The 57,671-nt window shown below is 44.1% G+C and carries 49 protein-coding genes (1 of these 49 running past the window's edge); 23 read left to right on the top strand and 26 right to left on the bottom strand.

The genetic code is table 11. The annotated features are described in order from the left end of the window. Positions 1-271, bottom strand: partial view of an efflux transporter transcriptional repressor VdeR gene (vdeR, locus tag EX191_RS05105; protein ID WP_006742273.1) — the 5' portion only. Its footprint begins 458 nt before the window's first position; only the first 271 of its 729 coding nucleotides appear in the window; it begins with the start codon at positions 269-271; its stop codon lies beyond the left edge, outside the window. Positions 272-432: 161 nt separating this feature from the next. On the opposite strand from vdeR, the gene EX191_RS05110 reads away from it, so the two are divergent. From EX191_RS05110 to EX191_RS05125, 4 genes are all read left to right on the top strand, one after another. Next, positions 433-1,506: an efflux RND transporter periplasmic adaptor subunit gene (locus EX191_RS05110; RefSeq protein ID WP_193447272.1), complete on the top strand. Its 1,074-nt coding sequence runs from the start codon at positions 433-435 to the stop codon at positions 1,504-1,506. After that, the gene (locus tag EX191_RS05115; protein WP_193447273.1) at positions 1,506-2,567 is read left to right on the top strand and encodes an efflux RND transporter periplasmic adaptor subunit; all 1,062 of its coding nucleotides are present in this window, start codon (positions 1,506-1,508) and stop codon (positions 2,565-2,567) included. Before EX191_RS05110 ends, EX191_RS05115 begins: the two co-directional genes overlap by 1 nt. Continuing rightward, a complete protein-coding gene (locus EX191_RS05120) occupies positions 2,567-5,626 on the top strand; it encodes an efflux RND transporter permease subunit (protein ID WP_193447274.1) in 3,060 nt (1,019 codons plus the stop codon). The genes EX191_RS05115 and EX191_RS05120 overlap by 1 nt, the downstream gene beginning before the upstream one ends. Before the next feature lie 175 nt (positions 5,627-5,801). After that, on the top strand, positions 5,802-6,515 hold the full coding sequence (locus tag EX191_RS05125) for a hypothetical protein (protein ID WP_193447307.1): 714 nt from the start codon (positions 5,802-5,804) through the stop codon (positions 6,513-6,515). Positions 6,516-6,597: 82 nt separating this feature from the next. On the opposite strand, the gene fruA is transcribed toward EX191_RS05125, so the two are convergent. The 3 genes from fruA to fruB are packed head-to-tail and all read right to left on the bottom strand — an operon-like array spanning position 6,598 to position 10,470. Then, positions 6,598-8,337, bottom strand: coding sequence for a PTS fructose transporter subunit IIBC (gene fruA / locus EX191_RS05130; RefSeq protein ID WP_193447275.1), 1,740 nt, complete (start codon positions 8,335-8,337; stop codon positions 6,598-6,600). A gap of 18 nt (positions 8,338-8,355) precedes the next feature. Beyond that, on the bottom strand, positions 8,356-9,327 hold the full coding sequence (gene pfkB / locus EX191_RS05135) for a 1-phosphofructokinase (protein WP_046876064.1): 972 nt from the start codon (positions 9,325-9,327) through the stop codon (positions 8,356-8,358). A gap of 9 nt (positions 9,328-9,336) precedes the next feature. Continuing rightward, positions 9,337-10,470, bottom strand: coding sequence for a fused PTS fructose transporter subunit IIA/HPr protein (fruB, locus tag EX191_RS05140; protein ID WP_193447276.1), 1,134 nt, complete (start codon positions 10,468-10,470; stop codon positions 9,337-9,339). Between the two features lie 374 nt (positions 10,471-10,844). On the opposite strand from fruB, the gene cra reads away from it, so the two are divergent. Further along, a complete protein-coding gene (gene cra / locus EX191_RS05145) occupies positions 10,845-11,825 on the top strand; it encodes a catabolite repressor/activator (protein WP_005397989.1) in 981 nt (326 codons plus the stop codon). A 9-nt stretch (positions 11,826-11,834) separates the two neighbouring features. Here cra and EX191_RS05150 read toward each other — a convergent pair whose 3' ends face one another. Next, complete coding sequence (locus EX191_RS05150; protein ID WP_193447277.1) at positions 11,835-12,788, bottom strand: endonuclease/exonuclease/phosphatase family protein; 954 nt, start codon at positions 12,786-12,788, stop codon at positions 11,835-11,837. A gap of 226 nt (positions 12,789-13,014) precedes the next feature. On the opposite strand from EX191_RS05150, the gene EX191_RS05155 reads away from it, so the two are divergent. Further along, complete coding sequence (locus EX191_RS05155; RefSeq protein ID WP_193447278.1) at positions 13,015-13,548, top strand: RNA-binding S4 domain-containing protein; 534 nt, start codon at positions 13,015-13,017, stop codon at positions 13,546-13,548. Between the two features lie 103 nt (positions 13,549-13,651). On the opposite strand, the gene EX191_RS05160 is transcribed toward EX191_RS05155, so the two are convergent. The 7 genes from EX191_RS05160 to EX191_RS05190 form a co-directional block, all read right to left on the bottom strand. Beyond that, positions 13,652-14,470: an EAL domain-containing protein gene (locus EX191_RS05160; protein ID WP_005397994.1), complete on the bottom strand. Its 819-nt coding sequence runs from the start codon at positions 14,468-14,470 to the stop codon at positions 13,652-13,654. A gap of 92 nt (positions 14,471-14,562) precedes the next feature. Then, positions 14,563-15,483, bottom strand: a complete 921-nt coding sequence (locus tag EX191_RS05165; RefSeq protein ID WP_193447279.1) for an amino acid ABC transporter permease — start codon at positions 15,481-15,483, stop codon at positions 14,563-14,565. 81 nt (positions 15,484-15,564) lie between these two features. Beyond that, on the bottom strand, positions 15,565-16,383 hold the full coding sequence (locus EX191_RS05170; protein WP_193447280.1) for a transporter substrate-binding domain-containing protein: 819 nt from the start codon (positions 16,381-16,383) through the stop codon (positions 15,565-15,567). Positions 16,384-16,392: 9 nt separating this feature from the next. Continuing rightward, the gene (locus EX191_RS05175; protein ID WP_046876071.1) at positions 16,393-17,190 is read right to left on the bottom strand and encodes an amino acid ABC transporter permease; all 798 of its coding nucleotides are present in this window, start codon (positions 17,188-17,190) and stop codon (positions 16,393-16,395) included. After that, a complete protein-coding gene (locus EX191_RS05180; protein WP_193447281.1) occupies positions 17,190-17,924 on the bottom strand; it encodes an amino acid ABC transporter ATP-binding protein in 735 nt (244 codons plus the stop codon). The genes EX191_RS05175 and EX191_RS05180 overlap by 1 nt, the downstream gene beginning before the upstream one ends. 170 nt (positions 17,925-18,094) lie before the next feature. Continuing rightward, the gene (locus EX191_RS05185) at positions 18,095-18,742 is read right to left on the bottom strand and encodes a lysoplasmalogenase (RefSeq protein WP_104972557.1); all 648 of its coding nucleotides are present in this window, start codon (positions 18,740-18,742) and stop codon (positions 18,095-18,097) included. Between the two features lie 296 nt (positions 18,743-19,038). Further along, entirely contained in the window at positions 19,039-20,187 is a 1,149-nt protein-coding gene (locus tag EX191_RS05190) for an iron-containing alcohol dehydrogenase (protein ID WP_006742257.1), read from the bottom strand. Positions 20,188-20,393: 206 nt separating this feature from the next. Between EX191_RS05190 and EX191_RS05195 the strand changes: the two genes are divergently transcribed. Together EX191_RS05195 and EX191_RS05200 are read left to right on the top strand one after the other, a co-directional pair. Beyond that, entirely contained in the window at positions 20,394-21,275 is an 882-nt protein-coding gene (locus EX191_RS05195) for an AraC family transcriptional regulator (RefSeq protein WP_193447282.1), read from the top strand. Positions 21,276-21,552: 277 nt separating this feature from the next. Then, the gene (locus tag EX191_RS05200; RefSeq protein WP_193447283.1) at positions 21,553-24,717 is read left to right on the top strand and encodes a chitinase C-terminal domain-containing protein; all 3,165 of its coding nucleotides are present in this window, start codon (positions 21,553-21,555) and stop codon (positions 24,715-24,717) included. 97 nt (positions 24,718-24,814) lie between these two features. Here EX191_RS05200 and glgC read toward each other — a convergent pair whose 3' ends face one another. The 4 genes from glgC to EX191_RS05220 all read right to left on the bottom strand — a co-directional run bounded on the left by glgC (position 24,815) and on the right by EX191_RS05220 (position 30,436). Further along, entirely contained in the window at positions 24,815-26,032 is a 1,218-nt protein-coding gene (gene glgC / locus EX191_RS05205) for a glucose-1-phosphate adenylyltransferase (protein ID WP_193447284.1), read from the bottom strand. A 411-nt stretch (positions 26,033-26,443) separates the two neighbouring features. After that, entirely contained in the window at positions 26,444-28,192 is a 1,749-nt protein-coding gene (locus tag EX191_RS05210) for a formate--tetrahydrofolate ligase (RefSeq protein ID WP_193447285.1), read from the bottom strand. A gap of 236 nt (positions 28,193-28,428) precedes the next feature. Continuing rightward, on the bottom strand, positions 28,429-29,733 hold the full coding sequence (locus EX191_RS05215) for an inosine/guanosine kinase (protein ID WP_193447286.1): 1,305 nt from the start codon (positions 29,731-29,733) through the stop codon (positions 28,429-28,431). 232 nt (positions 29,734-29,965) lie between these two features. Beyond that, a complete protein-coding gene (locus EX191_RS05220) occupies positions 29,966-30,436 on the bottom strand; it encodes a CreA family protein (protein ID WP_005397614.1) in 471 nt (156 codons plus the stop codon). Between the two features lie 266 nt (positions 30,437-30,702). On the opposite strand from EX191_RS05220, the gene EX191_RS05225 reads away from it, so the two are divergent. Continuing rightward, on the top strand, positions 30,703-31,212 hold the full coding sequence (locus EX191_RS05225; protein WP_006742250.1) for a hypothetical protein: 510 nt from the start codon (positions 30,703-30,705) through the stop codon (positions 31,210-31,212). A gap of 194 nt (positions 31,213-31,406) precedes the next feature. Next, on the top strand, positions 31,407-32,075 hold the full coding sequence (locus tag EX191_RS05230; protein ID WP_182033651.1) for an HAD-IA family hydrolase: 669 nt from the start codon (positions 31,407-31,409) through the stop codon (positions 32,073-32,075). Positions 32,076-32,504: 429 nt separating this feature from the next. On the opposite strand, the gene EX191_RS05235 is transcribed toward EX191_RS05230, so the two are convergent. Next, positions 32,505-33,935: a methyl-accepting chemotaxis protein gene (locus EX191_RS05235; protein WP_005397610.1), complete on the bottom strand. Its 1,431-nt coding sequence runs from the start codon at positions 33,933-33,935 to the stop codon at positions 32,505-32,507. Positions 33,936-34,503: 568 nt separating this feature from the next. Between EX191_RS05235 and EX191_RS05240 the strand changes: the two genes are divergently transcribed. Further along, positions 34,504-35,106: an acyl carrier protein phosphodiesterase gene (locus tag EX191_RS05240; RefSeq protein ID WP_193447287.1), complete on the top strand. Its 603-nt coding sequence runs from the start codon at positions 34,504-34,506 to the stop codon at positions 35,104-35,106. A gap of 67 nt (positions 35,107-35,173) precedes the next feature. After that, entirely contained in the window at positions 35,174-36,433 is a 1,260-nt protein-coding gene (locus EX191_RS05245; protein ID WP_167394224.1) for a DEAD/DEAH box helicase, read from the top strand. A gap of 27 nt (positions 36,434-36,460) precedes the next feature. On the opposite strand, the gene EX191_RS05250 is transcribed toward EX191_RS05245, so the two are convergent. Both EX191_RS05250 and EX191_RS05255 read right to left on the bottom strand, forming a co-directional pair. After that, positions 36,461-37,249, bottom strand: coding sequence for an EAL domain-containing protein (locus tag EX191_RS05250; protein WP_005395532.1), 789 nt, complete (start codon positions 37,247-37,249; stop codon positions 36,461-36,463). 186 nt (positions 37,250-37,435) lie between these two features. After that, a complete protein-coding gene (locus EX191_RS05255) occupies positions 37,436-38,068 on the bottom strand; it encodes a hypothetical protein (RefSeq protein WP_193447288.1) in 633 nt (210 codons plus the stop codon). A gap of 186 nt (positions 38,069-38,254) precedes the next feature. Between EX191_RS05255 and EX191_RS05260 the strand changes: the two genes are divergently transcribed. The 3 genes from EX191_RS05260 to EX191_RS05270 all read left to right on the top strand — a co-directional run bounded on the left by EX191_RS05260 (position 38,255) and on the right by EX191_RS05270 (position 39,777). Then, a complete protein-coding gene (locus tag EX191_RS05260) occupies positions 38,255-38,497 on the top strand; it encodes a DUF2164 domain-containing protein (protein WP_005395529.1) in 243 nt (80 codons plus the stop codon). Positions 38,498-38,671: 174 nt separating this feature from the next. Then, the gene (locus EX191_RS05265; protein WP_012842319.1) at positions 38,672-39,211 is read left to right on the top strand and encodes a cytochrome b; all 540 of its coding nucleotides are present in this window, start codon (positions 38,672-38,674) and stop codon (positions 39,209-39,211) included. Next, on the top strand, positions 39,208-39,777 hold the full coding sequence (locus tag EX191_RS05270; protein ID WP_005395526.1) for a YceI family protein: 570 nt from the start codon (positions 39,208-39,210) through the stop codon (positions 39,775-39,777). The genes EX191_RS05265 and EX191_RS05270 overlap by 4 nt, the downstream gene beginning before the upstream one ends. A gap of 138 nt (positions 39,778-39,915) precedes the next feature. On the opposite strand, the gene focA is transcribed toward EX191_RS05270, so the two are convergent. Then, a complete protein-coding gene (focA, locus tag EX191_RS05275) occupies positions 39,916-41,367 on the bottom strand; it encodes a formate transporter FocA (protein WP_012842317.1) in 1,452 nt (483 codons plus the stop codon). A gap of 304 nt (positions 41,368-41,671) precedes the next feature. On the opposite strand from focA, the gene EX191_RS05280 reads away from it, so the two are divergent. Both EX191_RS05280 and EX191_RS05285 read left to right on the top strand, forming a co-directional pair. After that, the gene (locus tag EX191_RS05280) at positions 41,672-42,577 is read left to right on the top strand and encodes a LysR substrate-binding domain-containing protein (protein WP_193447289.1); all 906 of its coding nucleotides are present in this window, start codon (positions 41,672-41,674) and stop codon (positions 42,575-42,577) included. A gap of 433 nt (positions 42,578-43,010) precedes the next feature. Next, on the top strand, positions 43,011-43,493 hold the full coding sequence (locus tag EX191_RS05285) for a DUF1097 domain-containing protein (protein WP_005395520.1): 483 nt from the start codon (positions 43,011-43,013) through the stop codon (positions 43,491-43,493). Positions 43,494-43,644: 151 nt separating this feature from the next. On the opposite strand, the gene EX191_RS05290 is transcribed toward EX191_RS05285, so the two are convergent. Next, positions 43,645-45,279 carry an ATP-dependent endonuclease gene (locus tag EX191_RS05290; RefSeq protein WP_012842315.1) on the bottom strand — a complete coding sequence of 545 codons (1,635 nt, stop codon included), beginning with the start codon at positions 45,277-45,279 and terminating at the stop codon, positions 43,645-43,647. 271 nt (positions 45,280-45,550) lie between these two features. Between EX191_RS05290 and EX191_RS05295 the strand changes: the two genes are divergently transcribed. From EX191_RS05295 to EX191_RS05305, 3 genes are all read left to right on the top strand, one after another. Beyond that, entirely contained in the window at positions 45,551-47,293 is a 1,743-nt protein-coding gene (locus EX191_RS05295; RefSeq protein ID WP_193447290.1) for a bifunctional metallophosphatase/5'-nucleotidase, read from the top strand. A gap of 623 nt (positions 47,294-47,916) precedes the next feature. Beyond that, positions 47,917-48,936, top strand: a complete 1,020-nt coding sequence (locus EX191_RS05300; RefSeq protein ID WP_193447291.1) for a TerC/Alx family metal homeostasis membrane protein — start codon at positions 47,917-47,919, stop codon at positions 48,934-48,936. Between the two features lie 278 nt (positions 48,937-49,214). Continuing rightward, positions 49,215-49,406 (top strand): hypothetical protein, encoded by a 192-nt coding sequence (locus tag EX191_RS05305; protein WP_005376351.1) that lies wholly within the window; start codon positions 49,215-49,217, stop codon positions 49,404-49,406. Between the two features lie 190 nt (positions 49,407-49,596). Here the strand turns inward: EX191_RS05305 and EX191_RS05310 are convergent, their stop codons facing one another. The 4 genes from EX191_RS05310 to EX191_RS05325 all read right to left on the bottom strand — a co-directional run bounded on the left by EX191_RS05310 (position 49,597) and on the right by EX191_RS05325 (position 54,462). Beyond that, on the bottom strand, positions 49,597-50,154 hold the full coding sequence (locus tag EX191_RS05310; protein ID WP_005395511.1) for a PhnA domain-containing protein: 558 nt from the start codon (positions 50,152-50,154) through the stop codon (positions 49,597-49,599). Positions 50,155-50,443: 289 nt separating this feature from the next. Continuing rightward, on the bottom strand, positions 50,444-50,653 hold the full coding sequence (locus EX191_RS05315; protein ID WP_041853072.1) for a YgdI/YgdR family lipoprotein: 210 nt from the start codon (positions 50,651-50,653) through the stop codon (positions 50,444-50,446). A 135-nt stretch (positions 50,654-50,788) separates the two neighbouring features. Continuing rightward, entirely contained in the window at positions 50,789-53,197 is a 2,409-nt protein-coding gene (locus EX191_RS05320; RefSeq protein ID WP_193447292.1) for a VolA/Pla-1 family phospholipase, read from the bottom strand. A gap of 20 nt (positions 53,198-53,217) precedes the next feature. Then, entirely contained in the window at positions 53,218-54,462 is a 1,245-nt protein-coding gene (locus EX191_RS05325) for an outer membrane protein transport protein (protein WP_012842310.1), read from the bottom strand. Between the two features lie 423 nt (positions 54,463-54,885). Between EX191_RS05325 and EX191_RS05330 the strand changes: the two genes are divergently transcribed. After that, positions 54,886-55,914 carry a site-2 protease family protein gene (locus EX191_RS05330; RefSeq protein WP_047010406.1) on the top strand — a complete coding sequence of 343 codons (1,029 nt, stop codon included), beginning with the start codon at positions 54,886-54,888 and terminating at the stop codon, positions 55,912-55,914. Between the two features lie 73 nt (positions 55,915-55,987). On the opposite strand, the gene EX191_RS05335 is transcribed toward EX191_RS05330, so the two are convergent. Beyond that, positions 55,988-56,776, bottom strand: a complete 789-nt coding sequence (locus tag EX191_RS05335; protein WP_012842308.1) for a M48 family metallopeptidase — start codon at positions 56,774-56,776, stop codon at positions 55,988-55,990. A 203-nt stretch (positions 56,777-56,979) separates the two neighbouring features. Between EX191_RS05335 and EX191_RS05340 the strand changes: the two genes are divergently transcribed. Continuing rightward, positions 56,980-57,414, top strand: coding sequence for a hotdog fold thioesterase (locus EX191_RS05340; RefSeq protein WP_012842307.1), 435 nt, complete (start codon positions 56,980-56,982; stop codon positions 57,412-57,414). A gap of 6 nt (positions 57,415-57,420) precedes the next feature. Further along, entirely contained in the window at positions 57,421-57,654 is a 234-nt protein-coding gene (locus tag EX191_RS05345) for a DUF3389 domain-containing protein (RefSeq protein ID WP_005395503.1), read from the top strand. Positions 57,655-57,671: the final 17 nt, after the last annotated feature.

The following is a 57,671-nucleotide window of genomic DNA, read 5'->3' on the forward strand; positions in this document are numbered from 1 at the left end:
GTGTGTTCTCAGGCATCTCATTGATTAATTCAGCCATATAGCACTGCATGAATTCATCCATCGCGTCGCTAACCGCTTGCCAAATCTTCTCTTTGCTGCCGAAGTGGTGACGGATCAAACTATGTGAAACACCAGCCTTTTCACTGATATTGCGCAGTGAGACACGCTCGTAACCAAGTTCACAAAACATATCTGCTGCCACCTTAAGGATCAGACACTTAGTTTGTTCTGCGGCTTCAGCACTTCTACGCCCCTGCTTTCTTTCATTCATAGTTCGAATTTTCCCGAATATTGATCAACGCGCTTACTTTTACCAGAAACCGGACGCTTTGACTAATTAATTTGCTTTCCACTTGGAAAATATCTTGATCGATTTCAAATTCTGCATATACTGCACGACTGTGTAATATATAAAACCTACGGAGAAAGCGGGTGCGAAAACAATATTTAAAGCGCACTTTAGTTGGTGCTGTGGTGACATTAAGTCTCTCTGGCATGCTAACTGGGTGTAACAAAGCCATTTCCGAGCCGTCTGAACCTTTAATCAAACCTGTAAAATTACTGGCGGTGAAAGATCTAGAAGTTGAAGACTCGCATGCCTTTTTAGCGCGTATTGATGCGACACATCGCGCACAGCTTTCTTTTCAGGTGGGTGGTGAGGTCGATGAATTACTTGTTCGCATGGGCCAAGAGGTAAAAAAAGGTGAAGTGCTTGCAACGTTAGACCCTAAAGATCTTCAGCTTGCGTTAGACGCCTCTCAAGCCCAGTTCGCGTTAGCAAAAACGCAATGGGAGCGCGCGAAAAACCTTTATGGAAAAAAGCTGATTAGTACAGATGAGTACGACCAGAAAGAAACTCAATATAAAGCGGCATTGGCAAACCACGAACAAGCCAAAACAGATTTGAGTTATACCAAGATTCACGCGCCTTTTGATGGCATCGTGTCATACACCTATGTCAACCCGTTTCAAGTGGTCGCAGAGAAGCAAGAGATCCTGAATCTTATCGATAACACGACCTTAGATGTGTCTTTCACACTGCCAGTCAGTTATGCGGAATCCGTATCACTTGAGTCACTGCAAAATTCCGATATGTGGGTGACGATGGATAGCGAGCCAGGAAAACGTATCCCTGGAAAATTTAAAGAAATTTCGACTCAGCCAAATGTCGATACCAACAGTTATGAGGCGATCGTAACCATCACTCGACCAGAAGATCGCAATTTGCTAACAGGCATGACAGGGCAGGTACACATAGCTAAACAATATCTATCGGACGCGATGACGTTGCCTCAATCCGCTTGGGTAAACAAAAAAGAGACGCAAGGCGAAGTGTGGGTAATGGACAGAAACACACAGCAAGTTAATAAAGTCACGGTGTCTCTTGATGCCTCTGGAGGTGTGAAAGCAGGGCTTGATAACAATGATTACGTTGTTGTTGCTGGCGTTGAACGACTGGTCGAAGGACAAGTCGTGAAAGCTTGGGTTCGTGAGGGAGGCATTTAATGAAACGATCTCTATTTACGATCTCTGCAATTGCGCTTGCAGTTTTAACGGGTTGCAAAAATGAAAACCAAGCTGTTGTCGATCAGCCACTTTTTGTGTCGACTATCTCTGTGGATGCGCCGGTACAAAGCCAATATCGAGCTTTTAAAGGAATAGTTGTACCAGCAGAGCAAACACCTATGGCATTTCGTCGCGCGGGAGAAATTCAACACGTGTTGGTGAAAGCGGGCGACGTTGTTAAGCAAGGCCAAATGATCGCAAAGCTGGATGACAGCAAAGAAAAGCAAGCCGTAAATGACGCAGAAGCGCAATATACACTGGCGATTCGTCAGCTCAAACGCGGCGAAGACCTACACGCTCGTCAGATGATCTCAAAAGCCGAGCTTGATGAGCTAACGGCTAATAAAGAGTTGGCAGAGGCTAATTTCTATAACGCCACCAATCAATTGAACTACACCCGTTTATTCGCCCCGTTTGCCGGTAAAGTGTCTGACGTTTTCAAAGAGCGTTTTGAACGTGTGGCAGTTGGGGAGCCGGTTTTGAACCTATACCAAAACGATTTGGTGTACGTGCGTATTGAGCTTTCCGACAATGTTCTCGCTATGGTGGACCCAAATTCAGACAACATGAGCTACAAACCTAGAGCAACTTTCTCCGGCATTAATGACACATTTGCTTTGGACTATTTAGAGCACACAAGTGAGCCTAACTCCGAAACTCAAACTTACGAAATGTATTTGACGATGCCACAGCCAAAAGCAGAGATTCTACCGGGAACCAGCGTCAGTGTTCTGGTCGATATGGTTAAGGCGGGGATTACCTCCATCGATGGTTACAGTATTCCAGTAACGGCGCTTCAAGCGGGCAGCGAAGAGAATGAGTTCTTTGTATGGAAAAAAGAGGGTGACGTTGTCACTCGGGTGCCTGTGATGATTTCCCAAGTGAATGGCAACGGAGCCATTGTGTCGTCAGGAGTTAAGCAAGGCGACGTTCTGATTAATTCAAACCTACGTAAATTACGTGAAGGTAAACATGTGGATGTTGTGGAGAATAAACAATAATGAACATTGCTGAGTACTCAATAAAAAATAAAGTCATCAGCTGGTTGTTCATTATTATCCTTGCTGTTGGTGGTCTAACGTCGTTTTTGGAGCTTGGACGACTAGAAGACCCGGCATTTACGATTAAAGATGCCATGATCATTTCAACATACCCTGGCGCGACGTCGAAAGAGGTTGAAGAAGAGCTGACGTATCCTTTAGAAAAAGAGATTCGAAAACTCCCTTACATAGACAAAATTACCTCTACGTCTTCTGATGGTATGTCTCAAATCACGGTCAGTATGGAAATGGACTATGGTCCTGATGAACTGCCGCAAATTTGGGATGAAATGCGCCGTAAAATTAATGACTTGCGACCAACTTTGCCTCAGGGCGTACAATCTTTGCAGATCATTGATGATTTCGGTGACGTTTATGGCGTGATGCTGATGCTCACTGGCGAAGACTACGATTATGTCGAGCTAAAACGCTATGCTGATTACCTGACTCGTGAAATCGAGCTGGTTGATGGCGTAGGAAAGGTGGATATCACGGGCGATCAGCAAGAAATGCTGTTTGTTGAGATCTCTCTTGACCGCCTTGCCGCGCTGAACTTAGACATGAATGTGGTTGCGAGCTTGTTGAACCAACAAAATAATGTGGTTTCAGCAGGGGAAGTGATGGTCAATGGCGAAAGCCTTGTCATTCGTCCAAGTGGTACCTTAAACACCGTAGAAGCGCTAGAAAACTTGATCATTCATGGTCGTGACACTGGGAACCTAATTCGTCTAAAAGACGTAGCAACGATTTCTCGTGGTATCCAAGAGAAGCCAAGCAACGTCGTACTCTTTAACGGTCAAAAAGCGATTAATATCGGTATCTCGTTTGCGTCAGGTGTGAACGTGGTTGAGGTTGGCGAACGTTTGGATGCGGAGCTTGCGAGCCTTGAGTCTATCAAGCCTGCTGGCATCGATATGAACTACTTTTACAACCAAGCCAATGAAGTGGATGAGTCCGTTAAAGCGTTCGTAATTAGCCTAGCAGAGGCAGTGGCGATCGTTATCATCGTTCTGCTGTTTACGATGGGCTTACGCAGTGGTGTCATCATTGGCGTCGTGCTGTTATTGACGGTGTTCGGTACCTTCATCTTGATGAACTACAACAATATCGAGCTGCACCGTATTTCTCTTGGCGCGTTAATTATTGCTCTGGGTATGCTGGTTGATAACGCGATTGTGGTCGTGGAAGGCATCTTGGTTGGCCTAAAAAAAGGGCGCACTAAAGTTCAAGCGGCCGTCGATATTGTAAAGCAAACACAGTGGCCTTTGCTTGGCGCAACCATCATTGCGATTACGGCTTTTGCACCTATCGGTTTGTCGCAAGATGCAACGGGTGAGTTCATGGGCTCTCTATTCTGGGTGCTGTGTTTCTCACTATTTTTGAGCTGGATTACCGCTATTACGCTGACGCCATTCCTCGCAGATCTATTGCTGAAAGAAGAGGACAAGGGCCAAGATACTAACGAAGAAGATCCCTACAAAGGTTGGCTGTTTGTTGTATTTGGCGCATCGCTGAAATTCGCACTGCGATTCCGTTGGCTAACGGTTGCTGGCATGGTCGCGCTATTAGTGGGTGCTGTCGTGGCATTTGGTAATGTAAAACAGCAGTTCTTCCCACCATCGAACACGCCGATGTTTTACGTTGATATGTGGATGCCAGAAGGTACGGATATCCGCGAAACGATCAAAAAAGCCGAAGAAGTGGAAAGCTACATTCGTCAGCAAGACGATATTGACTTTGTTTCTGCTTCAATTGGGCAGGGTTTGCAGCGTTTTGCTCTTACGTATCAGCCAGAGAAAAGTTACGAAGCGTACGCCCAGTTCCAAGTTCGCGCCACTGATCGTGAGAGCATGTTCGGTTTGTTGCACAAGTTAGACGCTAACCTTGCGAAGACGTTTGATGCACCGACATTTCAATTTAAATTGATGGAATTTGGCCCTTCACCAGCGTCTAAGATCGAAGCGCGTATTACTGGTCCCGATCCACAAGTTTTACGTGATTTAGCGGTGCAAGTTGAAGACATCCTTCATACCGCCCCTGGTGCCCGAAACATTCGTCACGATTGGCGAGAGCGTACTAAGGAGCTTGTGCCTGTTTTCAATGAGTCTAAAGCTCGTCGCTTGGGCATTTCGAAAGAAGATCTTTCAAGCACACTGCAAATGGCGTTTGGTGGTAGCACGTTGGGTTACTTACGTGATGGTACACACACTTTGCCAATTATGACGCGCCTTCCTGAAGAAGAACGCGTGGACTTTGAATCACTACAAAACGTGACCATTTGGAGCCCATCACTGCAAACGTATATTCCGGTCGACCAAGTGATTGATGGCGTTAAATTGGATTGGAGCGAGCCGCTAATTCAGCGTCGTGACCGCAAGCGCACGTTAACTGTGCTCGCTGACCACGATGTGTTGAGCGACGACACGGCGGCAAGCTTGTTTGCGCGTGTGCAGCCTAAAGTGATGGCACTGCATATTCCAGAAGGTTACGAAATCACATGGGGTGGTGAGTATGAATCATCGAAAGATGCGCAAGAAGGTCTGTTTGGTTCGTTGCCGATGGGTTACTTGTTGATGTTCATCATTACTATTTTGCTGTTTAACTCAATTAAAAAGCCGTTGGTCATTTGGTTCACCGTGCCGTTGGCGATCATTGGTGTTGCCTTTGGTTTGCTCACCACGAATATGCCGTTCAGCTTTACAGCATTCCTTGGTTTGCTGAGCCTAAGTGGGATGATTTTGAAAAACGGTATTGTGTTGCTTGATCAAATTAACCTTGAGTTGGAATCAGGGAAAGAGCCTTACCTCGCGATTGTCGATAGTGCGATCAGTCGTGTTCGTCCGGTAAGTATGGCTGCTCTGACGACCATCTTGGGGATGATTCCACTCGTCTTCGATGCCTTCTTTGGATCGATGGCAATAACGATTATGGCAGGTCTTGGTTTTGCTACAGTACTGACACTGATTGTAGTGCCAGTGATGTTTGCGATTCTGTTTAGGGTAAAACCGACCACTGCATAGGGACTCCTGGCTATTTGCCAGCTTCCTGCCTAGCCCTGAAGGTCTTCTTCAGGGCTTTTTTGATCTTACCAATGTACACCAACCCATTCATTTACTTGATTCTAATGATTTTCTTACGAATGCAATACAAATCATGCGTATACTGATGGAACGATACATCAAAGAGCGAGATAACATGAACAAGCGCGTATTACACGGACTCTTCTTCGTCGGTTCTTTCACCTTGGTTGGCTGTACTACGACAGACAGTATGACTACAGAAGAGGCTAAGCAAGCCATTCCTAAAGTCAACAGCGTTAGCACTGAAGTCATCTCCAACTGGATTGATAACAAGGTTTTAGCGCCTGAAGGGCTTTCACTCGAACAAGACAATCTACGTTATCTATCAGGTAGCGCCGACTTAAACAGCGATGGTGATGCAGAACACATTGTATTGCTACAAGACCGTTATTTCTGTGGCAGCGGTGGTTGTGCAGCTTATATGTTTGATAATGAGGGGAACGTTATCAATCGAATGTCTGTAACTCGCACGCCTATTGTACTTGCAGATAGTTACAGCAATGGCTGGCAAGATTTCATCGTTTGGAGCAATGGCTCATATCGACTCATGAGTTACAATGGTGAATCTTACCCGAGTAACCCTTCTTTGGAGCCAAAGGTGGATCGTGACTCAAGCCAGCAGGCGGCAATTGCGAATGTAATGGCGACAGAGCTTTATCAGCAAGATGGCTATGACATTATGCCCGCAGATTCGAAAACTTTGTGGACGCCGGCCAATGTATACCACTTCACCTTTAAACATTACGGTGATCCGCATAGTACTTATAAAGCGACGGTGGATATGAACAGTGGGCAAGTAGACATTGTTGCCGTTCCGGCTGCGGAATAAAAAACACCTCCCTTAACCGGAATTAAAGGGAGGTGCTGAATGCCAAATTCGAGGGTGGCATTGTTAAGCGGTGTAATTCTGTTTATGCCGCGACTTCTTGTTTGGCTTCTGCTTTGCTTTTTAAGAAAGCGTAAGTAAAGCCAGTTACTGCTGTACCAGCTGCGATAGCCACTAAGTACATTAACACTGGTGAAATTGCGTTAGGGATTAACAGTACGAACAGACCGCCGTGTGGTGCCATTAATTTTGCACCGAACAGCATGGATAGGGCACCAGTAAGCGCGCCACCTGCCATACAAGATGGAATCACACGCATTGGATCTTTGGCGGCAAATGGAATTGCGCCTTCAGAGATGAAACACAGGCCCAATACAAATGATGCTTTACCAGCCTCACGTTCATTTTGTTCAAATTTGTTCTTCGCAATGAAGGTCGCTAAACCCATACCTAGCGCAGGAACCATACCAGCAGCCATGATTGCTGCCATTGGCGCGTAAGTTTGCGAAGCCAATAGACCGACGCCAAATGCGTAAGCGGCTTTGTTTACTGGGCCACCTAGGTCGAAACACATCATCGCACCAAGGATAATACCTAGCAGAACTGCACTGTCAGATCCCATGTTGTTTAGGAAGTCAGTCAGGCCGTTCATGATGCCTGAAACTGGGCCACCTACGATGTATATCATCACAAGGCCAGTGAACAGTGTTGCTACAAATGGAATGATCAGAATTGGTTTAAGCGCTTCCATCGATTGTGGGAGTTTTACTTTGTCCGCAAGGAGCTTCGCTGCATAACCGGCAATGAAGCCAGCTGCGATACCACCTAGGAAACCAGCACCCGTTGAGCTTGCCAGCATACCGCCAACAAGACCAGGAGCCAGACCCGGACGGTCAGCAATCGAGAACGCGATGTAACCCGCAAGCACAGGAATCATCAATGCGAATGCAGAGCCACCACCAATGTTCATCAATGCTGCAGCTAGCGTGCCTTCTTCTTTAAATGCTTCAATGCCAAACACGAACGATAGGGCGATGATCAAACCACCAGCGACAACCACAGGCAGCATGTGCGATACCCCTGTCATCAAGTGTTTGTAAGCGCCTTTCTTCTCGTCTGCTGCCGAAGCAGAATTTGCAGAACCTGAATGTTGGTAAATCGTGGCTTGCTCGAATGCTTTGTCCATCTCTTCGGCTGTTTTCTTCAGAGCTGGGCCTGTTTTCGTGCGGTACATCTTTTTGCCGTTGAAGCGATCAAGTGGCACTTCGATATCTGCAGCAATGATCACTAGATCAGCGTCTGCGATGTCTTGATCTGTCAGTTGGTTTTTCGCACCAACTGAACCACGAGTTTCCACCTTGATTTGATGGCCACGGCGTTTGCCTTCTTCTTCTAGCGCTTCTGCTGCCATAAAGGTATGCGCAACGCCAGTAGGACAAGCGGTGATTGCGACAATTTTCTTCGCTGCTGATGTTGCTTCTGGAGTGATAGGGGCTGCAAGTGTGGTTGCTTTTTCAAGTAAAGTGGCGTTTTCAACCGCTTGCTGGAGAAACGCAGTTGCGTCTTTTGCTACTTCGCTGATTTCCGCTTGGTAAACCTTTTTCCCTACGAAACGAGAAGTATCCACGCTAGTATTTGCCGCAATGATAATGACTTCTGCTTTTTCAACGTCAGCTTCCGTCAGCAGTGTAGGTTCAACCACACTTGATTGACATTCGATTTTTGCATTCCAGGTTAATTTTGCGGCTGCTTGTTCTAGTAACCCTGCCGCAAGGATGCTATTTGCAACACCGCTCGGACAGGCAGTAATAATGGCAATATTCATACGATAACCTTCTGTTCCTTAGTTTTGTTCTAAGTTTGTAATAGGGTAAAGCTCGCTAACTTCAGTTTGCTGCTTGATGTTCTCCAGTTCTTCCTGACTGGTTAGCCCTACGCCGACTTGACTAACTGCCAAGGCAGAAAGTGCTGTAGCGAAGCGCAATAAATCGTTTTTCGGCATCAGTTGCATGTGGCCCCAACACAAGCCAGCAACTAGCGTATCGCCTGCGCCAACGGTGCTTACCACATTCATTCGAGGGGGTTGTGCACGAAGCCATTTGCCTTGGTTTAGCCACATCACACCGTCAGCGCCCATCGACACAACAATGTTCTCGATGCCTTTGTCACTCAGTGTTTGCGCGGCGGCTTGGCATTGTTCTGGTGTTTCTAGGTGTTCGCCAACAAAATCACCAAGTTCTTCATCGTTAGGCTTAATCAACCATGGGTGAGCCTCAATACCTGATTTCAATGCGGCTTTACTGCTGTCGAACAACACTTTTTTGCCTTGTTGATGCAGTGCTTTTATCCACGCAGCACATTGTTCGGCGGTTACGCCTCCAGGTAAGCTACCTGCAAGTACAAAGTAATCATGAGTCTCTGCGAGACGGAATAGCGTCTCCTCAAAGCGAGCAATTTCGTCAGCCGTTACTTGAACACCAGGGAAGTTAATGTCACTAACGTTGCCATTAGCCTCAACGAGCTTGACGTTGATACGAGTTGCACCTTGTACTTCTACAAACTCATTCTTAACGCCGATGTCATTGAAAAGCTGATGGAATAGCTCAGGGTTATCTTTACCAAGAAAGCCGGTAACCGTGACATCTGCGCCTAAATCGCTCAACACTTTTGCTACGTTGACACCTTTACCTGCAGCATGGAGATTGCTTTGCTGCACTAGGCTCACGGAACCAACGTTTAGCTCATTTACTGAACCTGTTAAATCTAATGCCGGGTTGAGCGTAATAGTGACAACTTTACTTGTTTTGTTCGTCATATCGGCTCCTTAACCTTCACCAAGGCCAGAAGCGATAGCATTCCCGATAGACTCCAAGGCTTGCGGTGCATCAGGGCCTTCCGCAGTAAATTGAAGTTGGTGACCGTGCTTAACGCCAAGCGCAATGACTTTCATTAGGCTCTTCGCGTTTACTGTTTTGCCATCACCGTCTAGGTTGGCAACGCGAATAGTGGATTCAAATTTTTTCGCTTCCGCCACTAACATTGCACCCGGACGAGCATGTAAACCATGAGAGTTTTTGATTTTAAATACAGCGGTATTGCCTTCTTCTGAGGATGCGGCTGTGACTTCTTCACCTTTAAACAAAGCAAGAATCTGTTCTACTGATGCATCTAAAAGCTTGCCGTGCTCATTGTTAAACACGATATTAGAAAGCGTTTTTAGGATAGGCTGGTGAGCATTGTTACATGCCGCAAACGCGACAAGTGCACGCACTTTTTGACCTTCATATTCGCAGTCGTTTGCCGTCGAGACAAATGACACGCCTGTGCGAGTTACATGTTTGTCACTGCCAATTAACCAAAGGCCATTACCTAAGTGAGTTGGTGTTTTGGTAACGAGATCTGCGACGAACTCGTTATCAGCACAGCCCGTGTTTTTCAAAAGACCACCAGCAACAGCACTCATTTGTAGCATATCGCTCGCAGGGAACATAAGTTGAATTAAAGAGGCGTCAAAGTCTGCTTCAAGCTGAACATCACCGTGGAGCAGGGCAATAATCTCGTCTTCATTTTTTGCATTACGTAGGCGTTCTTCTACGCCGTCAGCGCCTAGCACTTTCGTTAGCTGTTTAAGAATGCCAAGGTGCTCATCAGATTTAGCTGCAATGCCGATAGCGACGAACACAGTATTGCCATCACCCCAGTCGACACCTTGTGGGAAGTGATGCACAGCAACACCCGTTGTTTTCACCATTGAGCGAGTGTCAGTCGTGCCGTGCGGGATGGCAATACCGTTCCCCAAAAACGTAGAGTTTTGGTTTTCACGGTTTAGCATGCCTTCCACGTAACCGTGCTCAACTAGGCCTTTATCAGTCAGGCTATGAGCAATACTTTTTATTGCTTCAAACTTATCTGTCGCTGATTGCGAGAGGGTAATGTCGTTCTTATTTAGCTTAAGCATGGTGCTTCTCCAGCCTTAAGGTATCAATTTAAAAATGTATTCTGTGTGAGAAGTTGAAAGCTGCTTCTGCTGAGCGCTTATCACTCCTCAAACCATTCTATTTTTCAAGCTAAATCGATTCAGCTTATTGGTAATTTTTTTAAAAGACTCAGAAAAACTATTTTAAAAACTGACGTTAACAAATGAGTCTTTGGCGCTGTCCTATAGCCTAGCCTACAAATTGGTTTGTTGTGTATTCAGGTGATTTACGTCAATTTTTAAGTTTTGCTGAATCCTTTCAGCTTTTATACTGAATCGGTTCAGCTTATAATTCAACTTATCGAAAGATCGCTGATGTATTAATATGATCGCGCGCACAGAATAAGGTTTAGAATATGACACTGGATGAAATAGCCAAATTAGCAGGCGTTTCTAAGACAACTGCAAGCTATGTGATTAACGGAAAAGCGCAGAAATACCGCATCAGCGAGAAGACTCAGAAGAAAGTGATGGCCGTTGTAGAAGAATACAATTATAAGCCAGATCATGCGGCGTCTTCTTTGCGAGCAGGTAATTCACGCTCATTTGGGCTTATCATCCCAGACTTAGAAAACACCAGTTATGCGCGTCTTGCAAAACTGATTGAACAAAACTCGCGTAAAGCAGGGTACCAAATTTTAATTGGCTGCTCTGATGATGATCCTGATACAGAGCAAAAGGTGGCGGAAGCGTTAGTCAGTCGTCGCATTGATGCGTTGTTTGTGGCAAGTGGTATGCCCACTGCAAACGAGTATTATCTTAAGTTGCAAAATTCTGGTACGCCAGTTATCGCGCTGGACCGCCCAATGGATGATGAGCACTTTTGTTGTGTCATCAGCGAAGATTTTGACGCCGCACTTGAACTCACTCAGTCAGTACTGTCCGAGGATATAAAGTCCATTGGCTTAATCGGTGCATTGCAAGACCTTCAAGTATCAAAAGAGCGTGAGCTCGGTTTTCTATCCGCTTCTCAACAAGGTGGCAAAACGGCAACAGTGGGTTATGGGCAGCACTTCTCTCGAGAAGAAGGCAAGAAAGTCTTAGAGAGGTGGCTAGCAGAGAACGAGCTGCCAGATGCCATTGTCACAACGTCATACACACTGTTAGAAGGTGTGTTGGATGTGATGCTCGAAAAGCCAGAACTCATGAGCAAAGTTCGCCTAGCGACGTTTGGTGATAATCGACTGCTGGACTTCTTGCCAGTGAAAATCAACTCTTTACCTCAACAATTTGAGTTGATCGCGGACAGTGCAATGGAGTTAGCACTCAACGCTTCCGCCAAACGTTATAAACCGGGCGTTGAATTGATTCCACGTAAAATTGTAAAACGCCACTAAATAGGTTGCTCAAAGCTTTACTTCAGCCGTCAGCGCCACAAATGCGTGGTCGCTGGCGTTTTTATCTCTGTCATAAATCGGGTTGATCAGATGTTGGTTAGACACCTGATAGTCAACAACCTCGGCAACCGATATATCTGATAAGGTGTCAAACTCTTGAGAGAGCAAGATATAGTCGAGCACATTCCCAGTGGAAAAATGATAATGCGTAGCGGGGCGTTCATCCTTCAGAGCGTCACTTTGTAATGACCATCCATCTTTGAGTTGCAATTCAGTGACGCTGTCACCAGTATTAGATACCAATGCGCTATTAACACTGGTTGGAGTGATAGGTTGATTCATATCACCCATTAACACCGTTGGCATTGGCTCCTTTCTATACCTTTTTTGCATCGCGTCTCTTAACATCGCAGCTTCCCAACCTCTTTGCTGGGTGGATAACCAGCGCCCAATAATCGTGCTAGAGGTTTCTGGTTGTTCTGAGTCGGCTGGGCGTTGAGATTTTAAGTGCGTTACGTAAACGGCGATATGGCCGAGTACAGGATGTATCACTTGCGCATAGATAGGTTTGCGACTGAACTCTGGAGCAACATTCACTCCAAAAGGCTCAAGCGTTGCTAAGTCAAATTCTACCGCTTGTACTTTTTCGATTGGAAATCGAGATGCGATTGCCACAACAGGGCTTGAGTAAATGTACTCATCATCTACATGTGGGGTGTCAACGGTCGCAAAGTAGGGGTAGCCGAAGGTTGAAAAGAATGCGCGAGTTTGCTCAATACTGAACACCTCTTGTAAGCCAATCACGTCAGCTTCGAGTTTTTCAACTTGACGTTGCGTCCAAGCAAGTTTGTCTTGCCATTGCTCTAACGAGTAGATGTTTTCGAAATCATAGTAGGCATCAGGAGGTGCGACAAAATTAAACAAGTTAGCCGTGACAAAGGTAATTCTGCTTGGTTGAGACAAAGTATTCGCTCTTTTCAACAATAACTTGGAGAGTATATACCTTCAGACTGCGTAATTGCAGCTTCGTTTGAACCAAGCCTCGACATACAAGCTAACGAGCAGCAAGTTAAATGGGTTAAGAGGTGCTCAAATGCCAAGGCTAATCAGTGATTGAGCATCGGCAGAGGTTTCTATTTTTAAGCATTGCGTTTAAACTTCAGGGCATCAAATAGTAAGAGTAAGTAACATGACCCAAGATTACGACCACGAAGAGTATTTAGAAGGCGAAGAGATTGAGATCGAAGCGATTGGCATCGACGTTGATGCGCATCCGATCGAACTGTACAAGCTTTTTAAAATCGCGAACTTGGTCAGCGGTGGCGGCGAAGCAAAGCATATCATCGAAGAAGGTTACGTCGCGGTGAATGGTGAGCTAGAAACACGTAAGCGCCGCAAGATGTATGATGGTGACTTTTTTGAGTTTAACCAAGAATATTATGTTGTGGTTTGCGATGCGCCAGTAACTGAACCTGAAACGGCAGAGCAAAAAGCGGAAAAGAAAGCGAAGAAAGAAGCGCAATCTGCACGTAAAGAGAAATCTCGCCAAAGCAAGCCAGCTAAAGGCTCTGGACCTAAGTCAACAGGCCGAAAAGCAGCGCATAAAGAGCGGAAAGCACAACAAAACGCGCTGTCGCAATCGGCGAAGAAAGGTAAGAAAGCTGAAAAGCCGCAATCGACTCGTGATCCGAAGAGCGGACGTAACTCTATTGACTTTTTCTAAGCAAATTAATACCTAGCTAGGCATGTCATCGCCAAGCAAAACCCAAAAGCGCCGAGTATATATCGGCGCTTTTTTGGTTTTACTGTACCGTAAGGGGGCAGTGTCAATGCACTGTCGTTTCAATGTTTAGGCTATCGGTCCAGTGATGAATGGCGCAAGGCTTACCTAAGTAAAAGCCTTGGTAATAATCCAAATCAAGTTGATACATCGCTTGCAGCTGCACGTCTTCTTCTACCCCTTCTATGATCACTTTTGCTCCCATATGAGCCGCGAGCTCAACGGCGCTATGTATGGAAAAGGTTTCTCCGGCGCAGTAATCAAGTAGATAAGAGCGATCGATTTTTATGATGTCAGGGCAGAGCTGCTGAACACGTGCGATATCAGAATGTTGAGCGCCAAAATCATCGATAGCAAAGATAAAGCCATTCGCTCTCATTAACTGCACGGCTTTGATCAGTAAATCAGTATCACCGCAGGACTCTTCGACTACTTCAAACACCACGTCTGATGGGCTCATACCAAGGTCGGAAAGGCGCTTGTAAAGCAGGCCGTTGTCTTTAAAGCCCATGTCTTTGGTTAGGGTGAGTAGGGTTTGAGGCATGACATTGAGAAACAGTTTGATAGGCGTTCCTGCGAAACAGCGTGCAAAATTTCGAATGTGCATTGCTCTGGATAAAAACTCAACACACAATCGAAAGTAGGGATCGAGGCCATTGTTGGCCAGAAATACATCAGGACGAATTAACGAACCATCAATGCCACGAATTCGCAGTAGAGCTTCCATTCCAATAATACGCTGGTGCTTATCAAAAATCGGCTGATAAACACTGTGAAAAGTGAATTGATTGAGAACTACGTAATATTCACCAAGATTATCTTGCTTAATGTATCGCTCGTAGTCCGATTGATTCTTTAACTCCATGAAAAACGCCGAAAATTTAGCATCTTTTCAATGTAACAGGATGCAATTCTGATTTGAAGATTCAAATGTGTCTAATTACATATACAGTTGAGTTAATTTGAAATGGATTCCGATTTTGCTTCAATGTGGCGAAAAATAAGTGACAACCCAAAACAAATCAAAAAGTAAGCAATGCCGACAATGAGCCAAATTTCAAAGATATAGCCTGATGAATTTGCCATTTCGGTCCCAACAAACGTCATTTCTTGTATCGAGATCAGTGAAACGATGGAGGTGTCTTTCACTAGAGAGATGGTTTGACCTGCAAGTGCTGGGGTGATGACTTTGAGCACCTGTGGCGCGATAACGAATCGGTACTTCACCCATCGAGACAAGCCCAATGAATCTGCCGCTTCCCACTGTCCTTGGTCGATACTTTGTAAACCTGCACGCACCACTTCTGCAACGTAGGCAGAAGAGAGTAGGCCGACGCATAACACGCCAGAGGCAAGATTTTCCCAAAGGTTATAAGGCCCAAAAAGAAAGCTCTGTAGCGCATTTGGTTCGCTGTTATAGTTTCGTAGAATATCTTCCAAACCGAGTAATGGGATCAATTGGTTGGAAATGAAAAAGTAGAAGATGAAAACAAACACCAGCGGCGGAATGTTTCTCACCAATTGGATAAACGCATTAGCAGGTGTGCGCAACCAAACGGAGCGAGAGAAGCGCGCTAAGCCTAGCAACGTTCCAAGCACTAACGCGAAGCTGATGCCCCAAATACTGAGCCTTAACGTCGAAATCAAACCTTGGAGGAAGTAGGGCAAACCACCATCGGCTCTGGGCGTAAAAAGTAGTTCAAACGCCTCTTTCCACTGCCACAAATAATGTACACCAACAGTGGAGCGATGGTACAGCCAAACGCCACCAATACCACAGATAATAAGCAGTACCCAATCTAGCGTGTTTAACCGCGATAGAAAGGAACCTGTGTTGGAATTAGTGGGTACTGTGCGAGTGGTGGTTTGTTCGCCCAAAAATTTGACTCCGATAGATGATGAAAAAGTAAAATGGATGATTGGAAAGTATAGGCTCGCGAAGACCACGAGCCATTTAGATTACTGGCCTCGCGCGACTTGATCTTGCCAATCTAATGTCGAGAACCAGTATTCATAACGCTGTTTTAACCATCCATCTTGGGTTCTTGCTTCAATCCATTTATTGAAAAAGGCTTTTTTATCTTCTTCCCCCAAGCGAACAGCAAAGGCTTCGTTACCTTTTGATAGTCGCTCAGAGAATGGAAGGAATAGCTTGTCGCTGTGTTTCACTGTCTCATGTTCTGGTTTTGGGCTAGAAGCAATGACCGCGTGGGCGTTACCATTCAGCACCTCTTGGAACGCTTGCGCATCGTCATCAAATTGCAGAATCTTCGCTTTCGGGAAGGTTTCTCTGGCGACTTGAACGGTGAATGCGCCGCGGCGAGCCGCAATTTTTACGCGTCGTGAGTCAAAATCCGAAAATTCGCTAAAACCAGAAGCCAGCTCTTTATTTGCTGCTACTTGAACACCGGAGTGTGAATAGGGTTCAGTAAACAACACGCTTTTGGAACGCTCGGGCGTGACCGACATGCCACCGATGATCACGTCGAACTTTTTCGCCAGTAGTGCGGGAATAATGCCATCCCACGCGGTCGGTACAAATTCCACTTTCAAACCTGAATCTTCTGCTAAGCGTTTGGCAACATCGATTTCAAAACCGATTAACTCACCTTGCTTGTTGCGCATTGCCCAAGGGACAAATGTTGACATACCAACGCGCAAAGTGCCTCGTTCTTTGATTTGATCTACATTGGGTGTGGCAACATCTTCTTTCGCGATTGTAGGCATAGCGATGGCTAGCCCTAATAATGCAGTAATGGTCGCTTTGAATAACTTCATGTTATCTCCTTATAATTTGCGCCAACTGGCTCCGAGTTTGTGTTCTAGCCATGCAGACAAGCCAGAAAGTGATAGAGTGAGAGCAAGATAAATTGCTGCCACGGTAAACCAAATTTCAAACGGCATCGCCGTCTCAGAGACGATGTTGCGTGCCTGTGTTGTTAAATCAAAAATCGCCATCACGCTTACAATGGAAGAGTTTTTGATCAAAGAAACCACTTCATTGGTTAATGGCGGTAATGTGCGCTGTAAAACCTGAGGCAAAATCACGTCTTTGTAGGTGTAAAACGGCGACAGCCCGAGAGTTTGTGCTGCTTCGAATTGCCCTTTAGGAATACTGTTTAAACCTGCACGGAGTATTTCTGCAGTGTAAGCACCTTGGAAAAGGGATAAAGCCAAAACGGCGGTGCTGAATCGGTCCAAACCAATCACGGGGCCAAACACGAAGTAGAGCAAATAGATTTGCACCAACAACGGCGTGTTACGTATTACCTCGACATAAGTGGTGCCAATAACATTGCCGACTTTCGAATCGCTAAGCCTTAGTAATGCGGTGACCAACCCCAACACTAAGGTGAAGAATAGACTAATGGCCGAGATGTTAAGCGTGACCAATAGCCCATCGATAAGTTCGGCGGGCCACCATTCGCCATCTTCATAAAAAGCGATGTAATCAGGTACGCGTTCCCATTGCCATTGATAGCCCATAGCATCGGCACCAGAGTCTAACACCCACACAATCGCGATGAAGAGGAGCGTCATTTGTAGTAAAGCTTGAAGCACAGGTTTGATTACGCGAACTATCATCAGTAACTTAAAATTTGGTTCAAAAATGCTTGGGTTCGTGGATGCTGTGGTGTTTCAAATAAGGCGATCGGTGAGTTCATTTCCACGATTTGGCCTTCATCCATAAATACCACGCGGTTCGCTACTTTTTTGGCAAATCCCATTTCGTGCGTGACGCAAATCATCGTCATTCCGCTTTGTGCCAGCTCAACCATGACATCCAACACTTCATTGATCATTTCCGGATCAAGTGCCGAAGTTGGTTCGTCAAAGAGGAGTAAGTCCGGTTCCATGCATAAGGAGCGGGCGATCGCGACGCGTTGCTGCTGACCGCCAGAAAGCTGGATAGGGTATTTACTCGCTTGCTCTTCAATGTTGACTCGCTTTAGGTAATGTCGTGCGCGTTTTTCAGCTTTTTGTTTTGACAATTTGAGTGTGCGAATCGGCGCTAAGGTGAGGTTTTCCAGTACAGTCAAATGAGGAAAAAGGTGGAAGTGCTGGAACACCATGCCGATTTTACCGGGCTTGAGAGATTTTGCGTGAGAAGGCTGGTCGAATACATGAAGTTGGCCTTCTTGAATCGATTCAAGATGGTTGATGCAACGAATGAGCGTTGATTTTCCTGAACCAGAAGGGCCACACACCACGACGATCTCGCCAGAATGCACGGAGAAGTTGATATCTTTTAGAGCGTGGTAATCGCCATACCACTTGTTTACGTTGCTAAATTCAACAACAGGAGTGTTCTCTTTCAAAGGGGCACGCTATAAAGGAAAAATATCCTTCTACAATAGCAAGTTGTGCGCATTATTTCATTAAGAACAAGCTTATATTCAGGTTCTAAGATTAAGAACCTGCTCACTTTAGTGTTTGATAAAGTAATGTTTTAAGAATTAGGCACAAAAGCTATTACTAATAAGTCAGTTCAACTGAGATACGGATAACGAACAACGATGGCAACAACGGACATTACCATCAATGTTTGTGCGGAATAGTAGGTCACCATGACGACTTGTCGCGAAAATACGGATCGTCCCCCGAAGCGTTCAAAAGCTAAGACGGTACCAGAAACGATGAAGATAAAGCTTCCGAGCACTGCAAACGAGGACGATTGTGTTTTTCCACTCAAATAATACTCGATAGCAGCCCAACACATGGTCATCAATACCAATATGTAGCTGGCAACCGGGAGCTTTTCTTGACCAAGGTCCGGTCGAAACAACCAATAGAAACACACACCGAGTCCAAATAAAGCAATAGGGAGCCAAGGCGTAAAATGCCAAGCGGACATGATGGTAAAACCGTAGCTATAGGAGAGATGTGCAGAGCAGAAGAGCACTAATCCGGTAATAAACTTATCTCTAGGGAGCATTAATAGTAGATCACCAAGCAACGAGAGCGATAAGCCAACCAAAATCCAATGCGTGTATGGCATATGATAGGCAGGAGACTGGATTAAAATCCCAAGCATACAGAGCACTGGTAATGGTTTGGATACGTAGAAGACCCACTTAGGACCTTTACGGATACTGATGATATGTATGAATGCTAATACGACAACAACTAGCCACATAAAATGGATTCTCGAACAGACAAGCTAATGTAGTGGATAACTACAACAAATAAAAGGTCCATTAAATGAGTAAGTTAGACCTTTGAATTCAATTTTATTTTTGTTTGTGTAAAGCTGGACAGTTGTCTCTTTACTGACCTACACGATCAATGAGTTTGTAGGGATTAATCGTTATTTTGAGGAGTTCCCGAATTTGAACGTGATGAAGCTTACAAAATAGCATAAAAAAACGGTATTGTGACCGTTAAGTCACAATACCGTTAAACCCTAGAAAGGGCAGTGAACTGTTTTTGCTGTTAGGCAACAGCGAGTTCTAAAATTTCACGACTACGTTCAAGAGTAATCGCTTGGTTTTCACCGAGAACGGTCATTCCGTGTTTGTTGAGTTGTTCGATGATGGCATCGATCGCTTGTTCACGACTTTCACCATAGTTTTCTAGCTTAGTTGCGACATCAAGTTGATGATAAAACGCTTCGATCGCTTCGATGGTACGTTCAGCAAGGTCGTCTCCAGCTTCAAGTCCAAATACGTTGCGACCCATTTGCTCTAGCTTAGGACGTTTAAATTGCATTTGGTTGCGAAGTAGCGATGGTTGGACGATTGCAAGAGAACGTGCATGATCGACGCCCCATAGAGCCGTTAATTCATGGCCGATCATATGTGTCGCCCAGTCTTGTGGAACGCCACTACCAATTAACCCGTTCAATGCTTGGTTAGCAGACCACATTAAGTTTGCGCGCCACATATCGTCGTCTCGCTCGGCAAACTGTTCTCCGAGTGTTTTTAAGGTTTTCAGCAGTGTTTCTGCATAGCCATCTTGAACCATTGCGCCAGTAGGAAGCGTCAAGTATTGCTCACATACGTGCACCCATGCGTCAACAATGCCGTTGATAAGCTGGCGTTCTGGAAGTGTTTTCATTACATCCGGGTCTAACACAGCAAATTTAGGCTGTACTGCTGGAGACATGAACGGAAGCTTGTCTTGAGTTTCTTTTTTAGTGATGACTGCGCCCATGTTTGACTCTGAGCCTGTTGCTGGCAGTGTCAAAATTGCAGCTAGAGGCGTCGCTTCAGTGACTTGGTGTTTACCAATCATGATATCCCAGCCATCACCATCATACTTAGATGCTGCTGCTACGTATTTAGAGCCATCAATGACTGAACCACCACCTACAGCAAGAATAAAGTCAACACCATGTTCTTTTACCATTGCGACCGCTTTATCGAGTGTTTCTTTGGTTGGGTTGGGCTCAACACCAGAAAACTCTAGCCATTCATGTCCCTCTAGTGCTTCTGAGACTTGGTCGTACACGCCATTTTTTTTAATTGAGCCACCGCCGTATACCACTAAAACTTTTTGGTCGGATGGGATAGCTTCTTTGATTGCAGCGATTTGTTTTTGACCAAAGAAAATCTTGGTTGGGTTTACATAAGAAAAGTTCATTATTAGCCCTCTTGCTTCCAGTAAAGGAGATTGAATACGTGCATATTAGTCCTGATTAACGTTCGTTAACAGGTCGATTTCTGCAAATAATTTGCCTATTTCTACAAAATTAATGCTCTTGAACTAGAAAGTTAAAGTTGAGAGGAAGTATAGTGCTCACAATAATAATAGAGACCAAACTCGTTGGTCATTGATGGAGCGCTCTAATGCACACTCTCGCAGATATCATGCAGCAATATGTTGAAAAGCAGGGACTGCATGACTTAGAAGGTATGAAGAAAACCGCAATAGATGGCGTATGGTTTTATCGCAGTAGCAAAGGAAATCATCGACAGCCGTTTGTCTATCAGTCTGGCATTATTGTTTTAGGTCAAGGACATAAGAACATTAATATTGGTGATACACCTGTCCAATATGGGCCCGATGATTACCTTGTCGTAGGAGTTCCCATGCCCCTGGAGTGCGAAGCGTTTGCGACAAACAATGAGCCTTTACTTGGCATCTCGATAGATATTTCGCCAACGCTTCTTCATAAGCTCGTTAAAAAACTTGAGGCTGAGAAATTCAGTAATAAGTGTCTGGATGCTACCCGTTGCGGCCTTAAATCGGTACGCATGAGCGAAGGTATGCTGGATGCATGCAAGCGACTAATGAGCGCGTTGTGTAATGAGCTTGATGTTGTCATGCTCGGTGATCTACTTCTTGAGGAAATTGTTTATCGCACTTTGGTAAGCAAAGAAGGGTATGTTTTATTTGACTTAGCACACCAAGAAGGCTCTTACGCTAGAGTGGCCAAAGCACTGAATCGTGTTCATCAAGCGTACCATGAACAGTTGAGCGTACAAACATTGGCAGAAGAAGCCAATATGAGTGTGTCTGCTTTCCATCAAGCTTTTCGCAATGTCACGCTTGAATCTCCGTTGCAATACATTAAGAAAGTTCGACTTAATAAAGCGCGCGAGTTAATCCAGTTGGAGGGGCGACGTGTTAATGATGCCGCGAGACTGGTCGGGTACACGAGCCCATCACAGTTTAGTCGCGAGTACAAGCGACATTTTAATGAAACGCCAAGGTCAACAAAGGCTTAGTGATCTTTATTTCAAAATAACGACTTTTTTTGCCTTTTTTATTAATTTGCGAGTGACATATTTATTTGATTTATAAAATTAGTTACTGGTGCCAAATAATAGGTACGTTGTTGCAAGCATTTAGTGGATTGTTGCGAGGCGGTGTGGAAAACTCGTAAATAGATAGTGTGAAATCACCAACTTGTACTTAAGTTATTTTACGTCGAAATAAAAGTATAAGTGCGCTTTGTTTAGCGCATTTAGTATTGTTTTAACAATAACTTAAGGAAGAGCGATTATGCACCTTAAAAACGGCAACGCAGTGAAAAGCGTGTTCACACTAAGCACTCTCACCGCTTCTTGTCTTATGGCCTTCAATAGCTACGCAGCGGTTGACTGTGCCCCTCTAGAAACTTGGCAATCATCAAAAGTTTATAACGGTGGTGACCAAGTTCAACATGAAGGTAATGCTTACAAAGCACGTTACTGGACGCAAAACAGTAACCCAGCGCAATCAGGTGAGTGGGGCGAGTGGGAAACACTTGGCGCATGTGATGGCACTGGACCGGTTGATCCACCTCAGAATGAAGTCCCGACTGTTACTCTGACATCGCCTTCTGCGTCGGCTTCTGTGACTGCGGGGGATGTTGTTAACCTAGCTGCAGATGCAGCAGATACCGATGGAACCGTTAGCAAAGTAGAATTCTTTGTTGATGGCGTATTAGTTGGTCAGGCAACGTCTGCGCCTTATGCTGCGTCATGGACAGCGACTGAAGGCCAGCACGAATTCTCTACTAAGGCGTATGATGATGCAGGTGCAGTGAGCACAGCAAGTGCTGTGACGTTAACTGTGGCACCAGCACAACCTGGTAACGAAGCGCCGACAGTGGATGTTGCGCTTTCTGCGACTTCTATTGACTTGGGTGGCTCCGTCACACTGACTGCGAATGCCGCAGATGCGGATGGCACCGTTGCTAAAGTTGATTTCTATGTGGCGGGCGTCCTTGCTGGCACCGCAACAACTGCGCCATACACGCTTGATGTAACGCCTTCACAAGCTGGTTCGCTAAGTGTTTATGCGAGAGCAACCGATGATGCTGGAGCAACAGCAGATTCTGCACTCGCGACGTTAACGGTAAACGGTGGCGCGGTGACATCTAACTGCCGCCCTGATGGCTTGTATCAAACAACGGGTGTAGACGTTCCTTACTGTTCTATTTATGACGAAGAAGGTCGCGAGAAAATGGGCGCCGATCACCCACGTCGTGTGATTGGTTACTTTACTAGCTGGCGCGCAGGTGAGGACCCTCAATCTACTTACCTTGTTAAAGATATTCCTTGGGAGCAACTTACTCACATTAACTACGCGTTTGTGAGCATTGGTTCTGATGGTAAAGTAAACGTTGGTGACGTTAATGACCCTAACAACCCTGCTACGGGTAAAACTTGGCCTGGCGTTGAGGTAGATCCTGCTCTTGGCTTTAAAGGTCACTTTGGTGCGCTCGCGACTTACAAGCAAAAACATGATGTTAAAACGCTAATCTCTATCGGTGGTTGGGCTGAAACGGGCGGTCACTTCGATACGAATGGCGATCGTGTGGCTGACGGTGGTTTCTACACCATGACGACGAATGCAGACGGTTCTATTAACCATGCTGGCATCGAGAAGTTCGCAACTTCAGCCGTTGAAATGATGCGTCAGTACAAGTTCGACGGTCTGGATATTGACTATGAATACCCAACATCAATGGCTGGTGCTGGTAACCCTTACGACAAAGACTTCATGGAACCACGTCGTCAGTATCTATGGGCGTCTTACCAAGAGCTGATGAAAGTATTGCGTGAGAAACTTGACGCGGCATCCGCGCAAGATGGCATTCATTATATGCTGACTATCGCAGCACCATCTTCAGGTTACCTACTGCGTGGTATGGAAACCTTCGATGTAACTAAGTACCTAGACTACGTAAACATCATGTCTTACGACTTGCATGGGGCTTGGAATGATCACGTTGGTCACAACGCAGCATTATTCGATACAGGTAAAGACTCGGAGTTAGCCCAGTGGAACGTATACGGCACTGCTGCATACGGTGGTATCGGTTACTTGAACACAGACTGGGCTTACCACTATTTCCGTGGTTCTATGCCAGCAGGTCGTATCAACATCGGTGTTCCTTACTACACCCGTGGTTGGCAAGGTGTTACTGGTGGTGAAAATGGCCTATGGGGCCGAGCTGCACTACCAAACCAAGCAGAGTGTCAACCAGGTACCGGTGAAGGGGAGAAGAACAACTGTGGTCACGGTGCTATTGGTATCGACAACATGTGGCACGATACCGACCCTAAAGGCAACGAAATGGGCGCTGGCTCTAACCCAATGTGGCATGCGAAGAACTTAGAAAATGGTATCTGGGGCTCTTACGCAGCCGCGTACGGTCTGGATCCAGTTAACGATCCTTCAGATAAGCTTGTTGGTACATATACTCGTCATTACGATAGCGTTGCTGTAGCGCCTTGGTTGTGGAACGCAGAGAAGAGCGTGTTCCTGTCTACGGAAGATAAAGCTTCTATCGAAGTGAAAGCTGATTACGTTATCGATAAAGAAATCGGCGGTATTATGTTCTGGGAACTGGCAGGTGACTACAACTGTTACGTACTGGATGCAAATGGTAATCGTACGGCAGTAGATGCAACTGAACAAGCTTGTGCGGCTGGTAATGGTGAGTACCACATGGGTAACACTATGACCAAAGCTATCTACGACAAGTTTAAGTCTGCAACACCGTACGGTAATAAAGTCGCGACGGGTCCGACACCAACAGAAGCGGTAGACATTGCAGTCAGCGTTGGCGGCTTTAAGGTTGGCGACCAAAACTACCCAATTAATCCGAAGATCACGTTTACGAACAACACTGGTCAAGCGATCCCTGGTGGTACTGAATTCCAGTTTGATATCCCAGTATCAGCTCCTGATAACGCGAAAGATCAATCTGGTGGCGGTTTGAAAGTCATTGCTTCTGGACATACTCGAGCAAACAACATCGGTGGCTTAGATGGCGTAATGCACCGCGTATCGTTCTCTCTACCTGCTTGGAAAGATTTACCTGCGGGCGGTACTTACGAGCTTGATATGGTTTACTACCTACCAATCTCTGGTCCGGCTAACTACTCAGTGATTTCTGGTGGTAAAGAGTTTGCGTTCAAGTTTGAACAGCCAGAACTACCAATTGGCGACCTAAATGCAGGCTCGGGTGATGGTGGTACTACTGAACCAGGTACGTGTGATACGACAGGTTTAGTGACATACCCAGCTCTACCACAAACGGATTGGGCTGGTAACCCAAGCCACGCTAACCAAGGTGATAAGATCATCCACAACGGTGTGGTTTACCAAGCGAACTGGTGGACAGCGGCTGAGCCGGGCACAGATGGTAGCTGGTCAACGGTATGTAACATCTAATTATTATGTATTATTTGTTATAGCCTAACGTTAATAGGCACTTAAACAAAAGCGCACGATGATGATCGTGCGCTTTTTTGTTGCGATGGTTTGTCGTTTAGTCGAATTGGTAACTTTCGGGTATGACGACAATACCTTTGTCTGAGATTTTAAATCGCTTCGCATCTTCTAGTTTGTTGATGCCAATTTGAGTATGTGGCGGAATACGAACATGTTTATCAACTATGCAGTTGACCAACTGACTTCCTTCACCGACCTCTACGTCATCAAAAATGATGGAATCGACTACCGTGGCACTGTCTTGAATGCGTACGTTAGAGGAAATAATGGAATGCTGTACTGAGCCTCCAGAATTGATGACACCGGTAGCAATGATGGAGTTAATAAAAATACCTTCATTGCCCGTGGCTGACGATACAGTACGAGCTGGTGGAAACTGCGGCTCGTAAGTACGAATCGCCCAATTGGATTGATATAGGTTCATTGGTGGTACTGGCTCTAGCAGATCCATATTCGCTTCATAGAAGGAATCAATGGTACCCACGTCGCGCCAATAGCAATCTTTATCGACGCGCCCTTTACTGCCACAGAATTGATAAGCGTAAACGGATTCCGTATCAATCAGCTTAGGTATGATGTCTTTTCCAAAGTCATGACTTGATGAATCGAGTTTTGAGTCGTCTTCGAGTGCTTCTTTTAAAACATCCATATCAAAGATATAGATCCCCATAGAAACGAGGCTTCTAGTTTTGCGTCCAGGAAGGGTGGGTGGGCATTCTGGTTTTTCTATAAATGAAGTAACTAGCCCGTTTTCTGCGGTGCCCATTACCCCGAATGCTGAAGCATCCTCTACGGGAACATCCATACAGGCAACGGTGAGCTTAGCACCTTTCTCTTTATGCTCTTCAAGCATTGCGGCGTAGTCCATTCGATAGATATGATCGCCGGATAACACAACCACATACTTCGCATCATTGCGCGATAGTAACCACATGTTGTGATAAATCGCATCAGCAGTTCCTTCATACCATGCACCACCTTTGCGCATTTGGGGTGGAACCGCAGTAATGTACTCGCCAAGCTCTGGGTTGAATATTGACCAACCATCTCGCAAGTGTTTTTGAAGTGAATGAGATTTGTATTGGGTCAAAACAAGGATTTTACGTAAACCTGAGTGTAAACAGTTGGTTAGTGTGAAATCTATAATTCTATACTTTCCGCCAAAAGGTACTGCTGGCTTGGTTCTGTCATCGGTGAGTGGGCTGAGTCTAGACCCCATCCCTCCAGCTAAAATTACGGCGAGTGCGTCTTCCATATTATTCCCTTTCCCTTTTTTGCATGCATCAAAACGGTGCTAACCAGGAGGAAGTGGTGTACAGCGCAGAGGTTTTGAAAGTGCATGTGCTGATGTGTTTACTACTGCAAACTTTAGTACAAGATTCGAGCCATAGAATATCTCTTTAAAAATCAAAGGGGTTAAAAGTTCATCGCAAGGTAATTGCACCACATTAGTGAAGTGCTAAGTAGGCCGCGCATCAAATTGGCGCAAGATTATAGGGAAGGGGGAGAAAATAAGTATGGATTTACAATGTAAAGTGAGGATAAAACAGTGAGATAAAGATAATCAAGCATGTCTCTTCGTCTGTTCAAAGTGAGTGGATATAGAAGTAAACCACTCACTCTTTAAACGTGCTTCCTTTATAGTCAACTATACGTTGTTGCTACACTAAGAGAGACCGACGATATTTCCTTCATCATCAAGGTCTAAATTCATAAATGCAGGTTTATCAGGCAAACCTGGCATCGTCATCACCGTGCCTGATAACGCATACGCAAACCCAGCGCCAGCACACAGACGTAACTCGCGGATAGGGACGGTAAAACCTGTCGGCGCGCCTTTGACAGCGGAATCTGTTGTTATCGATAGTGGAGTTTTCGCTATGCAAACCGCTAAGTTGTTAAAACCTAGATTTTCAAAATGGTTGAGCTGTTCAGTAGCAAGGGAACTCATTTCTATATTGGCGGCACCATAGCCAGCTTCACACACAGCCATGAGTTTTTCGTGTAACGATTGTTCTTTACTGTATAAAGGACGAAACTCTGTAGGCTGGGTACAAGCGTCAATAACATGTTGAGCTAACTGAGTAGTGCCTTGCCCGCCTTGCGCAAAAGCGGTGCTGATAGCGACTTTAACTTCCGGATTAAACTTCTGAACCAGCTCTTTAAGTATTTTAAGCTCTTTCTCACAATCTTGCGGAAACTGGTTAATAGCGACAACAGCTGGAATGCCATATTTATGGACGTTATTAATGTGCCATTTTAAGTTTTCAAATCCCGCTTCCAATGCTGCTTGGTCTGGATTAAAAATGGAATCTGGAATGGCCATACCTGGTCGTAAATCGTAGTGTCCAGAATTTGCTTTGAGGCCGCGTAATGTCGCTACTATCACTACACAATCTGGCGCCTTGCTGGCGGCGGCAGCTTTAATGTTACACGCTTTCTCAAATCCCATGTCCGAACCAAACCCCGCCTCTGTTACTGTGTAACTTGATAGCTTTAGCGCGATGTCGTCGGCAATAATGGATGAATTTCCATGGGCGATGTTCGCAAACGGGCCTGCGTGAATCAACGTAGGAACACCTTCCAGAGTTTGCATCAGTGTCGGTGCAATGGCCTCTTTTAATGTCACTGCCATTGCTCCTGCAACTTGCAGATCCTCCGTGGTTACGGGGTTTCCGTTCAAATCGTACGCTACGACAATTTTCCCGATACGCTGACGTAAATCTTTCAAATCTTTAGCCAGTGCAATGATAGCCATTAACTCAGACGCGGCAGAAATATCGAACCCTTCGTCGCGTTCGAATCCATTGATGACTTTTCCTGGCTCATTTAACCCAATTTTGACTTTACGTAGTGCACGATCATTATGGTCCATTACTCGTTTCCAAGTAATGCTTGCCGTATCGATTTTAAGTGCCTTTAATCCAGTACGTGCTTCAAAGGCATCATAGCCTTCGCGCTGTTCATGATACAAGCGAGCATCAAGCGCGGCTGAAGCTAGATTATGCGCCGCCGTCACCGCATGGATGTCACCAGTAAGGTGCAAGTTCAGTTCTTCCATTGGAGCAACTTGGGAATAACCACCGCCAGCAGCACCGCCTTTAATACCGAATACAGGTCCCATAGAAGGTTGTCTAATACATGCGATAACGGATTGTTCAAGCTTAGCTAAACCTTGCGCCAGTCCGACTGTTGTAACGGTTTTTCCTTCGCCAAGTGGGGTAGGAGTGATCGCAGTAACAAGCACAAGCTTACCGTTATCATTCTCTTTGAGCCGATCCAAACATTTTGGATGGACTTTGGCTTTATGCTTCCCGTGAGTGTCATATTCTTCGGGTAATAACCCTACTTTTTCCGCAATAACATCAATAGAAGAAAGTGGTGTGTTTCGGCAAATTTCAATATCTGACTGCATGGATAATCCCTAAAGTGACTCGCAGGTAGTGTTGAAAAACAATCTGAGTTGGAGCAAGTATTATTGTTGGGCAAACGTTTGCTCGGTGATAGTACGGTTTCGATTCGGTATGTAAAGAGTTTACTGCTCTATACTGTGCTACATACTAACAAAATCTACTAATTACTGCGCCAGATCAAAACAAAAAGGCCACCAAATGGTGACCTTGATGTATTTTTAGCTTTAAAGCTGTGATCTTAACGATCCCAGTAAGTTTCTTCTAAGCTATCTTCTCGTTCAGGAAGTGCTCGCGATAGGCGAGGAGAGTGTTGCGTCAACACTTCATAGCTTACTCGGTTTGCATATTTACAGATCTGAGAAAGTGATGAGTAAGTCAAACAGCGTACTTCGTGCTTTTCTGAGTTAGGCACTTCTTTTTGATGGAAAGAGTTTGCAGCCATATCATGCAGTAAAGCAGAAAGCGCCGCATCACCTGCGCCGTTGGTGTTCTTAATCTCTAGTGGACCACCCAGGTAAGGACCAATGTAAGAGTATACCTTAATTGGCTTCTCACAATCTCCTTTACGCATCGCACGACTAAATTCGTATTGGTTAAAGGCTTCAATTGAACCTTCAAGAATGTCGTGTGTGGTTTCTCGTTTTACTTTTTCGTCGGTGTAACCTGCCATGTATAGGCCATTTGGCCCTGCAGTACATAGAACAAGATCGACCCACTCAAGTGCTTTATCAGCAGCCGCTAGCGGTTCTGTCTCGCCTGTTAATGCGGCGCCTTCTTCTTCATTCATTGCAACAACAGATATGTTCTCGCGAATGTACTCTTGCCACCACTGCGCGTTACCTTCGATAACGTATTTTGTGCCTAAAGTTAGTACAACAGGGACATCGTGCTTCTTGGCAAAGTCGATCGCTTTTTGTACTGCTTTCGGCATTGGATCCTCTTCTTTACCGCGCATTAGGTAAGAAGAAACAACCAGAGCTGATGCTTTCTCAAAGATCTCTTCAGGAATGCTTTCCGGAAGTAGTTGGTTCATGTGACCTTCATTGATAGCAAATGTGCGTTCGCCATCTTGAGAAATCAGGGTATAACAACGACCAATAGGACCATCTACCGTTTGTAGGTGGTTGAGGTTCATGCGTGAAGACGTGCGGCAAAGGTAACGGTAAGCAAAAGAACCAACTTGAATGTTCTTGGACATCACACCGAGCAAAACGGATTTGCTATCCGCCAATACTGAGTAATTGTGGAGCGTGTTGCCAATCGTGTCACCTGGGTATTGGTGTGTGATTAGGCCTTGCTCAACCAGTTCTTCGTAAAGTGCATCTGCTTTGCTTTCTTCAAGAACGAGTGAATGTCCTTTACTTAGGTTGTATTTTTCTAAAAACGCATCATCTACACGCGCTTCGATATCTACGATGGTTTGACCGACACCAACAATAGTTGGGCGATATAGCTTAGGCGCTTGTCGGATTTGGTTTACTAATGGATCTCGAGCGTGAGTTGGGAAGTAGTGTTTAGATTTACGCTGACCAGGAAACTTCATGCTTGTTCTTGAGTGAGAAAAAAAAGAGACGGGATTGTATCACAAAAAAATGAAAATCGTGGCGTTTTATTACAAAGAAGTTCGCCCGCTGAAAAAATCAGCGAGCTGGAGAAATTGCGACCAAGATAGCCTAAATTACTGATGCTTATAGTACTGCAATTGGTCGCTTTTCAGATTGTTGATCGGTTATTCTCTTTAACAACGAGCTTGGAGCTACCCAAAATTAGCTGCGTTACTTTTTCACTTCAGTTGGTTCAACGTAAGCCTTGGTGCCCCAAAGTGGAACCGTCGATAGGCTGTGCTTAAAGCTACCGTCTGTCTCTTTTGTTGTGTAAGACAGGTAGAGTAAGGTTTGGTTGTCTGCATCATAAATTCGGCGAACCTTCATGGTTTTGAAGAAAATACTTTTTGACTTCTTAAATACAATTTCGCCAGACTTACTTTTATCTATTTTTGCAATCATTTCCGGCGTGATTTCGCCAGTCTGACGACATGATATTGAGCTGTCACTTGGATCCGCTAAGCTAAAATCGGCTTCGATAGAAGCTATATGACACGTTACCCCCGTGACTACCTCGTCTTTTAATTCACCTACTTTGATGTCTTTCAAAGTAAACCAACCGAGTCCTACATCAGCAACATCGTTATCTGAACAACCAACCAGCGTAGTAGCAAGCAATGCACTTAACAGCATCTTTTTCATTATTTTTGTCCTTAACTAGGAAAGATATTGATGAAATCTATCAGAGGTTTGCAACTAAAACAAAATTTAGCCAAGGAAAGGTCTACGTACGCTAGGTTTGTTGTAGGCTTCATGCTAATGTACTGCTCTAAACGAAATGATGAGTTAGAGTGACCATACTTTCTCCCAATATGTTTGACTTTATATCGCTTGTCGCTCTGTCTAAGCTTCACTCTATGTGAGAATGAAACACTTTGCACATTTCGTTTTGCAACTAAGGTATCAAAATGAATGAACAACAGTTAGCCAGTATCGAGCGTAAAAATACATGGCTGTATGATCTGGTTGAAGTTGAATTTCCAACACCAGAGAGTCTGAAAGGGCGTGATGTCTATTTCAAAGCACTAGAACAAGCAACCTATCAAGTGGTCGACAAAGACACGCTACTTGAGAGTAATTCTGAATTTAGCTCTGACGATATTTTTCTGGTCGATTTTCACCGGCTTACTATCATGTTTTCTGTCCTGCAGTCTCAGCGTTGGGATCAACAGTACGATAAAGATATGATTGTGGAATATCTCACTCAGATAATTCTAACGCCAGATTTTGAATTATATGTTGGTTTTAAATCTGGAGCTCCAATTGGTGCCGCTATTATTAGCCACCTTGAAGGAAACACGCTTATCTCTGATGTCGCGGTTTCTGAATCAAAATACAAGAGTTCGTTTGTGGCGGATCTTGCTAAAAGACTAAGTACCGAACACAAGCTTTTAGATTCGGTGATTATTGAAAGCTAATTTGCGCACTCAAATGCATAAAAAGCAAAGCAAGATGACGATAGGTGATCTTGCTTAGAAAAACTGTAATTGCTCCCCTCTATTTCCATGAAATGCCAAGCTCGTCGTTTCAACAATCCCAAACTTAAATAAGATTAAGCCAACATTTTTAAAATCAGCTAGGGCATTAGCCTTTAAGATGTCTGGAGATGGCTATGGCAATTACCAATATTAAGTGCGTGATATTTGATTGTGATGGTACGTTGGTCGATAGTGAACGATTGTGTTGCCAAGCTCTCGTCAATGTATTTAACCTGCATGGCGCAGAATTAACGATGGAAGAGTGCGTTTCTCATTTTAAAGGAGGAAAGCTCGCTGACATTCTTTTAGATACTAAAGAGCTGAAAGATATCAAAGTCCCTATTGATGTCTTAGAGCCGCAATACCGTGAAGAAGTCCAGTCTCTTTTTGTTCGCTACTTACAGCCGATGGATGGCGCAAAGCGATTAATTCAGTTTTTAGATTCGCATAATATCGAATATTGTGTCGCGTCCAATGGGCCGAAAGATAAAATAGAATACGCATTGGAGTTAACAGGATTGCTCGATGCTTTCCAGGGGAAAGTGTTCTCTGCATTCGATGCGAATAGTTGGAAGCCTGAACCTGACTTAATTATGTACAGTGCAATGAGCATGGGCTTTTTACCGAGCGACTGCCTTTATATTGATGACACACCTAAAGGCGTAGAAGCGGGATTAAACGCTGGCATTAAAACCGTACAGCTATTTAATGGTGAGGCAATCAATCGTGTTGATGATGAACGCGTAATTCGCATTCAACATTTAGATGAATTAAAAGAGCAGCTATTTAGCTGCTCTGTTTAATCTCTTAATGGCACACCGTACTTAAGCTATGGATATGTTTAAGTTTGGACTGTAGGTAAGGGGTTTGATGTAGGCATTGGATGGATGAGAAGCTTTTTGTATGAAATCCGCAAGCAGCGCATGTGAATTTCTCTCCATCCGATGAAATGAGATATTCATCCCCCTGGCAGAGAGGGCAACTTAGGTTTTCGATGTCTTTTGTATCTTTGTAATTATTCATATTGTTTTCCAGCAGCAAATTGGAATTGGCAGGATTAAGCATAGCGGAACGCTTTGTTTATGAACATTATTTCATCAGGTACAGCGAGAACTTGAGATTCACTTCAAATATCCACTTGTGTGTAGTAGAAAATATCGACGATAACGGCTGAAAACGGTTTAAAGAAAAGGGCTCCTGAGGAGCCCTTGTTGATCATAAATGCTGCAAAGTTATGCTGTGCGGTAGCGTTGTAATACCTCACCAAGAGACACTGACGCCTGAGTGAGATTAGCTACCCCTACGGTAGATTGCTCTGCAACTTCTCTGATTGTGCTCGACTGGCTGCGAATTTCTGAAAGCTCAGATGCAATATCGTTGGCGACTGCGCTTTGTTCTTCTGCTGAGGTGGAAATTTGGATACTCATGTCCATCAATGAGCGTGCGGATTCAGCAATGGACGTCACATCATGACCAATTTCATCAATAAGCTGGCTACTGGTTTGCGCTTGTTGAACGGTTCGATCAGTGATTGAAGCAATGTTCTGGCTTTCGGCTTGTAGTTTCTCAATCATGGCTTGAATTTCTACTGTTGCCTGTTGAGTTCGGCTTGCCAATGTACGCACTTCATCAGCAACCACAGCAAATCCACGACCTTGCTCCCCGGCGCGTGCCGCTTCAATTGCCGCATTCAGAGCCAATAGGTTGGTTTGTTCTGAAATGGCATTGATCGTTGTGATAACGTCATTAATCTGCGTCGTGTTTTCATTTAAATTGGTTACTGATGTGGAAGCCTGTTCAATATAGCTGGATAACGTCTCAATTTCTCCAATCACATTTTGCACGCGATTTCTGCTTAGCTCGATCTTTTGAGCATCCTGATCGGATTGCATCGTCGCTTGTTGGGAAATGCTGGATACTTCTTTTGCAGAGGCTGTCATTTCTTCCATTGCTGTCGCGACGGAATCGAGTGTTTGATATTGATGAGATATCTGCGTTTCGCTCAACTGCATATCTTTTTCGAATGCAGAAGATGTCTCACTCAATGTAGCCGCATTATTTTTCACACTGTTAACCAGTTCACTTAAGGTGTCCATAGATTTATCTAACGCGCAACCAATGGTGCCAAACTCGTCTCGGCCAGGATGAAAACCAAGGCGAGAGGTTAAATCACCTTCACCAATTTTTTCGGTTGTCGTATATAAAACCCACAGGGCGCCTCCTATAAAGGTCGCAACCCAGTAAGAGAAAAGGGCAAAAGGAACAACCCATAAAAAGCTGAGTAACAGAGAGGTTAAGGCTGACGACTTTGCAGATTCGTATTGCGCGGATACGTTTTGAGTCAACTTAATCACTTCGCCAGAATGCAACTTTGCATAAGCGGTGACAGAGCCATCAACAAAAGAGCTCTCGCTTACGCGACTTGATTTCGATACGCCGTCAATTTGTGGAACATGACCTGGTTGAGCGTCAACAATACCAGAAAGTTTCGCTTCGCTAGCAGAAATCGCTTGTTGTTTAAATTGTTGTATTTCATTGAAGTAGCGGCTTCCAGCCACAGAAGTGAGGGCTACTAAAAACAGCAGGAATATAACCCACATTTTGTCGTTGATAGACATCTTGATAAACAGCCTGTCTATCGTTCTAAACTCAACTTCTCTCATTTAAAGCTCCATTAGAGATAAAAGATATTGACCAAATCTATTGCTATATCGAAACAAAATATGCGAAGTTAATCAGCAAAATATGTAACGAAAACTAAATTTAGTTTAAGAAATGAGATCTAAGGACGCCTATAACGGTATGTTATATCTTTAAATTGACATAAATATTGATAAAAGAGCTATTTCTCTGAAGTGCTAAGTAGATATGAAATCTGGTTGCAAACGTTTACTTTTGATTCTGCTCATAGGTTTTTAAATCTTTACTTCTCGCTGTCATGAATGTGTCATATAAAGACTATAAAAAGGAGTTGTTGACGTGGATATGGCAAGGCCAAGCCGTCAGCAAGTACAAGCAAGAGAGCTTAAAATAAAGGAGGTCACAATGAGCGACCAATACCAAAACGATGAGAGCCTAGAGCTGCTAGATGCGCTTGAAATTGGCATTATCTTGTCGGAATACGTTGGCTCAGACAACGAAGCCGAATAGCGGAACACTCTCATCTCGTCGTAATTGACGTTATACTAAGTTCATGTCACACCAAGCCTTAAAGGCCAAAACTGGCGTCGGATGAACTTTCTAGCCCACCTGCATATCGCAGACCACTGTAACAGCCATTTATTGGGAAACTTGCTTGGAGACTTCGTAAAAGGAGATCCAAGCAAGCTGTATGAACGTGATATCTCGAACGGCATCAAATTACATAGATTTGTTGACCGCATTACTGATCACCATCCTATTGTTAACGAATGCAAACCTCACTTCAAAGGTACTGCGCGGCGCTTTGCCCCTATCGCTCTCGATATGTTCTGGGACCATTGTCTCGCAAAACACTGGAACGACTTTTATGCCGTATCTCTCGAACACTTTGTCGACTTGGCATACGAGCGAGTAAACCGTGACGTTAATGAACATTTGCCGCCGCGCTTTTTGGTGCTCCACAGCAGGATGTGGCACGGTCGATGGCTTCAGTCATACCAAGACCTGGATAATATCGAATTTGCACTACATCGAATGTCGCAAAGAAGCCCGAGAATGGCTGACCTTACTACAACATTTAAAGTGATTGAGAGTGATTACACAGTATTGGAAGAGAAGTTCTCGACACTCTATCGAGACGTTTTACGCCAGTCGTATGATTTTCACCAACATCTTATTGATTCAGCCCAATGAAATAGAAAAGTAGTATGGCTATTGGGGCTCTGGTAAACTCTGCGCTCCAAAAATAATGAGGTTACACATGTCTGTTAATTTTGCTGACTTAGGTATTGAACAAAAGCTAATCGAGACGCTAAGCAATCTAAATATCGTGACGCCAACACCAGTGCAAGAAAAGTCTATTCCACATGTCCTTGAAGGAAAGAACTTACTTGCTGCTGCACAAACTGGTACGGGGAAAACAGCTGCGTTTGGTTTACCTATTATACAAACCGTTCAGCAAAAGAAACTCAACGGTACGCCTCAAGCATTGGTTTTGGTTCCAACACGCGAGCTTGCGCAGCAGGTATTTGATAATTTGAATCAGTACTCTGCACAAACCGAACTTCGCATTGTGTGTGTTTATGGTGGTACAAGCATTGGCGTACAAAAGAGGAAGTTAGAAGAGGGCGCTGATATTTTGATTGCAACACCAGGCCGCCTTTTGGATCATCTGTTTAATGGCAACGTAAACATCTCCAAAACCAGTATGCTCGTTCTAGACGAAGCCGACCGTATGTTAGATATGGGATTCTGGCCTGACTTGCAACGCATCTTCCGACGTTTACCCGCCGAAAAACAGATTCTGTTGTTCTCTGCGACATTTGAAAAGCGAATAAAGACTATTGCGTACAAACTCATGGAATCGCCGGTTGAAGTTGAAGTGTCACCAGCAAACACGACGGCTGAAACGGTAAAACAGATGGTTTATCCGGTAGACAAAAAGCGTAAACGTGAATTATTGGCGTACTTGATTGGCTCGCGCAATTGGCAGCAAGTGCTTGTATTTACAAAAACTAAGCAAGGTAGCGATGAGCTAGCAAAAGAGCTTAAGTTAGATGGCATAAAAGCGGTTTCAATTAACGGGGATAAGTCACAGGGTGCGCGTCAAAGAGCGTTGGATGAGTTCAAACAAGGTAAGGTGCGTGCGTTGATTGCGACAGATGTAGCAGCACGAGGACTGGATATTCAAGAGTTAGAGCAAGTGGTGAACTTTGATATGCCATTTAAAGCCGAAGATTATGTCCACCGTATAGGCCGTACTGGCCGTGCAGGAAAGTCAGGTTTAGCTGTCTCTCTAATGAGTCGAGATGAAGAATATTTATTGCATGCTATCGAGAATTTGCTTGATCAACGACTACCGCAAGAATGGTTGGCAGGCTTCGAGCCAAGCCTTATAGAAGAAGTCGAGCCTGAGAAAAATGGTAATGGACGCCGTCGAAGCCGTTCATCAGAGAAGCGTAAGCTAAAAGCAAAATTAGCGATTCATAAGAACCGTGGTAAATCACGTAACTCTCGCTAAACCGCACAAACTTTTGTTGTTACATAGTCAGGCTGTTTTTGCCTCTTCATAAACGTCTAACGTTTGCGGGATAGCGAGTAGGTATCCTTGATACATATCGAAACCGAGTTTTTTCATTAAGTTAAGTTGATGCTCGGTTTCAATTCCTTCGATAACGGTTTTAGAGCGCAACGTTCTTGCTAGTGATAATGCATCGACTAGAGCTTTCCAGTCACCATTTTCGTATCTCAGCATTAGCGAGCGGTCCATTTTTATTATGTCTGGACGAACGCCTTTCACTCGTTCAATTGTTGATGCATTGACGCCATAATCGTCGATCGCCAATTTAAACCCGCCTTGGCTTAATTCACGAGCTGCTTGCGACAAAGAGGACTCGTCTTCTACGTTCAACTCAAGCAACTCCATGACGATTTGTTCATTTACTAAATGAGATTGATAAATGGTTTGTTTTAGCAGCCTATTGTACGTGATGTCTCTGGCTAGTATTTTTGCTGCTTCTGGTAATACATTAAGAAACAGTTGTTTATTGTGAAAGTGAGATTGGGCAAAGTTTTTGATATGAATTAGGCGACTTAAGCGTTCGACATTGAGTAGGTCTTGAGCGGCAATGGTTTTTGATTGGAAAAACTGATCTGGCCTGATCATGGTGCCATTAGCATTGGTAATTCTTACTAGTGCCTCAAGGCCAACGATAGAAATATCTTTTTTATATATAGGTTGAAAGACACTTCGAAGAGTGAGCTTTGCGTATTTCGCAATATATTGCCCGTCGGCTTGTTTGCGGATGCAACTAAGGAGTTGCGAGGTGCTCATCATTGTTACAACAACCTAAATCAATGCTTCTACATCAGCGCTATCGCGCTAACTTTTTATTTCATTGGCACTGAATCTAAGTGGGCTCATGAACTCAAGCAAGAATGATGGTAAGAGATGATTAGATTTGTCGAGTGATATCAAACAAATTGATGAAATGACTGACCATCTTCCTATTGCAATTTGATGTTACCATTGTAGTACTGCATACAGTTGTAAGTATTTTCTGACCAACTGTTGTTTGTTCGAGCGACGTAAAGGATGACCAAACTTAATGTAACAAGGACTGATGCCAAATCGAGTGTCTAACGATTGCGTGAGCTGCGATTCGCTGGTGTACAGCGTGATGCCTTGCTCCGTGTATTCGTTGATCTGATCGGGCAGTTCACCCATCCACCAATGAAGCAACTCTCGGCTCGTTTTGCTGCGACTGATCCAATGATCACAAACTAAAAAGAGTAGATCATTCGGTTGCAGCGCATAACCATATTCGCTTTGCCATTCCGTAATTGATGAGAGTAAGTTCTCTCGACAAGATTTTCCCGCACTGACCATATGGTGGCTCAGGACCCAAACCGTACCTATTTCGGATGAAATACGATAGTGATGAGGCAGATCCGGCGTATTTAAAACTTCAATTGGTTTTACCACGCTGTTGTATCCGAAGTGACGGAAAGTGTGTTCCATTCGTCTTGAAAGCGCGAGACCAAGATGATGCTCACTCATGCCTTGGTTATGTACCGCAGGGTAATGCTTTTCACACAGCTTAAGACAGTCGTCTTGAAAATCATTAACACTTTGAATCACTAGGTCGAGTAGCAAAGAATATCCCTTAATAATTAACAAAACGAACTGCAAAAGGTTAGCATAGTCTTTTGAGAATAGACTAATTTACTTCGGCAACTTCTTGATCTAAACACCAAATTTCTCACAAATGATCGCGCCTACTCTTTAAGAGAGCAAGACGATAGAAGCACACATAGAACAAAATTCTGAAAAAGGGCAAAGATGATAAAGTTAGAACGTGCACAAAAAGAAACGCTGGCAACCGCCATTCAAGATTATATGCAGGACGAACTAGATGTTGAGATTGGCCAGTTCGATAGTGAATTTCTTATTGATTTCATTACAGAAAAACTAGGGCCAATTTATTACAACAAGGGGGTGGAAGATGCAAAATCACTGGTTGAACGTAGAATGTTAGAAGTGTCCGAAGAGCTGTATGAGATAGAACAAGAAGTTAAGCTGTAAGTTTCAGTTTTATAAACGATTTAAAGTTCCTTCAAAAAATTCGAACAACTTGATAGATACGGTGCCATTGGCTGGATGTAAATGATGGTAAATAATCTATTTCATATGACGTAAATAGGTTAATGTAGTGTTTCTTGCTCAACATTAACTTAGGAATATATCTAGGAACTTGAGATGGATACACTGGTAAAGAATTACAACCTTACTGCACGCGTGATGCACTGGTTATCTGCGCTGTGCATTATTGGTCTATTTGCAGTGGGTTTGTGGATGGTCGACCTTAGCTATTACAGCGAATGGTATCGAACTGCGCCACATTACCATCGCTCTGTCGGTATTTTACTCGCTATTTTAACTTTGGCACGCATTGTATGGAAACATGTTACGGCGTCACCAAAGGTAGAAGGCAAACCTTACGAAGTGCTTGCTGCTAAAGCAGCGCATGGTGTTATGTACCTACTATTGGTCACCATCTTTGTTTCAGGTTACCTCATTTCAACGTCTGATGGACGCGGTATCGAAGTGTTTAATTGGTTTACCGTGCCAGGAGCGGGAGAGTTATTCCCAGGACAATCAGACATAGCGGGTGAAATTCACTTCTACGCAGCTTGGGCCGTCATCCTGATAGCAGGTTTGCACGCTATTGCTGCGCTTAAACACCACTTTATCGATAAAGACAACACATTAAGAAAAATGTTAGGAGCTTCAAAATGAAAAAGTCACTCTTCGCTACAGGATTAGCTATCGCTATGGCACTACCATTTGGTGCGCAAGCTGCAGATTATGTCATCGATACCAAAGGTGCTCACGCTTCAATTAACTTTAAAGTTAGCCACTTGGGTTACAGCTTCATCAAAGGTCGTTTCAATACATTTTCTGGTGACTTTTCTTTTGATGAGAACAACATTGCTGATTCAAAAGTGAATGTTGTTGTTGATACAACTAGCTTAGACTCCAACCACGCTGAACGTGACAAGCACATTCGTAGTGGTGACTTCATTGATGCTGGCAAATACAGCGAAGCGACCTTTAAAAGCACAAAAGTGGTTGATAAAGGTAATGGCAAGCTAGATGTAACTGGTGATCTAACGCTACACGGTGTTACTAAGCCTATTACTATCGAAGCTGAATTTGTTGGCGCAGGTAGTGACCCATGGGGTGGTGAGCGCGCTGGCTTCGTTGGTAACACTCGCCTTGAGCTTGCTGACTTTGATATCCCAGTAATGGGTGCTTCAAGCTATGTTGATATGGAACTTCATATCGAAGGCGTTAAGAAGTAACGAACTTCTTTTAGATACAGTAAAAGCGCTCTTCAACGAAAGAGCGCTTTTTTATTACCTCAATCACAATCGACAACATTGGCAAGCAAGTCAGTGACAGCGATTGAAAGCCAACAGACGTTGCAAGCGTTTAATGAATTACGCTGTTTCTAACTCGTTTTTTTCTACTAGGTTTAAACGCTCACCAAAAATCGGGCGTAGTGCTTTTAATACTTCAGTACGAGTAACAACACCGACCATCTGGCCATTTTCAAGTACAGGAAGTACTTGTGGCTTGCTCACTTTGATGCTTTTTGCGCGTTCTTCTAAAGATAAAGACGTCATGCGAGTGGCGATGCCCATGCTGCTCGTTGGGTACAACTGCTCTTTATCGATACATAGGAATTCGACAACATCAACGAGACGATCACCAGCATCAATTGCGACCACATCGCGGCTCATGATGTCGACGACTTTTTGGTCTTTCACCGGAATGTAGTCCTCACACCATAGTTCTACCATCACATCGTGAGCAGAGAAGAAACCAACCAATCGATTTTGTACGTCTACAACAGGTGCGCTAGTTACGTTGTTGTCAAGTAGCACATCCAGTGCGATTGCTATCGGTGTTTCTGCACTGATGGTAACTGGTTTTGGGTTCATAATGTCTTTAACAAAAGATGCGTTTTTCATGGTGAAATCCTTAACTGACGAGAGTGTTGTAGTCGTTGTGATAGAAGATATATTCGCTGCTTTTAGTTCTGGTCGGCGAAAAATACACCAGTTTGCAAGACCAACTAAAACCGCTCCGCCGACGATGTTGCCAAGCGTGACAGGAATTAAGTTAGCGGTAATAAAGTGGCCAATATTTAAGTCTGCGTACTGTGAAGCGGGCACACCGACGGAGGCCCAAAAAGACTCAGGTGCAAAATTCGCGATAACAATGCCAAGTGGAACCATAAACATGTTCGCGACACAGTGTTCAAAGCCACTGCTGACAAACATGGCCACAGGCATGATTGTCATTGCTGCTTTTGTCATTGCATTTGCAGAGCTAAACGTTAACCAAATCGCGAGGCAGACCAATAGGTTACAAAGGATGCCGAGCGCAAACGCCTGAATGAGAGTGTGATGAAGCTTGTGCTGCGCGATGTTAAGCGCATTTAACCCCCATTGACCGCTATCCATTTGATAAAGACCAGCTGCAGTAACTAGCGCAAGTAGGAACATCGCACCAATGAAGTTGCCAACGTAAACCTTGCCCCAAATAGAAAGCATTTTTCCGAACGAGATTTGCTTATTGGCCCATGAGATACTGGAAAGAACTGAGCTGGTAAATAGTTCACCGCCGCAGATCACGATGAGGATCAAGCCCATACTAAATGCTAATCCGCCAGCAAGACGGCTTAAGCCCCAACCAGCGCCAGCGCTGCCAGTAGTCACCGTGATGTAAAACAAGAACGCCAATCCAATGAACGCGCCCGCCATGATGGCAAGACTCAGTGTCATACTGCTGGTTTTGTTTGCTTTACTTAACGCAAATTTTTCCGCTTCAGCCATCATTTCTTTTGGAGAAAAGTACTGGTGATTTTGAGAGCTGGTCACCGCCATATTGACTCCTTAATTTGTAATCGCATAAAAACTCCTTGGTTATTAACTCAAAAATGAAATTGTTGTTTTTATTTAGAAGCCTCAATGACTTCAGTCTCAAAGTCATTGAGGCTTGCGGTGTTCCCGAACCGCACAGTCAGAATAAGGAGAAGGGTTTGGTAGGTAAAATTGATAATATTTAGAAACCTCATCAAATTAATTGATAACTTTATGCGGCTAGGTAAAATGAACTCTATTGCTTATTGGGGCATGTTTTTAACGATTGTGAGGGTATGAAAAATACTCACCAATAATGGAGGACACTTTGCGCTACTCACTTAAGCAATTAGCGGTTTTTGACGCAGTTGCAGATACCGGCAGTGCAAGCCAGGCCGCAGAGAAACTGGCTTTGACACAATCAGCGACAAGTATGTCGCTTGCGCAATTAGAAAAAATGCTTGGCAGGCCTTTATTTGAAAGGCAGGGCAAGCAAATGGCGTTAACCCATTGGGGTATGTGGTTACGACCAAAAGCAAAACGCTTATTACAAGACGCACTGCAGATTGAAATGGGCTTTTATGAGCAACATTTGTTAAGCGGTGAGATTCGCATGGGCGCGAGTCAAACTCCGGCAGAGCATCTGGTTCCAGACCTTATCAGTATCATTGATAATGACTTTCCAGAAATGCGTATTTCCCTTGGTGTGCAGAGTACAAAAGGGGTTATTGATGGCGTATTAGATTATAAATATGATTTAGGGATCATCGAGGGGCGTTGTGACGATAACCGTTTGCACCAAGAAGTCTGGTGCCGAGACCATCTTACTGTTGTCGCTGCATCTCATCATCCTTTTGCTCGCAATCAATCTGTAAGCCTCGCGCAGTTAGAACAAGCGAAGTGGGTGTTGAGAGAGCATGGCTCTGGCACACGAAAAACATTTGATAGCTCTATTCATCATCTAATTGAAGATTTGGATGTGTGGCGAGAGTACGAGCACGTTCCGGTGTTACGCAGCTTAGTTGCTAACGGCCAGTACCTTACTTGTTTACCGTATTTAGATGTAGAGCGATATATAGAAGCGGGTCATCTTGTTGCGTTAAATGTGCCCGAGCTAAAAATGGAAAGGACACTTTCATTTATATGGCGAGCTGATATGGCAGAAAACCCACTAGTCGACTGCATTAAACGAGAAGGTCTGCGCATGATGAAAGGTAAGCCTTCGGTATTGTAAGTTACTACTCAATACACTCTAGAAGCACAGCAATGCCACTCGCTTAATTGGGAGTGGCATATTTCTATGTACAGTATACTGAACTTCGAAGAACAAGTGTGATTCAGGAGCTTTTATGCACTCACTTGGTGACCCATGATTCTGCACGCCGATATTAGCTTCCCAGTCTCGTTAAAGCTTGCTGGAGTGACCTATTGGAGCTATCCAACACACATCCTTTTTACCTAGCACTAGAAATACTCATTCCCTAAATCTGTTGATTTATCGGTTGCGTCAAACTTTTAGTGCAAGTCATGAAATTGTTATAATCTTATTGTGATCATTATCACCGATAAACAAGACTGATGTATCTAACATGTGTCCTTGATTTCAATGTATGAAGGCAGTTATTGAGCCATATGGGTACGATAATAGCCAAGCAGGTACGACTACCATGACGACACTTTTAGCTATCTCTATCACTACTGGAATTTTATCTGGCGTATGGGGTTGGATCGCCATTTCTTTAGGTTTGCTTTCTTGGGCTGGTTTTTTAGGTTGCACGAGCTACTTTGCTGCGCCAACTAGTGGATTGAAAGGACTTGGTATCAGCTTAATCACTAATATGACGGGTGTATTCTGGGCAATGGTAATTATCCACGGTTCAACTTACGTTGGTTTGGAAATTATCGGTTATGTGATTACCGCTATTGTGGCATTTTTCATGTGTATTCAAGCGAAACAGGCTTGGCTCGCGTACATTCCAGGCACTTTTATTGGTTCCTGCGCAACATTTGCCGCTGATGGAAACTGGCAACTTGTCATTCCATCTTTGCTGCTAGGTGGTGTGTTTGGTTATCTAATGAAAGCGACTGGACTTTGGTTGCATACGAAATCAAGCACTACTTCTTCTACGCTTGCTGAGCAAGCACAGTAGTGAACCCCCGATCTTATTTGTATCCACTGTGTATTGAGTTTTATCCCTCTCAATACCTTTAATCAAAATTAATGATGTTTGATACAAGCACACCAATTTGGTGTGCTTTTTTTGTATTACAAGGCAAGGTGTGAGTGTGAAATACTCTAACTCATGTATTGCCGTTTGCCATGGTGACAACGCGCTTAAGTGTCCAACGCAGAAGTACAGGAATGCACTCCATACCTCTCTCTTCACAGTGAGATACAATGGCCAAAGCTAAGTCCGGTTTTGCATGCTTTTTCAAAACACGGTTTACTACTTTTTTAGCTGGGATAGGGTGATCATGAGGAACTTTGATGATGTCCTTAAAGAAAAGTTCAAACCCATGATTGTATAGAAAATGTTCGATATCTCGATCAGGTAACTCTGTAAGTCTATGCCTTTCCTGATCATGATCGAGTTGCGCTCTCACGGCATGCGCGTACTTTTTACCTGCCGGGTCACCATCGGTAACAACATGCCAGTCGATACCGAACTCTTTTGCCACTTTGATCAGTGACTTTAGTCCTGACTGTGCAAATTCAACGATTTGAACTCCTTCCGCAGCTAAGTCATATCCGCATTGACGAGCCAGTTCATGAAATAACCAAACTTCAGTTTCGCCCTCTACGAGTAACCAACACCGTGCAAACAACGCCCCTGAGCGATGAAAACGAATGTGGAAACCAATTCGGCGTAACTCATCTCTACCAAACTTGGCAGAGTTTAAGCTCTTGGCAATGGTTCGGTCTGACAAGCGAATCAAACGTCGGATTGAATAAAGTGGAACCGAGCCAAGTAACGTACCGCTGTTGGTAGTTAAAATCTTTTGCATTGGCAACAACTGCAATAATGACCACGCTCTAGCGAGATGAGTCGGATGTAGTCGGCCTTCAGGGTCCTCGATAATCAATATCGGTCTTGCGCAGCGTCTTAAATCGGTAGGGCCTTTTGCTTGAAGGTAAGCATTGAGAAGCCCCATTAAAAGCAAGCGGCTCTGTTTATCATTTGTTTCCTTAAGGAATTGACTTAATCCTTTATCAGAGGAAGGGCTTGTATAAAAAAGACCATCACGAGGTTTTCGTGGGTTACCTTTGCTGACGCTGCGGAACGCAAAATAGTGTTCGACAAGTGTTTGCATTGAATCGAGACTACTGCGAATCTCACCCTTGTTTACGTGCCCAGGCATCGCCAATAGCCGTCGGCAGGTGTTGTTGATTCGTTTTTCAATCCGAGCATTTTTGCTGTCGCCGTTGACGTGGTTTAAATCTGGGAAGCGTCGGGAGTCTCGTAGGCGGATAACAGGGTGAAGAGTCATCAACTCTACAGCGAGTTTCTCAGAGTGGTGCAGTTTCTTCGGCTTGCCGTTATGATCCAAAAATGCGTATTCAGTTTTAATATCATACTCGTCGCGAGACGCACTAATTCGATAGTAAATGACCTGCTCACCATCCTCGTTTGTGCACCATGCAGGTTTTATCCGTCGATAACGCCCAGCTTTTACTTCGTTCTTGTCTTGTGCTTTAAAGCAAACAATGATCTGCAAGTGTTGGGTTTGTGGATGAGAAATTGAATAATCAACGTGAAAATCTTTTAATTCGAATTGATACAATGAGCCATTAGCAGGTAGCGCGATAGAAAGGGCATCGAGCAATGATGATTTGCCCCACGTGTTCTCACCGATGAGCGTAGTGAGTTCGTCAAAAGAGAGTGAAAGGCGTTTGATGCCTCTAAACCCGGAGATTTCGATGCGTTCTAGTCTCATCTCAATCCTCCTTGCAATTATTTGAATTATAGAGAGTTATTTTGCTACTCCTAAGCATATATTAATTCGAAATATTGGAGTTAAGCTCAGTTCACAAAATTACGAGAGCCCCTTAATGAATAGAGACCGCAACAAGCGACGCTTGCTTTCAAAAGTAGTGTAGATAGCATCGTGATCACTTAAACATGAAATCAAAAAATCACAGTTTCATAAAATTCATGATTCTGTCATGATTCACTTCTTATTATTATAAGGAATGAAAAGAGAGAAGATGAAGATGAATAACAATCATAAGCCAGTGAGAATCAAACTGGCACACATCAATGACACACATTCCTACTTTGAGCCAACGTCATTACAGTTAAAGCTTAAGATCAACAATGAACTCACGCTAGAGCCATACGTGAGTGCTGGCGGGTTTTCTCGCATCGCAACCCGAGTAGAGCAGCTACGAGACGACGCTCAGCGTCAAGGGCATGGGATGTTATTTCTCCATGCTGGTGACTGTTTCCAAGGCACACTTTATTTCTCATTATTTAAAGGTAAAGCCAACGCCGATTTGTTGAATGCGTTAAAGATTGATGCGATGGCGTTAGGCAACCATGAACTGGATATGGGTAATGAACCTGTTGCCTTATTCTGTCAACGCACTCAGTTTCCATTGCTTGCTGGTAACTGGGATCTATCAAATGAATCGCTTCAAAAGCCTCACCGAGTCAGCGATAGCAACAATGTGTATAGCTATCAAACGGAGACACAAAGCGCACAATACATCGTCAAAGAGTTTCATGGTGAGCAGGTTGCGATTTTCGGATTATCCATTGATAAAATGAGCGATATCGCGAACCCAGATGTAGATACGCCATTTAAGTCTGCAATTGAAACCGCTAAGGCGACCGTAAAACAAATTCACTCCTCTGGTATTAAAAATATCATTCTTCTGAGCCACTTAGGTTATGAAGGTGATTTAGAGTTGGCTGAACAAGTTGAGGGGATTGGTATTATTGTTGGTGGACATAGCCACCGACTGCAAGGCGATTTCTCATCAATAGGTTTAGGGCAAGATGACCCTTATGGTGTCAAAGTAAAAGATACCTACGTTGTGCAAGCGGGCTTTCATGCTTTGACTATGGGGCACTGCGTCATTGAATTTGATGAAAACGGCAAAGCAACCATGCTGAGTGGTCAAAATGAACTGTTACTTGGCCGACGTATTTTTTGGGACTCGACACTAAATCAACAGCTTGACCAAGGCGTATTCGAAACCGCGTGTGACTTTATCCATGGTCAACCTAATGTGGTGGTCTGTAAGAAACACCCGGAGACTCAAGCAATCCTAAGTGATAAATACATCCCTCGGGTAAGGCAGTTGCAGTCACAAGTCATTGCCAGTATTGACACCAAAAAGCGTCATGTGCGAATCCCAGATGAGTTTGGTGAGAGCGAGCTGGCTTCTTCTGTTGCTCGTTCATTTTTGTACAGCCTAAATAAACGCGGGCATGAGGTTCAATTTGCGATTCATAATGCGGGTGGCGTGCGAACATCATTGAATCCTGGCAACATCACAGTGGCAGATATTGCCGGACGATTGTTGCCTTTTGCCGTTCCGATCGGCTTTTACGACGTAAAAGGCAGTGCTATTCGCCGAGCACTTGAAGGCGCCATAAACAATGCACTCAACAATGATGTGGAAGGTACTGGCTCTGGCAGTTATCCATACACTTACAATTTAAACTTTGAGTACCGAGCTGATGCCCCTAAAGGTGAAAGAATTCAGTCATTAGCAATTTTTGATGGTCAACAATGGGTCGACGTTCAAGACGACACCTGGTATCGAGGCACTTCCTCCGCTTATACCATGAAAGGGAAAGAAGGTTACGATGCGCTACTGGAGATGAAAGGCGAGGGGCGTGTAACCAACTTATCCATGGCAGACTGTTTTATTGAACTTCTGACCGATGAGCCAAACTGCTTGAATCAAAGTCACAAACTTTATACACAGCAACACAGATAGTAGATATTGGTATCGATTTTGCTGTCCTTCAATTGCTACATGCGATGATTAGGGTGGCAGTATGTGGAATAAAGATTGGACAGATACGGCAGTGGTGGTTGCTTGGGTCGCAATTTGGTCAACGTTAGTTTACTTTGTACCTTTGAGTGGTTTTTGAATTGCTAATAACACGGAAGTTAGGAAAGGAGCAGTTATGCTCCTTTTTTGTGTATATGTTCTCAGAGACATCGCTCCGACTCTTAAATGTATCACCTTGAGTCACTTGCTGATCTTTACATCTAACAAAAGTTCACGAGGTTGAACCAATTCCTTTGTTTTTATATTTCTTTCTGATTTTTAATAAGAATTTTATTTCGATTGGACAAAGCTTTTTTGTTGGAAAGCGTTACATTCGGCGTTATCATTGCGGCGTTTGGGGAGTAGTTAGCGCAAGTTTACTTATCGTCATCTCGTTAAGCATCAGCTTATCCGGTAAGTAAAGGTGTTGCGTGATTCATCCACGCCGACACTTCAACGAGACCAACGCATTCATTGACTGGCAGCACATGATTACTATGTGACTGCTTGTTGTTATTGTCTGCGGAAGGTCACCAAACTCATGTCCTTCCGCCATGGGAGGAAGCATGTCTCTTATCGAAAGTACCACCCAATTGAGCCAATCGGCACCACTTCAAGAGTCATTAGCGATGTATGGCGCTTTTGGTCTTTTTACGCTTGCTCTTGTTGCGCTTGATATCTATCAAACGCGTGGTGGCGTTATAACGATGAAAAAAGCCATCCTTTGGAGTGTTTTTTGGTTCTTACTTGCCTTTGTTTTTGCAGGTTCTATCTATTTATTCTGGGACTTTTACGCACCGCACAGCACGTATACGAACGATAAAGCAACGGTTTCATTCTTAACAGGCTACTTACTAGAGAAGTCGCTAAGCGTGGATAACTTGTTTGTGTTTGCCATCATCTTTGCACAATACAGTGTGCCGGAGCATTTGCGTCCGCGAGCGCTGCTTTGGGGCGTGATTGGTGCGTTAGTTCTACGGGCTATCATGATTGCGGTTGGTGCTCAGTTACTTGCGCAGTACCACTGGGTGTTGTACCTCTTTGCCGCATTCCTTATTTGGACAGGTATTAAGCTTGCTCGCGACAAAGGTGAAGCAGAAGAGGTTAACCCATACCCTGAGCAGTTTATTCGCAGAATATTGCCAGTTACGGATGATTACCAAGGAAATCACTTAATCTTAAAGCAAGCTGGTAAGTGGGTGGCAACACCAATGCTGATCGTAGTCGGTGTAATTGCAGTGATGGATGTAATGTTTGCACTGGATTCTATACCTGCCATATTCGCGGTAACACGAGAGCCATTTTTAGTCTTAGCCGCGAACGTGTTTGCACTGTTGGGTTTGCGATCTTTGTACTTTGTTCTGCAAGCGATGTTAGACAAGTTTGTGTACTTAAAACCAGCATTATCGGTGATCATGATGTTTATCGGTGTAAAGATGTTATTGGTGGGAACAGAGTATGAGATTCCGACAACGTGGTCACTCACATTCTTAATCGTTGTGATGACATCAGCAGTTGTGGCATCGCTCCTCAAAAATAAGTCGAACAGTCGCTCTAGCGTTAAAATTACTAATCAAAAAATATAAGTAAAGCGCTAAAAATAAAATAAATAACGAAACTTAATGTTAAAAATATGTTGTTAGTCGAGATGACTTTATGCAGGTAACGTTAAGTTATTCAACATAATTAGACGATTTATGACTATTTATGCTGTTATTATTCATTTGTATTTTTGATGTTTGTAATGGACTTGTTTTATTAGATAATCTAATCCGAATGGGTAAAATTTGTCATTTCTTAAACAATAAGAAACTGACTAATATACAACCAACAAAACAGACTACTGCTTTAAAGAGAGGCAATCATGGCACAAGCAATGCAAATGACAAATGTAGCTTTACCAACCTCTATGGATAAGAAAACCTACGCGGTTAACTTCAAAGGACTGATTGCTCACTTACTAGACATTCTATTCGTAGATAATACTGCACCACGCAGTTACTATGCGGAAGATTTGTCAGCTCACATTCAAAAAGATATCGGTATGTACCGTTAATCTTGAAATAATGAATGAAAATACCGGCTTATAAGCCGGTATTTTTTTAGCTGCTCAAACGCGAATAACGGAGCTAGAACTCTATACAGAGTCAATCCGGAGTAGAGGAGCTTATTCCAAATTGGTGTTCATTAGAAATGAAAACGGGGCACTAATAGTGCCCCGTTTTGACTTGTAGAGTAATACGATATTACTTCTTACGGCAGTATTCTGCGATCACGTACATTGACTGACCGCCATTTGCCTTGCCCGAAACTAGTTTCGGATCATCACCAAGGCTGATACCACGGATCACTGTGCCTTGTTTGATTACTTGGTTAGTGCCTTTAACTGGTAGGTCTTTGATTACCGTTACATCGTCACCTTTCTTAAGTTCAGTGCCGTTGCAATCTAACGTTTTGTCATCATCAGACATACCCTTCATCGCCCAGTTCATTTGCTCTTCTTCCATGTACATCATGTCAAGAGCATCTTGAGCCCAGCTTTCAGAGTTTAGGCGAGTGAGTTGGCGCCATGCTGTCACTTGTACTGCAGGAACCTGGCTCCACATGCTTTCGTTTAGACAACGCCAGTGGTTAATGTCTTTTGGCTCATCGATCTCACCCAGACACTTATCACAAACCATGATAGCAGTATCAACGGTCACGTTACCGTGAGGTGGGACAGCGTATGCTGTTAGTTGAGATTCAGAAGAACACAGTTCACATTTTGACTCGCAGCGCGCAAGCAGAGTAGCTTCAATAGACATAAGGACTCACCTTAGTAATGTTATTTTGTGGCGGTATTATCCACTTTATCCTGAGAAATAAAAGGGTGTTAGCGAATTAAAGCCGAGATTTTACAATATTCCAACCTGATTAGGGTGAAGATGTAAAATATTCGCTAAACAAATAATACCTGTATATAAGAAAATGCATTGATTGTTTTGAATGATGAATTGGTTGCTTCATTTCTTGAGGAAGTTAGAGGTTCGTTGGGAGTATTGACTGCGCTCAGAAGTGTGGGAAAAGCCCTCTAAAAATATAGAGGGTATATTGCTAGCGTTCAATAATCTGTACTATTTGATCTTTTGAAATGCTCATTTCTTTCCCATCCATGTCTTCATACTCGTACATACCCGTTTCTTCGTTAAGGTCCGGTTTACCGTAAGAAGTAATAATTTTTCCTTCATTTGTCGACATAAGATATTGGCTACTTCCGCATGCAGCAAGAAGTAAAGCAGTGGCCATTATAGTGAATATGCGCATAGAGTTTTCCTTTCAAACAAGTAAGTTAGGTACGACACCGATTTAACTATAGCAAAGGATATACGGGACGGTTTTTTATGATAGAGAACGAAAAAGCCCAGTCGAAACTGGGCTTTGGTAAGAAAGGTGATACGATTACTTCAGAACGGAAGTATTAGTCACACCCGTTAAAGTGTCATCCATTAAGAAGTCTGTGTTTTCCATTTGCATCTCAACGTGATGGTCAATATCAGACAGAGTGCCATTTGGCGAAGCAAAAGTACTGTGCGATGCAGCAGCATTAAACTGTACAAAGCTCGCAGTTGCATTCACAGTAGTGTCCGTACTGTTCACAGTTTTCAACCCTAGCTTATTAGCAAGCGGTTCAGTACCCGCGAATGGTGCATTTGGAACGCTGTTTGGCACTGTGCTATCACCCTCAACCTCGGTCATCAGGAATGGTGTAGTTAGTGAACCAGAAGCGACCAAATCTGAGGCGTTTGTGAACGGGTCGACTGTATCTAGCGTTGTTTGTGCTGCATAGATAAATTGTGAGAAACCTGCTTCTAAAGCTGCTACTTGAGCTTCCGTTGCCGCAGCCTCAAATGCTTCGTAACATGTTTTATCTTCTAGATCCGCACATGATGCATCAGCGTAATTCGCATAGTCTTTTGATGCTGCATAAGCGAGGTTATGTTTGATCTGAGGGCCGTAATTGTCTGAACCTAGTAACAAATTACCAATTTGACCACCAGAGTTCTGTACTGATGCAGAGCTAAAGGTGTACAGCGCATCCGCAGTAGGGCTGCCTAGCGTGTTATTTGCTGCTGCGACGGCAGATGTAGCCACAATACCGCCAAGTGAATGACCTAGCATTTTGACTTTTGAACCCGTCATTGGGTTGAAGCCTTGCAGAGGACCTCCAGCTAAAAGACCGCCTTGCGCCGATACTACCAAGCTAGCGCGCAAACCCAATACATCCAGTACACTTTGACGTAGATTGTCACGCGCAACGGCTAAGTTGGAAAGATTTAGGTAAGCCAGTACATTTGCATTTGCGGAACGTTGTTCATCTAAACTACGTGTGCCATGAATAGGTAAGTCAATTGCGATAACAGCCACACCTGCTTTTACCATATTGAACGCGAACGCGTACGCATTCTCTTTTGCTGAAGTGATGCCGTGTTGATAAATCACAACGTCGGTCGCGACACCAGATTTAGGTGTGAAGACAAGTACTTCGACATCTTCTACCGATTTAACGACTGGAACTGGGGAGTAGCGAGTCACAATACGTTCACTGTCGAGTTGGGTACCATCGCTTAATGTGAGTTTAGCACCCACCAGTTTTAGCTGCTCTGTAGGATCGGTTGCAAGCTTTGTCACGTCAACAGGGTTATTTGCGAAAACGCCGGTTGATAGCTGCTGAACCATGTTCGCTTGCTCGTTCGGATCCGCCAGTGCTGCACTTAGCTTCGCTAGGCTTGGCATCGCAGATACCATTGGCTGCATGTTCCAGTTTGCCCCTTTTTCTAGATAATGAGGCAGTCTGACCACACCTTGAGTCACATTTACATCGGCACCTGACTTCGCATAAAGGCCTTTAATTGCCGTTTTTGCCGCGTCTAGGTCACTAACGTACTTACTAAAGTCATCGTCAGAGTCTAGCGCAGTGCTAAAGTCTTGGGTTGCACCAAGTGTCATTGTGTAGGCTGTTGATAAATCTACTGAACCTTCGTTCGCATCGTTTTTGTAAACGGCGTTTAGTGTATTTGCACCTGTTGAGAAACCGGTTGCGGTTACACCTTTAACCGCCGCCAAAGTATCACCTACAGACTGAGTGCTGAACCATGAGGAGTAAACGATGTCGTCAGGGTTAACTTGAGCTAGACCAAAAATGCCTTCCACCGCTTGTGTCACCGCTTGAATAGAAGCAAGAGCACCAGTTTCATAAACGATTTCTTTAGATTTACCTGTCGCGTAACTGGCTGATGTACCGATTGGCTCACCATTCACGTCAGTAACATCTTGTGTTACTGCAAAAATGTACTCGCTTGACTCATCAAGCGCATCCATGAACTGGATATATAGAGAGTTGCCTTTTGCTTGAACAACGTAGTCTTGGTTCTGAACGAGAGCTTCTTCGATTGGGTTAGACTTACCATCCCACTCGGTCAAACGTTGATTAATCTTGATGACTTTAATACCAGACGGCAGCATACCCGTTGCAAAACCATCGCCTTTAAAGTTCAGAACGATTGGCATAGACGTTGACCATCCATCCATCGTATTCATCGAGGCTCTAGGGTTGGTTAAGGCATCATCACCGTCAGTTGGCAGACCAAGCGTGCCATCTGTTGTGTCCATTAATAAGTAAGAGGGCGCAGGTACATCCGCATTCGCCCCTTGAAGCGTAAAGCTGATAGATGTTCCACGGTCGAGCAGTGCTTGGACTTCATCTTCAAATTGAACTTTGTCGGAAGTACCAGAGCTTGATGTATTATCACCACAACCAGCAAGAAGGATTGCAGAACAAAGCATTGATAATTTAAACGTGTGTTTCATTGGTTTACTCCGTAATCCCATTATTTGAAGGTGTAGTTCATCTGTACCGCGCTGATGTAAGCAGTACCTTCAGAGTCGAACTTGATCTCTTCATCCTGAGCGTTCGTCTCGGTGAAAGAGCCTGATTTACTCTTAACAAGTGCAAAGCCTGCATCGAAAGTTAAATTCTCATTCATTGCGTAAGTCAGGCCCGCGCTGTACCAAAAACGGTCACTGTCAGGGATGCTCAATGTGGCTTCACCTGCTTGTTCGTCGTATGCAAAGCCTGCACGGAATGTCCAATCCGCATTGAGGGTGTAAGTTGCACCAATAGAATAACGGTTGTTGTCTTCGTATTTCTCTGGTTTGTAGAAACATTGACCAGCAGTTCCATCATTACATTGAGGACTCGTCGCTTTCAGTTCTTTAAATGTGCTCCAATCGGTCTGTTGCCAGCCGTAATGTACTGCCCATTGTTCATTCAGTTGATGGAAAGCCGATAATTCGATAATTGAAGGGAGAGAGATTTTTAAACGGCCATCCACTTTTGGTGATGGAGCTCGGCCTGAGTCGTAACTACTGAACTCACCGTCGTCAAAATCTAGATCAACTTTAGAACGGTAACCAAAGCCAAAACGGTTGTTTTCATTTAGCTCGTACAAAGCGCCAATATTCCAACCCCAAGCAAAAGTTTCGCCTTCCATGCCGACAAGGTTATCGGACTTATTACCACCTAAAATACGGGCGAGTGCGCCTTTGTGGCGAGTCAGCTCCGCTTCCGCGTACACTAGGTTGATACCGCCACCGACACTGAAAGACTCGTTAATACGGTAAGCAACATTAGGATTAATGTTTACTGAAAGTAGGGAAGTGTCACCCGCCATGTCACCCGCAGAAATATCATCTGGATAATCAGTAGCAACACCGTATGTTGTGAACATACCGATACCCCAAGCCCAGTTATCGTTGATAGGGCTGATGTAATAACCCGCTGGCACGACTTGTAAAGGGGCAACATCTTTCGCATGTTCTTTGTTAACCGTGTCATACACATCGACTTCAGGATCGATGATAGATAACGCGCCCGAGAATTGAGCTTCTTTGAAAAGCGTCATCGCTGCTGGATTTCGTGCAAGAACGCTGGCATTGTCTGCGACCGCTCCTTCACCTGAAAATGCTCGACCAAGACCAGATGCTGAATGCTCAGCTACCTGGAAGCCCGCTGAATGGGCATTACACGCAAACAATATTGAAATTGTAAGTAGAGAGCAGTGCTTCTTGTTCATCCTTGACCCTCCTAGGGTGTCATAGTGTTGGACCGAAGTCCTTGTAATTGTTGTGTGATACTTACACCAGTTGTTAATACGTGAAATACAACTGTGATGTAAATGTAATGTTAATTGTATGTTTAATAACTTGTCAAAGTTTGAGCGTATTTTGCGTTTTAAATATGATGCATAGGTCAAACGGTGATTCGTAAGGGCATGTATTATCGTTATATTTTTTAAGAGAATGGTACGACCAGAATTGTTTTACGGGCTTTATGGTTAAATGGCATTCAAACCGAGAGATAGCGGGCTTTGCCGTTTCTGTACTTAGCAGGCATAATTCGCGCCTCGCTTTGTTGTTATTCAATAGACGCAATAGGAATCGTGTTGGAATTACTGAATGTTGAATTTTTAGGTCGTTCGTTAAGGCTCGAAGGATCGATGGCTGGTTGGCAGCAGTTATATTGGGATAACACCTTGGTGTCCCAAATAGATGCCAGTGATAATGTTGCAGACACTTGCCTTCACCAGTTTAGACTCTCTGCAGGGGAGGAAGTCCTGGTATGCCATTTGGAGTGTTCATTAACATGGCAACCGTTTGAATTGAGTTACAAGGTCACAATTAACGATGAGCTTATTAGCGAAGGTTGCCGAAATGAAAAAGACATCGAACGCCAAGTACCAGAAGTTGAGCCGCCAACGGAAAAGCGTTTAAGTGTGATAGGGCTAGTATCACTTGGAATGAAAGCACTCAAGAGTGCGAAAGTAATCAAAGTGGCGCTAGCATCTGCAAGTCTTGCTGCATATTCTTGGCTATTTTCTATCGAGTTCGCGTTAGCTTTGATCGCCTGTTTAGTTTTCCATGAGTATGGCCATATTAGAGCGATGAAGTACTTTGGAATGAAGACCAAGGGCATCTATTTGATTCCATTTCTTGGCGGTTTAGCGCTGAGTGATGAAAAGATCAACACACGCTGGCAAGATGTGGTTATCTCGATTATGGGACCATTTTTTGGTTTAGTTCTTAGCATCGCGTTTACTTTGCTTTATTGGATGACTGGAGAGGTGCTCTTCGCTGGCCTAGCAGTGTTTAACGCGTTGCTCAACCTGTTTAATCTGTTGCCTATTCTGCCACTAGATGGTGGTCATGTACTCAAAAGCATTACCTTCTCGATGAACACTTGGGTTGGATTAGTCGGCAGTATAGCTGCTGCCTTGTTGGGTATTTTTATCAGCTATTCTTTCGGGCTGACGTTGCTAGGGTTTTTATTGTTAATGGGGATGCTAGAAGTGGTCATGGAATGGAGAGGTCGACATCATAGTCATTTATTGCCGTTAACCCGTTACGGACAACTCTTCTCACTTGCTTGGTACTTGGTTTCTGTCGGTGGTTTTGTCGCTATCATTTGGTATTTTGCTACCCTTGGAGATAGCCTGTTGAGCTTGCCACTACAGATACTGGGTACTTAAACTATTCCTTATACCCATTAAAAAAGCTCCCTAGGGAGCTTTTTTGCGAAAAATAGACACTGGTAGCAGAAGTTTAGCCACATTTTGGCGCTTTCGCGTTATACGCAGGCAACTTATTTATGGTTGCTTGTAAATCTTTAATGCGCGTACTGTGCGATGGGTGAGTTGAGAAGAATTCAGGCGGTTGAGAGCCACCGGATGCAGCACTCATATTTTTCCATAAATCGACACTTTGACGTGGGTCGAAGCCTGCTTTTGCCATAAACTCAAGCCCGACAATATCAGCCTCGGATTCCTGTGTACGACCGTATGGTAAAATAACACCGTATTGGACACCGACACCAAGTGCCGCCATCGTCATTTGCTGATACTGTTTGTACTCGGAAGCTCCTATAGCAACGTTTGCCAGAGACAATCCCGCATTTGCTAACTGGCTTTGTGAAAGGCGTTCATTACTGTGGTCAGCAAGGACGTGAGCCACTTCGTGACCAATGACTGTTGCCAACTGATCTTGGTTTTTCGCGACACCTAAAAGCCCGGTGTAAACTCCGATCTTCCCACCAGGTAGAGCAAAAGCATTGACTTGTTCACTATCAAAAACAACCACCTCCCAATCTTTAAATCCAGCTTGTGCAGGAATGGTGTCAGTGATGTGTTTGGCAACGCATTGTACGTAGGCATTCGTTTTGCGATCTTTGCTGATTGGGATATCTTTCTTCATTTGTTCGAAAGATTTGGCGCCAAGCGATGACATTTCTTGATCTGAAAACATCAGGATCTGGTTACGGCCAGTCGGTGATGCGCTACATGCCGTTAAGCCCGCGATAGTTAAAAGAGCAGAGGCTTTCATCCATACCTTCATAATAGGCTCCATCTAAATTATTTTTGTTTTGAAGCAATAGTATATACCCAAATAGTAACACGATGCATGGATCAAATTATTCATCAACTGGCAAGGAGGCCAAGATGTTACACCTTGAAGTTAGACCTAAGTAAAGTCTATGCTAGCTCTCTAATAAATCGTTACAATCCGACAAACCAATTTGTGAAATTAAGAGTAAAACAATGAGTATATGGAAAAAGCCCGTTAGCATAGAGATTCTGAATGCGACATCAAAAAATACCCTGATCGAGCATCTACAAATTGAATACACAGATTTCACGGATGACTCCCTTACAGCAACCATGCCTGTATGTAGTTTTACTCATCAACCTTTAGGAATGCTTCATGGTGGCGCTTCTGTTGTACTCGCAGAAACATTAGGCTCTTTAGCTGCGAATTTCTCTGTTGATGAGGGGAGTTACTGTGTCGGTTTGGATATCAACGCGAACCATGTACGTGCAATGCGAAGTGGTCATGTGATTGGTACGGCAAAACCCGTACACCTTGGCGTTTCAACACAAGTGTGGCAAATCGACATAACTGATGAACGAGGCCGATTAGTGTGTACCAGTCGCTTAACTATCGCAGTGAAGCAACATAAAACGAAGTCGGTATAAAGCAAGATGGTGATTGAGTTTTCATTAGGAAAAATCATTGCTACCCAGCGTGAAATCGTGATTAAGCTCTCCGGCAGTGCAATGGTAACCTTACAAGCGCAAACCGATTCTATCCAGTTACTGGGTAGAGGAGCGAACGTTGTTTTATCTCATGGTGCAGAGTGTAAATGGTCTATCAAGCTGGATAATGAGGAACAACTTGCCGATCTTGCACGAGAAATTGGCATCGATATTCAATAATTTACTGCGTGACGTTT

The sequence above is a fragment of the Vibrio chemaguriensis genome (assembly GCF_012275705.1).
GTDB classification, from domain to species: domain Bacteria; phylum Pseudomonadota; class Gammaproteobacteria; order Enterobacterales; family Vibrionaceae; genus Vibrio; species Vibrio diabolicus.

What these genes read in the sequence shown, in the direction of transcription:
- EX191_RS05215 (WP_193447286.1), bottom strand. Translation starts at nt 29,733, where the DNA reads ATGAAGTTTCCTGGTCAGCGTAAATCTAAACACTACTTCCCAACTCAC.
- EX191_RS05170 (WP_193447280.1), bottom strand. Translation starts at nt 16,383, where the DNA reads ATGAAGTTATTCAAAGCGACCATTACTGCATTATTAGGGCTAGCCATC.
- EX191_RS05330 (WP_047010406.1), top strand. Translation starts at nt 54,886, where the DNA reads ATGGCTGGTTGGCAGCAGTTATATTGGGATAACACCTTGGTGTCCCAA.
- EX191_RS05225 (WP_006742250.1), top strand. Translation starts at nt 30,703, where the DNA reads ATGAATGAACAACAGTTAGCCAGTATCGAGCGTAAAAATACATGGCTG.
- EX191_RS05250 (WP_005395532.1), bottom strand. Translation starts at nt 37,249, where the DNA reads ATGATGAGCACCTCGCAACTCCTTAGTTGCATCCGCAAACAAGCCGAC.
- EX191_RS05155 (WP_193447278.1), top strand. Translation starts at nt 13,015, where the DNA reads ATGACCCAAGATTACGACCACGAAGAGTATTTAGAAGGCGAAGAGATT.
- pfkB (WP_046876064.1), bottom strand. Translation starts at nt 9,327, where the DNA reads ATGACGAACAAAACAAGTAAAGTTGTCACTATTACGCTCAACCCGGCA.
- EX191_RS05315 (WP_041853072.1), bottom strand. Translation starts at nt 50,653, where the DNA reads ATGCGCATATTCACTATAATGGCCACTGCTTTACTTCTTGCTGCATGC.
- EX191_RS05300 (WP_193447291.1), top strand. Translation starts at nt 47,917, where the DNA reads ATGTCTCTTATCGAAAGTACCACCCAATTGAGCCAATCGGCACCACTT.
- EX191_RS05325 (WP_012842310.1), bottom strand. Translation starts at nt 54,462, where the DNA reads ATGAACAAGAAGCACTGCTCTCTACTTACAATTTCAATATTGTTTGCG.
- fruA (WP_193447275.1), bottom strand. Translation starts at nt 8,337, where the DNA reads ATGAATATTGCCATTATTACTGCCTGTCCGAGCGGTGTTGCAAATAGC.
- focA (WP_012842317.1), bottom strand. Translation starts at nt 41,367, where the DNA reads ATGGCGGTGACCAGCTCTCAAAATCACCAGTACTTTTCTCCAAAAGAA.
- EX191_RS05190 (WP_006742257.1), bottom strand. Translation starts at nt 20,187, where the DNA reads ATGAACTTTTCTTATGTAAACCCAACCAAGATTTTCTTTGGTCAAAAA.
- EX191_RS05200 (WP_193447283.1), top strand. Translation starts at nt 21,553, where the DNA reads ATGCACCTTAAAAACGGCAACGCAGTGAAAAGCGTGTTCACACTAAGC.
- EX191_RS05125 (WP_193447307.1), top strand. Translation starts at nt 5,802, where the DNA reads ATGAACAAGCGCGTATTACACGGACTCTTCTTCGTCGGTTCTTTCACC.
- EX191_RS05270 (WP_005395526.1), top strand. Translation starts at nt 39,208, where the DNA reads ATGAAAAAGTCACTCTTCGCTACAGGATTAGCTATCGCTATGGCACTA.
- EX191_RS05230 (WP_182033651.1), top strand. Translation starts at nt 31,407, where the DNA reads ATGGCAATTACCAATATTAAGTGCGTGATATTTGATTGTGATGGTACG.
- EX191_RS05345 (WP_005395503.1), top strand. Translation starts at nt 57,421, where the DNA reads ATGGTGATTGAGTTTTCATTAGGAAAAATCATTGCTACCCAGCGTGAA.
- fruB (WP_193447276.1), bottom strand. Translation starts at nt 10,470, where the DNA reads ATGCTTAAGCTAAATAAGAACGACATTACCCTCTCGCAATCAGCGACA.
- EX191_RS05195 (WP_193447282.1), top strand. Translation starts at nt 20,394, where the DNA reads ATGCACACTCTCGCAGATATCATGCAGCAATATGTTGAAAAGCAGGGA.
- EX191_RS05240 (WP_193447287.1), top strand. Translation starts at nt 34,504, where the DNA reads ATGAACTTTCTAGCCCACCTGCATATCGCAGACCACTGTAACAGCCAT.
- EX191_RS05320 (WP_193447292.1), bottom strand. Translation starts at nt 53,197, where the DNA reads ATGAAACACACGTTTAAATTATCAATGCTTTGTTCTGCAATCCTTCTT.
- EX191_RS05245 (WP_167394224.1), top strand. Translation starts at nt 35,174, where the DNA reads ATGTCTGTTAATTTTGCTGACTTAGGTATTGAACAAAAGCTAATCGAG.
- EX191_RS05285 (WP_005395520.1), top strand. Translation starts at nt 43,011, where the DNA reads ATGACGACACTTTTAGCTATCTCTATCACTACTGGAATTTTATCTGGC.
- EX191_RS05310 (WP_005395511.1), bottom strand. Translation starts at nt 50,154, where the DNA reads ATGTCTATTGAAGCTACTCTGCTTGCGCGCTGCGAGTCAAAATGTGAA.
- EX191_RS05120 (WP_193447274.1), top strand. Translation starts at nt 2,567, where the DNA reads ATGAACATTGCTGAGTACTCAATAAAAAATAAAGTCATCAGCTGGTTG.
- EX191_RS05235 (WP_005397610.1), bottom strand. Translation starts at nt 33,935, where the DNA reads ATGAGAGAAGTTGAGTTTAGAACGATAGACAGGCTGTTTATCAAGATG.
- EX191_RS05115 (WP_193447273.1), top strand. Translation starts at nt 1,506, where the DNA reads ATGAAACGATCTCTATTTACGATCTCTGCAATTGCGCTTGCAGTTTTA.
- EX191_RS05290 (WP_012842315.1), bottom strand. Translation starts at nt 45,279, where the DNA reads ATGAGACTAGAACGCATCGAAATCTCCGGGTTTAGAGGCATCAAACGC.
- EX191_RS05335 (WP_012842308.1), bottom strand. Translation starts at nt 56,776, where the DNA reads ATGAAGGTATGGATGAAAGCCTCTGCTCTTTTAACTATCGCGGGCTTA.
- EX191_RS05175 (WP_046876071.1), bottom strand. Translation starts at nt 17,190, where the DNA reads ATGATAGTTCGCGTAATCAAACCTGTGCTTCAAGCTTTACTACAAATG.
- EX191_RS05295 (WP_193447290.1), top strand. Translation starts at nt 45,551, where the DNA reads ATGAAGATGAATAACAATCATAAGCCAGTGAGAATCAAACTGGCACAC.
- glgC (WP_193447284.1), bottom strand. Translation starts at nt 26,032, where the DNA reads ATGGAAGACGCACTCGCCGTAATTTTAGCTGGAGGGATGGGGTCTAGA.
- EX191_RS05210 (WP_193447285.1), bottom strand. Translation starts at nt 28,192, where the DNA reads ATGCAGTCAGATATTGAAATTTGCCGAAACACACCACTTTCTTCTATT.
- EX191_RS05160 (WP_005397994.1), bottom strand. Translation starts at nt 14,470, where the DNA reads ATGGAGTTAAAGAATCAATCGGACTACGAGCGATACATTAAGCAAGAT.
- EX191_RS05220 (WP_005397614.1), bottom strand. Translation starts at nt 30,436, where the DNA reads ATGAAAAAGATGCTGTTAAGTGCATTGCTTGCTACTACGCTGGTTGGT.
- EX191_RS05265 (WP_012842319.1), top strand. Translation starts at nt 38,672, where the DNA reads ATGGATACACTGGTAAAGAATTACAACCTTACTGCACGCGTGATGCAC.
- cra (WP_005397989.1), top strand. Translation starts at nt 10,845, where the DNA reads ATGACACTGGATGAAATAGCCAAATTAGCAGGCGTTTCTAAGACAACT.
- EX191_RS05305 (WP_005376351.1), top strand. Translation starts at nt 49,215, where the DNA reads ATGGCACAAGCAATGCAAATGACAAATGTAGCTTTACCAACCTCTATG.
- EX191_RS05185 (WP_104972557.1), bottom strand. Translation starts at nt 18,742, where the DNA reads ATGTGGCTAGTTGTTGTCGTATTAGCATTCATACATATCATCAGTATC.
- EX191_RS05340 (WP_012842307.1), top strand. Translation starts at nt 56,980, where the DNA reads ATGAGTATATGGAAAAAGCCCGTTAGCATAGAGATTCTGAATGCGACA.
- EX191_RS05260 (WP_005395529.1), top strand. Translation starts at nt 38,255, where the DNA reads ATGATAAAGTTAGAACGTGCACAAAAAGAAACGCTGGCAACCGCCATT.